Source organism: Haloferax elongans ATCC BAA-1513 (assembly GCF_000336755.1).
Lineage (GTDB): Archaea > Halobacteriota > Halobacteria > Halobacteriales > Haloferacaceae > Haloferax > Haloferax elongans.
Genome location: NZ_AOLK01000015.1, coordinates 1 through 56630 on the forward strand (window position 1 = coordinate 1; position 56630 = coordinate 56630).

Consider the following 56630-nt stretch of genomic DNA (forward strand, 5'->3'; position numbering starts at 1 on the left):
GGCTTCGGTATCGCTGTGGCCCTCGTCGCCCTCGTCGCTGCGGCACTCCTCGCAGTCCGCCGCGACTAACTCCGATAGCTAACTACCACCGGGAACTTCCCGGTCCCCTCAAATTTCTTTTATCGTGCTTCCACCGGGAGCGATAGCGTCAGGTTCCGTTCGCACAGAAGGTCACCCTCCCCAACCGGTCGAGCGCACTGGGCGCACGCAACGACAAGGGATTTAGTGGCTGCACGACATCCCAACACGTATGCCCGGACTGCTCTCTGATATCCTCGCTTGGGTGGTCATTGCGACCTTCGTGGCAGGTGTGGTTGCGACCGGTCGTGACCGCGGACTCGGCCGCAACGTGATGACTGCCGGGTGGGTTCTCTTTGCACTCTTTTGGCTCCAACTCATTCCGCACTTTACGCTCGTTCACAAGAGCTACATCGAGGGGTTGTTGACTATCGCAGCTGTTCCAGCATCGCTCTACGCTGGATGGCTCCTCTACAGCGGACGAGACTCACTTTTCGTCCTCTCGCGTGCCGTTGCAGCGATGGGTGTGGTCTACTTGCCCTTCGAGACGATACCAGCGTTGACGCTTCTGGGAACGACGATTCCTGCACCACGCGGGGTACTGATGGAGACCGTCGCCGCACAGACGAACTTCCTCATCGAGTCGCTCGGCTACTCGACGACGATGATTACTGGCGACGAAGGCTACTTGAACACCTTCCTGTGGATGCAGGGCTCGCACCGTATCGAGGTCTCGGTCGTTCTTGCCTGCACTGGGCTCGGAAGTATCGCCATCTTCGCTGGCCTCATCGCGGCAGTGGATGCCCCCCTCCGCCGCAAGGCTCGTGGGCTTGCCATTGCCGTTCCAATCATCTACGCCCTAAACCTGTTCCGGACGACGTTCATCACTATCTCGGTCGGCAAGCAGTACTTCCAACTGTTCGTCGACGAGATTCTCTTCTTGTTTGGGTCGTCTGACCCCTACATGGTCTCGTTTTTCATCTCCGACCGAATCATCAGCCAAGTGCTCGCGGTGGTTGCACTCGTCGGAATCACGTACTTGGTCGTCCGAGAGGTGCCAGAACTGCTCACCATCATCGAGGACGTTCTCTACATGATCACCGGAGAAGAACACGACCTGCGCGCCGAACTCGGTATCGACGTCCCGGACGACCGGCGAGCATAGTCTCGGAGGAGACGAGTTTCGCGGAACTGGTCCGTTTTAGAAGTCGCCGAAGAGGTTCTCTGGTGCCCCCCCGAGAGCCATCAGCGCGTCGGCTTCGACATGATGGACCTCCCCAGGGATAATGAGCATGTGGAGTGGGTCACCGAAGTCACGCTCGGCGAGTGCTTCGAGCCGGTCCGCGGCGACGACAGGGTTCGGACTGCCCGCTCGGCAGACAGCAACGCCGAGTGCGTCGGGGTCCCAGTGCTCGGCAAACAACTCGGCTGCGTAGTCGGCCGTCATGTACTCGTCGCCGTCGATTTCGACGCCGCGGCGACCCTCCCATTCGACCTTGATGTCGAGATACACGAGCGTGTGGAGACCGCGTTCGCGGTTTGCTTCGAGGGAATCGACGACGCTCTGTGGGACGGGGTCGCCACCGTGAACGAAGGGGAACGGAAGCGTGACTGCTTTTCCGAAGCGGTAGTTCTGGAGACCAGTGAGACCGCTTGCGGCTGACTGGGCCGTCACACCGTGGACGAGTTTTGTCTCGATACCGCGTTCTTCGGCACGCAATCGAAGGTCGACGTGCGTCGTCGAAATCATCGTGTCACCGGCGGTAAGGAAGGCGATGTGTTCGGCTTCGGCCGCATCGAGAATCTCGTCAGGGTCCTGTTCGACACCGGCACGGTCGCGTACCTCGATGTCGATGTCGTGGTATGCTTCGAGGTCGGAGACACTCGCGCCGACGAGGTGGCTGGTGTAGAACTCTGCGAACGCACGGTCGGCGGCTTCGAGAGCTTCTGCCCCCTCAACTGTGATTGACCGCTCGTCGTACAGACCGAGTCCGATGAAGGTGAGCATGCTGGTGCTCTGTCGTCGGCGATGATAAACAGCGTGACCTTCGTTGTCGCTCTTAATGAGTGAGAATAACAACCACATTATTTTGACTTGAAAATAGTACGTCCATCTGTATGGCAACGAGTAGTCGCACGCTAGAGACTGAAATGTTCGGACAGGACGTACAGTTCGAGTACTCGGAGCGGTGGGTCGGCTACTCGCTGTTCCTCCTACGGGTGGTGATGGGGTGGACACTGTTCCAAGGTGGTGTCACGAAACTCATCACCTACCTCGACGCTGACCCGTCGAACGACTGGACGGCCGCGGGATTCCTCGCGAACGCGATTCCACCGGGGAACCCACTGATGGGGCTGTGGAGTTCGATGGCTGGAAGTCCGCTTATCGACATGCTGAACATGTGGGGGCTGACCCTCACTGGGTTAGCGCTCATTCTCGGCGCGTTCGTCCGATGGAGTGCGTTCTGGGGTGCGGTGATGATGCTGTTCTACTGGGCAGCATCGCTGCAAGGCGGCCTCCTCGCGGGCCTGCCCCTCGCCCACGGCTGGGTCGTAGACGACCACATGGTCTACGCCGTGCTCCTGTTCGGTCTCGGTGCATTTGGTGCGGGCCGTATCCTCGGAGTCGACGCGTACCTCGAAGAGGTGGAGTTCGTCCAACAGAACCGTTGGATGTCACTCGTCATGGGTTGACGACCACTGCTGTCTACCCCATTTTTGCCGAAGCAGTCCGGTGGTGTTCCAGTAGCCGTACTCGTAGTAACCGTCCTCGTTCGGCACTTGTGGCCATCTGACACACTGTTCTGTGTACGAAATCCCCACATATCGACTTGTACAGCGTGTCCGACGCAATTATGCCGATGGCTGTGCTGTATTCGGACAATGACGACCCCCCGTGCGACGGTTCACTGTCCGGACTGTGGGCTCGAAGAGACCTTCGAAAAACTAGCCGCGGCACGGAAACGAATCGAAGACCATCGCGAGGAAACGGGCCACGACCCCGACTGGAAGTTGGGTCGGTTCGCACCCGGCGTAAAGCGGATGGGCGACGAGGCGGGCGTGTGCGGGCTGGGCGACTACTGAACCGCAGTCTGCCGTTTTAGTCCGTTACAACCGGTTTTCAAGTTCGATTGGACGGATTCTATGAGACTCATTACAATACGATAGTCAGTGGAACGCGAGTGTATGAGATGTGAACGATGCGGTGCCGACACGACCGTGCTCGGACATACGGTCGATGGATTCACGGGGTACCTCTGCCGCGAGTGTCATACTGTCTGGGACCAACTGTTCGACTCGACGTGAAAGGACGTACATGTCTGGGTCGCTCGATGGCTGCTCACAGCCGGACGTACATTTATACTGGTTGACAGGCTATAGTTACAAATGGTCGAGGCATACGTCACCATCCAGACCGGTGCGGGAACCGCACGGGATGTCGTCGAGCAACTGCGCACACTCGACAACGTCGTGAAAGCGAGCATCGTCGCTGGCGAGTTCGATATCGTCGCCGAAGTCGAAGCCGACTCGGAGCGCGACCTACTCGGGCTCATCTCCGACGACATTCAACAGTTCGAAGGCGTCGGTCGGACGAGCACGTGTATCGTTCTTGGGTGAGGCGACGAGGAGTTGCAGCCGTCCCCACACTCGACTGATACAGGAGAGTGACGAACCAGAACGTCCGTTCAGAGACCGAAGTGTGAATCGCGCCCGACGACTGTGTACCCTTGGACCGACAGCGCCTCGTCGCGGTATCGTTCCGTGAAGAACTGCTGCGGGAAGCGCCGCAGTCCGAATCGTCGATTCGACGTATACTCGATGTCGACTGTTGTCTGGCCGTTGCTGTTGTCGGTGCTACCGTTGGCATCGCTGCCGTTGGCCCCATCGTTGCCCTCGATTGTCGCGACATATGTCGCCCACGGCTGGTCGTTCATTGTAATCTCGACGGTGACTCGGTGCGCACCGTCTGGTGTCGGCTCCGTTTGTGTTTGGAGGGCCATCTCAGCAGTGCGCAGCCCGAACAGATACGAAATCGGGTACGTGACGTCTCCGTCTCCCGTCGTTACCTCGTCCGCGACACCCCACTGAAGCGCGAGCATCGGCGGCGTCGGGCTGGCGAACTCGTTGACGACAGCTTCCGGAGCATCGTCAGTTCGGAGTCGAACCGTCCCATACGACTGTAGAATTGGAGCGCGGGCGACGACGACCAAGAGTGCAGCGACGACGACGACTGCAGGCAGCAGTGACGTCAGCAGGTAGCTCCCGAGGAACAGCGACGTTACGAGTGAGACGACGAGGAAACTCAACAGACGCTCGCGCCTGTAATATCGCTGTGCGACCGCGAGCGCTTCTTGTGGCCGTTCGATGTCGTTCGTGGAGGGCATCGCGTGAAATCCCTTTCGCCCGACAATTAATTCTGGTGAAAGTGGTGGTGTGTTGGGTCGAGGGGAGGTAGTAAGAGGGTAGTAAAGAGAACGCGTTGAAGTACCAGCAGCTGGTCAATTGTAGGTTCTCTCTCTTGTCTTCCGATTTGAAGCAACTGGACCCGACGCTCCCGCGCAACTCTGGAGAATTGCTGACTGATATTGGGATTGTACCGGTGAATCACCCTCGCTCAGTATGGGATTGGTGCGAGAGGGATTGAAATTTGAGAACTACTAGTTGCTACCACGCCCTATAATGTGGGAGATGGAGATAAATAATGGGGTCTTTCCCAAATATATGGATGTAATTGGACGTATGCAAAGGTACAGACACACATAGCCATTCTATACATTCCGTAAAAATAATGTATATGCATTGAAACGTGAGTTTTGTGGCTCATATCAAATCGTTCCCACAAAGAGAAGCAGAGACGGCAATTGATAAGATGACAAAAATGGCGGAAGCTGATCTAACGCTCGGAGAATACTCACAAAATAGCTCTTCAGATACTATCGGAACAGAAAGTTATTCTCCTGGTTCTCCTGGTTCCCCTGGTTCTCCGGGTCCAGACATTCCTGGTGTTGGTGAAGAACCTAAACTGGCAGGTAAGATATCAGTGTCTGGAATCGCTAAATCAGTTGCGAAAAAAACAACTGTGTGTCTCGACCCATCTGGTATTCCTGGGGTTGCAACTGATGAGATATGCATTAAACCAATGAATATAGTTGATGCAGGATGTAATGGGAAACTCACACCTGGAAATGGGATTACTATGGGGTTCAACCTCCTTGGACTTTCAATAAATGATTGCCGTTCTCGAACCGTTAATTTAAGTATAGGTGGATTTTTTGGAATAAACGTAGATGATGCCTGTATATTTGCTGGCACTTCCTTACTTCCAGGTGTACACAAATGTCAGGAAGTCTTCTGCGTTGACGACATAGAGCCCCCTTCAGCATCTCCGAGCCTAGTGGACTTGGCACCTTCTGGGTATGAAATCATGAAACACGCAATGTTAGCATCTGAAGAGGTACAGTCTGCAATAGGTGATAATCCCATATTAATGGCTATATTAACCATTATTCTTGCAGCTTTGCTAATTGCCGTCTTTGCATCTGGCACAAGTTTATTCGGTGCTGCAATTATGGCTGCAGGATCAACTGAAATGCAGGCTATCGGTATTGCATTAGGATCTGCTATCTTTGCCAATTTTGCTGCAAATTCAGTGTCTTTCTGACATCATATGTAGAAAGCACCGTCTAGCTAAGGAATAAATCGGTCGAAGAGCTAGCTTCCTATGCTACTCTCAGACCTGCTCAGCGAGAGTTTGGACACAGCTACGCTTGAATGTTGGCAGCGGGAGCAGCGGCGAACGCCCGGACGGGCGTCGCCGTCCGCTCCATGCTGCCGGTCTTTCACTCAAAAAGACAGAAACGGTTCTTCGGCTATTAGGCGTAGAACGCTCGTTTCAAGCAGTTTTTTTTAAATTGGGTTCGTCGATTGTCTGACACCGTTTCAGACCCGTCGAAGGTGACACTGAGACGGGTCGCAGACGACGAGACCGCTGTCAAAACCAACGGCGGGTGGTCTTGGTTGTACGCTGCAGTAGACCTCGACACAAAAAGTGGTTCTTGATGTCGCGCTGTTCAAGCGTTATGGAACTGCTCCAGCGGCTGCGTTTCTCCACGGAGTCTGTGAGAAGCACGACTGTTCAGAGATGGTGTTTCTATCTGATGCATTAGGCTATCGGACTGCCTTCTCTCGATTAAGGTTGAACGATTGGGTCGACTACACAGACCAAAACCTGATTAAAAAAGTGGTTTCAGACGTCAATATTGGATCGGCTGTTTCCACAACCCGTGGGTGGAAAGTCGGATGAGTGCCCGCCAATAGTTGTAGAGCTTGTCCATTACTATAACTTTCAGCGACCAGATCAATCGCTTGACGGACGATCACCAACTCAGGAGTTAACTAGACAGTACCTGTAGATACTAATTCACTATTTAAGTCGCCAAAATCGGATCGGAAGGTAGATTCCTGCTACGTACATCGCGCCTGCATTTTTAGTTACTATGAGTCTGATCAAAAATACCATGCCCAACCCCGCCCATAAAAATGGGTTTGGATTCCACGCGACCGAACTCTTTCTGATCCTTCTTGCATCAAGAAATAGACTAATTGGCATCGGGAATAGTAGCAATCCAGTAATGAGTATCAAAAGTCCAGTGATAATTGCAAAGATTATTCTTAGTGTTGGAAATGTACCACGGCTTATCTGTGCAAGCTCTCTGAATGCGAATACGCTAATGTGTGTTAATCCTGGTATTAGGACAAGTAACCACCAACGAGAGATAGTTAAACTAGACTGTTGATGATTTGTATCACGGGAATTGTCTACAGCCATACAAACTATACCTATTCCAACCATTATATAAATTTCTAAATATCAACATCTAATAGATTAAGAAATTAAGAGTCTTAATAAGAAGACAGTGTTTAAATAATCCCGGATGAAAATGAATGATTGTTTTCTTGTTTTACACCAGGAGCGTGCCTTGATTATCTGGGTTATATTGGTACATACCTTCTGGGGTGCGGACAAATTTAATGAATTTTTTACTTCCTTGCGCCAATGCTGAGATTACTTGGTGTGTCTCAGTGCTTTTGTCCATGAACACCACTTCCACCTGTTCGATTGTTCCAGAGATCACGTTAAACGTCTTTGTTCTCTTACCACCATCGTCATCGGTTACGGTTACTTTAGGTCTATAAAAGCAAATTTGTCTGAAATTGTGCTCGACTGTCTCCCCATTCTTTTGTACCCCATCATCAAAGTCCCACGAAACACTCATGACCTCTCCATCTTCGTCAGAGGTCTCTACTTCAAATTCAACTGGTGCACCTGCGGCAACGGGAATCGCCTTTTCACCAAGTCCAGGTATCATAATCCCATTTTCCGATTGGAAGTTAATAGATGGCCGACGGTTATTGATTGAAATGCTTTTGATTGTTTCCTTCGATGCTCCATCGTCGTCAGTTACTGTAAGTGAGACATCGTACTCTCCGTCTTGTTCATACTGGTGTGTCACTTTTTTCCCGGAATCAGACGACCCATCTCCAAATGACCACTCATAAGATGAGATCTCACCGTCCACATCTGAAGAGTCCGAGGCATCAAATGTGATCGGATTCAATGTTTTTATAGTCCAACTGCTGTCTCTTATACACATCTCTGNAGACGACCCATCTCCAAATGACCACTCATAAGATGAGATCTCACCGTCCACATCTGAAGAGTCCGAGGCATCAAATGTGATCGGATTCAATGTTTTTAGAGTCCCACTGATATTGAAGTTGGCACTTGGCTGACTGTTTTTTATCGTGATTTTTGTACTTGACTCCTGGGACGCTCCGTCACTGTCAGTTACTGTAAGTGAGACATCGTACTCTCCGTCTTGTTCATACTGGTGTGTCACTTTTTTCCCGGAGTCAGACGACCCATCTCCAAATGACCACTCATAAGATGAGATCTCACCGTCCACATCTGAAGAGTCCGAGGCATCAAATGTGATCGGATTNAGACGACCCATCTCCAAATGACCACTCATAAGATGAGATCTCACCGTCCACATCTGAAGAGTCCGAGGCATCAAATGTGATCGGATTCATCGTTTTTAGAGTCCCACTGATATTGAAGTCAACATTGGGTGCTAGGTTTGCGACAGAAATCTTTTTTGTGACTTTGTCAACACCACCATTATTGTCTTTGACTTTTAGTTCAACCTCGTAATCTCCATCATCTTGAAATACATTCGTTGTTGTTCGACCAGAGTTAGAATCCCCGTCATCAAAATCCCAAGAATACGACTCAACATATCCATCGCTGTCACTTGACTTCCCTGCGTCAAATGAGACTACTTCATATGCTTTGGGCTTAGATGGTGAAAAGGTGAATGTTGCTGAAGGCTCTTCATTAGGTTCTGGCTCATCATCTCCACCAGAATCACCACTTCCACCAGAATCACCACTTCCACCAGAATCACCACTTCCACCAGAATCACCACTTCCAGACCCACAGTCATCTGCTCCACTGCCACCACCACCGTTAGGAGGAACGTGTTGATCAGGTTCTACAGCGGAATTGGTATCATACGTACCCGACTCACACTCATCGTCGTCTCCACTACCACTACCGCCGTTTGGTGGGACGTGCTGATCAGGCTCCACTGCATTAGAGACCTGCATAGAATTCGAATATTTATTCACCGCACTCACCTCAATAATCTCTCCATGTGATTCCACCTTTGAGGAGATGTAATCGATATACCGCCGATTCTGTACTTCTGTACCTGTTTTTGCCGACGCAATTCTTGTTCCTCCACTAGCAGTCAGTGAAAGCACACCTGCTCCAGAAATCAGCCCTAGAACTTCTCTTCGAGTTTTATCTACTGCGTTCTTTTTATCCATCTTGCATTTCAGTCAACTATCATGCATAATCAATCTGTTGGAATGTCTATCAGTACAATATATTATGGTATTTGAATTGTTATATTGTGGCAGCGGACACTGTCGGGTTGCTAACCTCCCAACCGGAGTTCCTACATCGGGCGCTTGATGCGGTTGTTGGGAAACAGAGTTTGTTTTATTTCTCTCAGTGAACTCGTTGCGTGGAGCTAGACGGCAAACTCCTTGGCAGGCGTCTTCAGAACGCAGAGCGTTTTGATGGGCTATACGAGAACCCTGCTCTCGTGAACGTCGCCGTCACTTACGTACCCATGTTGTTTCTTCTAAATCCGTCGCAAAGTACTCGCTGAGCAGGTCTGCGAGCGTCATTCCAAAATCACTCAACGACCTTCTCGTTCCTCAAACTGGTTTAACTAGGCAGTGCTGACTATGCAGTATGCGTGAAAAGTAAGCCAGTGGAGAGGGTTGTGAACTACGGTCGCTCCTTGCAGTCGCTCCCTTGTTCAACTCTCTCGTAGCTGCGTTTGACGCTCACGAACTCGCAGCTTCGCTCCTCGTGTAGTTCGCGGAAAAGTAAACCGGTGGAGGGATTTGAACCACAGTCGCTCACTGTCGTTCGCTCCTTGCTTCAAGTTCCTCCACGCGAGGCTCTTCAACCTCACTGTGTTCGGTAGAAAAAGCCGGTGGAGGGATTTGAACCCTCGGCCTATTCCTTACGAAGGAATCGCTCTGCCAGCTGAGCTACACCGGCGCGGTGGGCTTCCGAATGCATTCTTCCGTACCCCGGTTACGTAATTAAGACTTGCGAATCACCGTGGTGTCTGGTGGTCGCCAGCACGCCGCTCGACCGTCCTACTGCCGTCTCGTCAGGCGAACGTCGAGACACACGTTGTACTCGTGTGGGGCGTACGAGCGGACGATGTTCTCTTCGAGCACTTCCACGTCGAACTCTGGTTCGGCGGCGTCTCGAATCGCGTCGAGTCCAGGGCCGAACGGGTCGTCCTCGTGCTGGATGTCGTAGAAGTGAACGACACACTCGTCGGCGGCGAGTCTGACCGCGGTCTCGACGAACTCGTTTGCGCTGTGCGGGAGGTTCATGACGAGCCGCTCTGCCCATCCCTCGTAGTCGACAGCGACTTCCCGGACGTCGCCGTGAATTGCAGTGATGCGGTCGGAGACATCATTGCGGTCGGCGTTCTCCCGAAGATACTCGATAGCCGATTCGTTCAGGTCGCACGCGACGACCTCGGCACCGTTGGCCGCCGCCGGAATTGCGAAGGGGCCGACCCCGGCGAACATGTCGAAGACGTGCTCGCCTTCCTGTACCTGCTCGACGACGCGATGGCGCTCCGTGGCGAGACGAGGTGAGAAGTAGACCGTCGCGATGTCGAGGTGGAACTCGTGGCCGTACTCTCGATGGACCGTCTCCGTGGAGTCGCCGACGAGCACGTCCCAGTCTCGAACGCGGAGCTCGCCCTTGATTTTGGACGCGCGGTTGACGACCGTCTCGGCACGGAGGTCGGACGCGACGATAGCATCCGCAATCTCGTGGGCGCGTTCGGCATCGTCTTCGTCGAGAATGACCACGTCGCCGAGTCGCTCGTAGGAGGGCTCGAACCCGAGGATGTCGGCGGGGTTCGTCTGTGTGTCTCGGTCGGGTGCCTCGTACTCGACAACCTCGAATTCCGATGGCACGGCGTCGGCGTCGACGACTGGGATGTAGAGGTCCCCGTCGACGACCGAAATCTGGTGGTCGTGGTCCAGTAGGTCTGCGTCGGCGAGTTGCTTCCGCGTCTCTTCACCCGATTCCCGAGGGACGCGGACGCACGGCACGTTCATACTCTCACCAATCGTGCCCACCGAGTAAGGGTGACGCTTCGCCACTGGTATAAAACAGCCTGACCAATCAGGGAGTACGTATAGGGTGATGGCACGAGAACGAATCGATGCCCACAAACTCGACCGGCATCCGTCGTGCCAGTGGGCATGCCTCTGACACTGTGGATCTTGCCCGGGTCCACATTTCGGTTCTCCGTCTTTGGTTCTCGACACTCGAGTGCCAAATGTGAAATTTTACGCACCAGGGGTGCGGGATACCTATAGATGAGTTGTATCGCGGAGTTTACGATTCGAAGTTGGGACCTCCCGTTGATGGGGGCCTTCGAGCGAGCACCCGAGATGCGACTCGACGTGGAACAAACGATTACCACGGAGTCGGGACGACCGGTGCTCTTTGTCTGGGCTGACGGCGGCGATTTCGACGCCTTCGAGGCTGGTTTGCACAACGATGAGACGGTTGTCGACCCCACACTGATGGAGTCCTTGCCGGAACAGCGTCTCTATCGCGTGTACGTCGCCGACGATGCAGACACGACTGTGTTTCCGACCGATGCCGAAGTCGGAGCGTCTCGACTCGATGCCTCGTTCACCGTCGACGGTCTCCACACTCGGATGCGATTCCCCGACCGTGACGCACTGCGCTGCTACCGGCAGCGCTGTGCCGAACGAGACGTAGAGATGTTCGTCCACCGAATCTACCGCGGTGACACGACCGACGAAAACGGCTACGGACTCAGCCCCAAACAACGCCAAGTCCTGTCACTCGCCGCGAAACGTGGGTACTTCGAGGTTCCGAGAGAAATCTCACTGACAGAACTCGCCGACGAGTTGGATATCTCGGCGCAGTCCACATCCGAACGCCTCCGTCGAGGCGTCGACCAACTCGTCAGTGCGACGCTCGCCCCGGAGTCGAACCTCGATTCCTGAGCCGATTCGCCTTCGCTTCGGGACGGAGAGTAACTTCGTTCCGGGTCCAGTTTTATCGCTCAGTCGTGCGTTTGGTTCGATATGTTCGACCAGATTCTCGTGCCGACCGACGGGAGCGGGTACGCACTGCGGGCGGCCGAGTACGCGGTTGACATCGCGGCGGCCTATGGGGCAACGCTCCACGTCCTCTACGTTGTCGACGTTCGAACCACCCACGCCGACATGCCGCTCGACGATTCCGAGTCGCAGACACGCGGCCAGAAGGCGGTCCAAGCGGTCGCAGACGTTGCGGCCGACCGCGACGTGCCCGTCGAGACGGAGATTCGGGTCGGGCTTCCGCACCAGACAATCGTGAGATACAGCGACGAGCGCGACGTGGACCTCGTCGTGATGGGGACCCACGGTACCAGCGGACTGGAGCGCTACCTCATCGGGAGCGTCGCAGAGCGAATGATTCGTCTGTCTGACGTTCCGGTCATGTGTGTCCCGCCAACCGATGAGGACGACGCAGCGGACGAGGGGTGACTGACTGCGAAAAAGGCGCAGTCAGCGAACGGTAGCCAGTCAGCGAACGATAGTCACGCTAACCGGCGCGCGCGTCGCGACGAGTTCGGCCACGCTCCCGAGAAGGAGGTTTGTCTCTCCAGAGCGCCCGTGGCTCCCGACGTAAATCGCGTCGACGTCGGTGTCCTGGGCGTACTCGACAATCGCGCGAGCGGGGTCGCCGCGACGTGTCTCTGTCTCGACGTCGACACCGGTCCCGTCGGCGAGGGCGGTGAGTTCTTCGAATATCTCGTCGGCAATCTGTTCGGCCTTCTCGTACCACTCGGAGGACCCGTGAAGTGGTTCGAGACTTACGTCAACGTCCAACGGCGCGCTGTACCCCGGGTCGGACGGGTCGATGACGTGGAATGCGATGACAGTCGATTCGGCGTCGCCGAGCGCCTCCTCGAAGGCACGCTTCGAAAGTGGTGAGCCATCGACGGGAACGAGAATGGTGTCTGCCATGTTCGTAATTACGCTCTCTCGACACAAAAGCACTCCTGCGACTGGGTTTTTCTCAGTGGCGCGAGACGTGATAGGCGTGGTTCGTGTCCCAACACTCTTCGAATCTCCCCGTGACAGATGGCGGACGCTCGTTCTCGTAAGTGTCCTCGTCGCCGCGGCAGTCGTCGGTGGGTCGGTCGTCGTCGAGCGCGTCCCGATTCTTGCCGACCCGCGCGCACTCCGTGCGTGGCTTCTCGAATTCGGGGCGCTCGCGCCACTCGCGTTCGTCGGCGTCCAGATACTCCAGATTCTGGTCGCACCGATTCCGGGACAGGCACTTGGCTTCGCCAGCGGCTATCTCTTCGGGGCCGCGCTGGGAACACTGTACAGTATGATTGGTATCGTCGTCGGAACAGCACTCGCCGTCGCCCTCTCGCGGTACTTTGGCCGCCCCTACGTCGAACGAGCCGTCGCCACGGACACGCTCGACCGCTTCGACGGGTTAGTTGCAAACCACGGGCTGGCGGTACTGTTTCTGTTCTTTCTCGTCCCGGGGCTACCGGACGACGCACTCTGTTTCGTGGCAGGGCTGACCGACATTCCCGTCCGGCGTATCGTCGCAGTCGCCGCAGTCGGGCGACTTCCGGGGTTCCTTCTCGTGAACATCGCTGGCTCGGCGGCGGCCGACGCGAACGGACCGCTTCTCGCGGTCGCCATCGGACTCCTCGCCGCGGCGTCGGTGTTCGGCTACCTCTATCGGACGCAACTCCTCGGCCTCGTCACCGACCAAACAGCCACTCGTTGACCCGGAAGACCACGAGGTTCGCAAGGAGGAATGGGACGAACGCGCCCGCAACCCACCCCCACTCGCGGAGGCCGAGCGGAACGACACCGAATACGCCTGCGATGGGCGTGTAGAGCAACAGCATGTGAAGCGCCAGCGAGAGGCCGACCGCGCCGACGAGCCACGGATTCGACAGTACCGAGAGCCGGTAGCGGAGTCTGACCGACTGGGTGCGAACCAACTCGGCGGTCACGAGGAACGTAAACAGGACCGTCTGTGCGACGACGAGGCTCCCGGATTCTGCGAGCGCATAGAAGAATGCGCCCAGTCCGGTCACGGTGAGCGCAACGCCGATGCCGACGATAGACGCGATGGTCCGGTCGTCGAGGACGCCTTCGTCTCGTGGGCGCGGCGGGCGCTTCATCACGTCTCCCGATTTCGGGTCGGCACCGAGCGCGAGCGCCGGGAACCCGTCGGTGACGAGATTGAGCCACAGGAGGGCAACTGGTGTGATGACGAGTCCAGACCCTGAGCCGAACACGTCTGGGAACAACAACGCGCCGAGCAACGTTCCGAGGAAGACGACGAGTACCTCTCCGGCATTTGCCGACAGGAGGTAGTTGACGAACTTGCGGACGTTGTCGAAAATACCCCGCCCCTCGGCGATTGCGTCCCGAATGGTGACGAAGTTGTCGTCGCGGAGAACCACGTCAGACGCCCCCTGTGCGACCTGCGTCCCGCGTTCGCCCATCGAGATGCCCACGTCTGCGTTCCCGAGTGCCGGCGCGTCGTTGACGCCGTCGCCAGTCATCGCCACGGTGTAGCCCACGTCCTGCAGCGCCCGAAGGATACGGACCTTGTGTTCGGGTTCGACGCGAGCGAACACGTGGGTCTCCTCGATTGCGTGGTGCAGTTCTGACTCGCTCATCTGGGCGATGTCGCTGCCCGTGAGAACCGTGTCGGTGTCGATGCCGACCTCTGTGGCGATGGCGCGAGCCGTCTGTGCGGTGTCGCCCGTCGCCATCGTGACCTGAATACCTGCGGACTGGCAATCGGAGACGGCGGCGGCGACCCCTTCTCTCGGCGGGTCGGTCATCCCTTGCAATCCGAGGAAGACCAACCCGGATTCGAGCGTCTCCTCGTCGGCGTCGGGGTCGACCGCGGGCGCGTACGCGAATCCCAACACGCGAAGCGCGTCGTCGGCGAACAAGGCCGTCGCGGCCTCGATTTCACTGCGGTGGTTCTCGGTCAACGGTTCGATGTCGCCGTCGACCAGAATGCGGTCACAGCGGTCGAGGACGACTTCCGGGCCGCCTTTCATGAGTGTGACCGGACCCTCGCCCGGGGCGTCGAACTCGTCGACGACGACAGTCATGCGCCGTCGCTCTGACGTGAATGGAACCTCGGTGAGTCTGTCGTCGACACCATCGACACCGGCGCTGTTGGCAGCCGTGAGAAGCGCGATTTCGGTCGGGTCTCCGCGATGCGTGCCATCGTCGAGGACCGTCGCGTCGTTACACGTCACGCCGCAGGCGAGAAGCGCGCTGAGTGCGGGGCCCGTCTCGGTGGATTCACCGTCGAATTCGACAGCCTGTCTTCCCGGCAACCACGCTCTCGTGACCGTCATTCGGTTCTCCGTCAGCGTCCCCGTCTTGTCGGTGACGATGAAGTCCACCGCGCCGAGGCTCTGGACCACAGAGAGGTTTCGAACGAGCGCGTTTCGTTCGAGAAGCGTCCGCGACCCGAGTGCGAGCGTGAGCGTGACGACTGCCGGAAGCCCCTCGGGGACGGCGGCAACTGCGAGCGTGACCGCGACGAGAAGGACGACAACGGGGTCCGTTGCCGTGACGAACAACTGGATGAGTGCGATGACGACGATGAGTGCGACGATGCCGACGCCGATTCGACTTCCCAGTCGGTCGACTTCGCGCTCGAACGGCGTCTTGCGCTGCCGGACGTTTTCGAGTTGGTCTGCGATGTCTCCGAGTTCGGTGTCCATGGCAGTGCCGACGACGACCGCTTCGGCCCGCCCCCGAACGACTGTCGTGCCCGCGTGGAGGACACTCCGGTGTTCGGCGAGTGGTGTTTCTTCCGCGACCGACGCGGGTCCCTTCTCGACGGAGGTGCTCTCACCGGTCAGCGTCGACTCGTCTGCTCGGCAGTCAGCGGCGTCGAGAATCCGGGCGTCAGCGGGCACGGCGTCACCCGCATCGAGGATGAGTACGTCACCGGGGACGATGTCTTCCGCGGGAACCTCGCGAAGCGACCCGCCACGACGGACAGTCGCACTCGGCAGTGTGAGTTCTTTGAGTGCTTCGAGCGCCTTCTCGGCGCGGTAGTCCTGAATAAAGCCGAAGATACCGTTGCCGAACACGATGAGAAAGATGAGCGCGGCGTCGGTGTACTCCGGTTCGCGCCCCGGAAGCAGGCCGACCGCGAGCGAGAGACCCGCAGCGACGAACAACAGGAGAATGAGCGGCCCGGTAAACTGTGAGACTAAAAGCGACAGTGGGGAGACGGATTCGTCTTCGGCGAGTTTGTTCGGCCCGTAGCGTTCGAGTCGGCGTTCGGCCTCGTCGCTGTCGAGACCGTCGGCACTGCTGTCGAGTCGAGAGAGCGCTGCATCGGGGTCGAGTGCGTGCCACGAGATGTCCGTCGCCTCGCCGTCGGGTGGTCGTTCACGCGTCGCCTGCTCGTACACGTTTCACGTGAACGACACGCGAGAAGGTATGTCCACCGACGATTCTCACAGACCTGTGGTGAGGTTCCCGTGTCGTCCCTTTTCTGTGGCTGTCTTCCCTTTCTGTGGGCGTCCCCTTCCGTGCCGTCTCCCCTTTCTGTGGCCGTCTCTCCTTCCGTGCCGTCTCCCTCCCCCCGTGGCCCGCTGTGCCGACCTTCTCTGCGCTTACCGGGCCGTCTCTCGCCCCGTTAGCTCGTCGAAGTCGAGTTCGACCAGATGAATCTGAAGGTCGTCGATTTCCTCGTCGAAGACGCGGACGCCACCGAACAGTTCGTTGATAGTGGCGTCGTCGGGAACCTCGTCGTCTGGAAGGGTTCGAACTGACCCGCGAGCCATGATGCTCCAGGAATCCTTACCGGCGTCTTCATAGCAGACGAACGTCGCTTCGGTCGTCGTTTCGACGAAGTCGAACTTCTCGCTGTCACCGTCGTCGGTCAGGCGAAAGAGGAGTCGCCCACCTTCTGCGTCGTATGCGACGTGAACCGGGACTCCGTAGGCGCGTCCGTCGTCGGCGAGCGAGAGAATGCCAGACGAGGCGTTCGCCAGTCGCTCGGCGATTTCGTCGTCGTCCAACCCGACCGTGTAGACGTACCTGATATCGTCCATACTGGTCGGTTCGCGCCGCCGACACATGAATGGGCTGCCGAAGTGAGAAGCACGGTCGCCGTCAGTCGGTGAAGTAGAATTCAGATTTGGGCATCCGCTCTCGAACTTTCGGCGGTGCGTGTCGGACGATGTGCACGTCGTAGGTCTTGCCGCTCGCGACGTTGCCACCGACGCTGGCGAGTGGCGTGACGACGCGGCCCGCGTTTTCGCTTCCGACGAAGACGACGTCCGCGCCTTCGTTGTGGGCGACTCGCTTGAGTTTCCCGACGATTTCGCCAGGGGCCGGGAACCGACCCGCAGCGAGTGACCGAAACGACGCTCTCGGTGCGATTTTCACCGCGGTGCGGTGGAGTTCGCTGACGATATCGTCTCGGTCGAAGTCGTCTTTCGATGGTATCCACCCCTGATCGACAGCGTACTCTGCATCCACCGGGACGACGGCGACCGCGAGAACGTCGTCGCCGGTCTGCTTCGCGTAGGTCGCCGCTCGATGGAGCGCTGCATTCGACAGCTGTGACCCGTTGTAGGCGACGATGTACATACCGGCTAGTTAGGCAGGAACCTGATAAGTCAGTCGTTGGTGAACGATTCGAGTTCCGATTCCAGTGACCCACCGAGACGGTCGAGGGCGTCCTGTGCGGCCGCCGCGACAGCCTCGGGGTCTCGGAACGAATCGCCGACGCCGGATTCACGGCGGTGCCACTCGCCGCCCGCCCGGGCGAAGATATCGACCCACCAGTAGAGTGTGAGTCCGCGTGAGAACTCCGTGATAGTGACGCGGAAACGACTGTCTGGCGACTCGTAGACGACTTGTGACCGGGGGTCGTCGACGCTCGCGTCCACGTCGAGTTCGACGGTCCACCCCTCCGGAAGTGAGAGTGAGAAGGGGTCGTCTGTCATCGTTCGTGAACGAACGACACGCAGTGACTTGACTAATGCGCTCGCGGCAGTTAGTCGAGCGAGCGAGACGAGTTGGCGACGACGAGCAGGCTCGACGTACCCATGGCGATGGCGGCGAAAAGCGGATTGAGGACGCCGAGCACCGCGAGCGGAATGGCGACCGCGTTGTAGCCGAACGCCCACGTCAGGTTCCCGCGAATGCGGCGGTTCACCCCGGCCGACAGCGAGAACACTTCGGGGACCGCGTCGATGTTGCGGCCGACGAGCACCGCGTCCGCGGCGTCTCCAGCGATGTCCGTCCCGGTCCCGAGTGCGATGCCAATGTCGGCGGCCGCGAGCGCCGGGGCGTCGTTGCTCCCGTCGCCGACCATCGCGACCGTCCCGCGATTGCGGAGGCGGTCTACCGTCTCGGCTTTCGCCTCCGGGGGAACGCCGGCGAACACGTCGGTCACGTCCGGGTGGTCGCGGAAGCGGCGCGCGGCGCGCTCGGAATCCCCAGTCAGAACGACCACGTCGCGCCGGCCGTCGTCGGCGACGGCGGCGACCACGTCGTCCCACTCGTCTCGCGGTTCGTCGCCGACCACGAGGACGGCCTGTGCGCTGTCTCTCCGACCGACGACGACCGGGACTGCACCCTCTTCGCGGGCAGCGTCGATTGCGGCGGTGAGGGTCTCACCGATTGCCATGCCCTCGTCTCGAAGGAGTGCCGGGTGACCGACGACGACTCGCTCGCCCTTGGCGGCACCTGTGTCATCTTCGGACCCTTCGGCGACTCCTGTGCCGTCTTCGCCTTCGACGACACCTATGTCGCCTCCGGCTCCTCTGACCCACTCGACGACGCCCGAGACTCCCCTGTCGTGGACAGTCACGGCGTCGGCGGGGAGGTCGGGAACGTCGAGGTCGCGCCCCTCGGCCGCCTCGACGACAGCCGTCGCGAGCGGGTGCGCGGAGAAGCGTTCCAGCGCGGCGGCCGCTTCGAGGGCAGAATCGGCGTCGGAGTCGTTCTCGGTGCCGCTCTCGGCGTCTCCACCAGTCTCGACCCGCAGGACCGCCATATCGCCGTCAGTCAGCGTTCCCGTCTTGTCGAAGACGACCACGTCGACGTCCGGAACGGCCTCGAAGACGGCTTCCGAGGCGACGACGATGCCGCGACTCGCTGCCGTCTTGATACCCGAGGCGACCGCCAGCGGGGTTGCGAGTCCCAGCGCACACGGACACGAGACGATAAGAACCGTCAGGCCGACGAGGAGTGCCGCAGTCGCCGACTGGCCGCCGTAGAGCGTCAAGCCGAAGGCGACCACCGCGAGGACGAGCACCGTCGGGACGAAGATAGTCGCCAGTTTGTCTGCGAGGCGCTGGACGCCCGAGCGGGCGCTCTGGATGTCCCAGAGCAGTTCGACCAGTCGGTCGAGCGTGCTGGTCGCGTCCTCGCCGACTTCCACGACCAGCGGGCGGTCGGTGACGACAGTCCCGCCGAGCACCTCGTCGCCGGGGCGTTTGGTTCGGGGCATGGACTCTCCCGTGACGAGTGCTTCGTCGACGGCGGCGGTCCCCTCGGCGATGGTCCCATCGACTGGGACGCGCTCGCCGGGGCGGACCTCGACCGCGTCGCCGGGTTCGAGGTCGTCCACTGGGACTGTCTCGACACCCTCGGCGGTGCGGCGGCGAGCTTCTGAGACGCGAGACGCCGCGAGGTCCGAGAGCATGCCGGCCGCCTTGCGCTTGATGCGGTCTTCGTAGTAGTTTCCGAGCGTCACGACGAGGATGATGGCGACGGTCACGTCGAAGTAGACGTGGCTCTCACCGAGGACGACTGCGGCAGTCGAGTAGACGTACGCGCTGGTCGCCGCGAGTGAGACGAGCAGGTCCATGTTCGGTTGGCCCGCGCGGAGGCTGACGACGGCCCCGCGAAGGATGGGAAAGCCCGTGTAGAAAAAGACGATAGAGGTCATAAGCCAGATGTTGCCGAGGATGTACATCCCATCGAAGAAGCCGAGTTCGACGACCGGTGAGATGCCGACGTACGTCGGGTAGAGAAACAGGACGTACCACATCATCACCATCATCCCGAAGACGCCGCCGCCGATGACGAAGCGCGCGACCTGATTGTCGCTTCGCTCGGCAGCCGCTCGTTCTTCTGGGTCACGGGTGCCGTACCCGTAGCGTGCGAGTGTCGACGAGAGGTCGTCGAGGTCGGTCTGTTCCGGGTCGTACGAGACCCGAACCATGTCGCTTGCGTAGCTCGCATCCGCGGCGTAGACACCTTCGCAGTTTCGGGCCGTCCCTGAGACGAACGCCTCACAGGTCGCACAGTGCATCCCGTCGACGGCCATGTAGGTTCGCTCGGCTCCGTCGGGGACGGTCTCTTCTTCTCCGGCGAGTTCGCGTTCGACGGTCTCGGGGTCTGCCGTGGCAGCATCGCCGAGCGTGCGCGTGATTTCGAGACACCCGCGACAGCAGAACGCCCCGTCTACGTCGTCGCCCGTAATCGGTGGCGACGGAGTTGGGAGGCCACAGAGGTCGCAGCCGTCGGTATCGATGTCATCTGACTGGCCAGCAGACCGACGGGGCTGCGTTTTGGTCGCCATCGTCACCCCAACGGTTGGTAGAAGGGAACGTGAAGGTGTGGGACCATGACGCCGAGGAGCATCAGCCCGTGGGAAAGCGGGATGTATCCGAGGACGAGGAACGACGCACCCAGTGCGCGGTGGAGCGTCTTGCGCCGCCGCGCAGACACCTGTCCGAGGAGCGTCCCGTAGAGGAACAGCGTCGGTATCGTCCCGAGGCCGAGCAGTCCGAGCAAGGCAGCCGACCGGACTGGCGCGCCCGTCGCGAACGCATAGAGGTACGCCGGGTAGATGATTGGACACGGGAGCAGGCCGTGTATCGCGCCGAGTCCGAGGATTCGTGGTCCGCCGACGAGGCGGTCGACGCGAGCTGTCGCCCACCCACTGATGCGACCGAAGAGGCGGGTGACGGGAGCGGGCGTGAATCGGTCCATCGCGCTCGACCGACCGACGAGATAGCCGACACCAGTGAGGATGATGGCACTCCCGACGAGCAGGCCCATCGTTCCACGAACACCGGTTCCGAAGAGCGAAAGCGCGTCGACCGCCCCGAAAAGCAGACTTCCGGCGAGGGCGAAGGTGGCACCGAGTGCCGCGTAGCTCAGTGCCCGGCCGACGTTGAACAGGGCGTGCTGTCGAACTTGAAAGAGCGTGAGTGAGTCAGTCTGCTCGCGCTCGCTCAGTCTGTCGGCGTAGACGCTCACGAGCGGACCGCACATCCCCAGACAGTGCGCACCGCCGAGTAGTCCGACGAAGAGGAACGCAATCGCTTCCGGCGACTCTGCGACCCACGTGGGGGCGGTAATGCCGCCGTCCATCATGCTCTCGTCCCTCCGGTGTACACCGTGCTACCGACCACCATTCTCCCGGCCATCTCAGGCTGTGTGTTCGTGTTCGTGGTCCGGTTCGTGGTTACTCTCGTGTCCGTGTCCACCCTCTGTCGGACTCATAAGCAGGTAGATGACAGTGGAGATGATGAGGACGTTGACAGCCGTGACGACCCCTGCGAGGGGGTTTTTCGTCACGCCGAAGACGATTGCTGGCAGGAGCGCGACCAGTGCGACCGTTCCGGCACGGCGCGGAGTGAGTTCCATATCAGTGAGTTACTGTGGGTACTGTTTCGGATTTCGCCGATTCTAACACCGTGAGAATAGGGTCTTATCTTGAAGTCTTGGTCATACCCAACACCGGGTATGGCCGTTGATTCGACAACAGAGGGGAGCACCGCGTCCCCTACCTCTGACGACTCCGACTTGGTCGGTGATGGAGGGGTAAACGTGGTGGACCAGAGCGGCTCTGAGCCGCCTACTGATTCTATCGTCGGGACGGCCGACGACAGCATCGTCCGCGAAATTGGGCACGACGAATTCGACCCAGTTGGGACGCTCATACTCGTCCTCATCTACATGGCCATCCTCCTGGGGATGTGGGTGTTTATGTACTTCGTCGAGTTCCTGGGTCGCGGCGTGACGGTGGTGGGCTAAGATGGAGATTCACGCCTACGAGAAACTCTGGTTGGCGCTGGCACTCGTCCTCATCGTCGGGTTCATCGGCACCATCACCTACGGTGCCGCCGGCGCAGGTATCGAGATGATAGACGACAAGGGTGGCACCGTCGACCCGGCGACGCTCGACGACCACCCGAAGTTCGGTGACCCCGGCATCGAGAAGACCGGCGAGAACAGCTACGACGTGTATCTCGTCGCTCGCCAGTTCGTCTTCGAACCCGGAACGTCCGAACCGCTCCGCGTTCCCGAGGGAAGTACCGTCACGTTCCACGTGACTGCTGCTGACGTCATCCACGGATTCGACGTCGTCGGGACGAACGCCAACACGATGGCGATTCCCGGGCAGGTCGCCGAGTTCACTGTTCGATTCGAAGAACAGGGGGAGTACGGGATTGTGTGTAACGAATACTGTGGGTCGGGCCACCACGTGATGGAAGGGTCCATAGTCGTGATGGAACAGAGTGAATTCGACAGTTGGTACGCAGAACAAAACCAGGAGGGAGAGAACTGATGGCGACCGCATCTGGTAACGAACCGCTGTTCGTCGAGCGGTTCCCCGACGAGGCAGCCGTCGCGAGAGCGAACCTGCTCGTCGCGTTCGTCGCCCTCGGTATCGGGGCATTCTTCGGTCTCGTCCAGGCACTCCACCGGACCGATATCCTCCGAATCATCGACTCGGCAGACTACTACACGCTGTTGACCGGTCACGGCGTGCTCTTGGCCATCGTGTTTACTATCTTCGGCCTTGCAGCGTTCTTCCACTGGGCGACCGCACGGAGTCTCGACCAACCCGCGGTGAGTAGTCTCTTCTCGTGGGCGTGGTTTGGACTGATGACGACTGGGTCGGTTCTCGCCTCAGTTGCCATTCTCGGCGGACTGGTCCCAAGTCTCGGAATTAGCGCAGACGTGCTGTTTACCTTCTACGCGCCACTGCAGGCACACCCGATATTCTACATCGGACTGGCGATGTTCATCGTCGGAACGTGGCTTTCGGGTGCCGACTGGTTCCTCTCGTACCGCGCGTGGCGTGAAGACAACCCTAACGAGCGAATCCCACTGCAGGCCTTCATGGTGCTGACCACGATGATTATGTGGTACATCGCCACCGTCGGCGTGGCCGTGTCGGTGGTGTTCTTCCTCATCCCGTGGTCCCTTGGCCTCATCGAGAGCGTCAACCCGCTTTTGACCAGAACGCTGTTTTGGTTCTTCGGCCACCCAATCGTGTACTTCTGGCTCATGCCAGCGTACATGATGTGGTACACTGTCCTGCCGAAACTTGCTGGTGGCCGCCTGTTCAGTGACCCGCTCGCACGCGTGGTGTTCCTGTTGTTCCTCCTGCTTTCGACCCCGGTCGGCATCCACCACCAGTACCTCGACCCGGGTATCGCAGAGGGCTTCAAGTTCATCGCCATGACGAACACGATGTTCCTCCTGCTCCCGTCGCTTCTGACGGCGTTCACCGCAGTCGCGAGCATCGAACACGGTGCGCGACAGCGCGGCGGTGAGGGCTATCTCAGCTGGCTCGGTGCGCTCCCGTGGCGTGACCCTGCGTTCGCCGGAATGGCGTTCGCTGGCCTCATCTTCGCCGCCGGTGGCTTCTCGGGCATGATCAACGCCGGGATGAACATCAACTACCTCATCCACAACTCGCTTTGGGTCCCCGGCCACTTCCACATGACCGTCGGAACGGCGGTCGCACTGACCTTCATGGCTGCTGCGTACTGGCTCGTCCCGCAGCTCACGGGCACGAAGCTCTACAGCCGCCCGATTGGACTCTTGCAGGTCGTCCTGTGGTTCGTCGGCATGGTCTTCATGTCGAACGCGATGCACCGCGCCGGTCTCGCCGGGATTCCGCGGCGGACCGCCGAACCGCAGTACCAGAACTTCGACTTCGTGACGCCCATCGGCAGCATCTTCGAGCTTCGCGTCCAGATTGCCTTCGGCGGGCTGCTGTTGTTCCTGTCGGTGGTGTTGTTCCTCTTCAACATGCTCCTGACCGCGTTCGGTGAGAAATCCGAGCGCCCGGTCGACGAGTACCTCCCGGAACCCCTCTCTGGGCCAGAGGGAAGCCCGCGCGTCCTCGACAACCTCGGACTGTGGACCGGTATCGCCGTCGTCCTCGTCATTCTCGCCTACACACTCCCGATTGCGGGCATCATCCAAAACGGCGGAGGACTGTTCGGCGGCGGGCTGCCCGTCCCAGTTACGGTGTTCCCCGACGTAGAGATAGTGAAGACAGTTCTCGCAGGTGCGTTTGCCGCGCTCGCGGGGGTGTTACTATGAGATTCACCAAAGCACAAGCGCTCATACTGATCGCGTTCAGCATTCCGGTCGCCATCGAACTCCGCACGGTCGCAGGGTTCTTCAACTACGACCTCCCCCTCATCGGGGTCGTCGTAATCGAGTTCCTGTTCCTCGCCCTGCTGTTCGTCCTGTACGGACTGTACGGCGAGAAGTCAACTCCCGCGGCTCAATAACTGGCCTCTGAGTTCGACCCCCATTCTACCCTGTCCCGAGCCGCCTCACCCTGACCCGCCTCACCTCGCGGAGTCGGGGCCGGCGTCAAGGACGACTATTTTTCTGACACCTGTCCCAGGTAGCAACTAGGTACTGTCTATTTAGTGACCACCTTGACTGGCCTCAGGTCTACTCACCCCTCGCTTCTCAAACTGATTTCTAGGGGCAGTTCTTTCGCGGATCGAGGTACACAGACTCCGGCACCTTCATGAGATATATTTTAATATTTCATTCAGGCAACAAACAATATATAGGGTGGTTATCAAGTGTGTGGTAAGATGGGATTTCGCTCTGCGAAAGAGAAGACGAGCGAGGGCCAACAGTCCTCGACCGTCCCGTCGATTCAGGAGTTGACAGGTGGGTCCGACCGCAGTCGCGGTGGAGGTGAGTCACTACCGGCGCAGGACAGTGAAGCTGGGTTCGGACTTGAAGCGTATCGCCCCGGGATGGACGTTCAGGTTCAACGCCTCGTCGAGAGCCACGGTGCCAGCCAAGTGCGGCAGTGGGCCGACGAGGGAATGACCGTGGACACGATGGGCAAACCGCGGGACATGCGACAGTTCCGCGAGCGTCAGAAAGAACGCCCAGCCGAGGTGCCGAAAGATATCGAACGCCGGAACGCGAAATCGGTCCAGCGCAGCCGCAACGCACATCACGAGGCGTCGAAGGCTGGCGATTCGCAGGTGCCCGATAGCGTTCGGGACGTGATTTCGTCGCCCGGCCAACAGCTCGATAGCTCGATTCAACAAACCATCGAGGAGCGCATGGGCGATTCGCTCGGTGACGTGCGAATTCACACTGGCCCGCAGGCCGCCAAAGCCTGTCAGGATATCAACGCTCGTGCGTTCACTGTCGGGAATCACATCGCGTTCAATCACGGTGAGTACGACCCGAATTCGGCAGAAGGTCAGCACGTGCTGGCTCACGAACTCGCACACGTTCGCCAGCAGACCGGCGGGGCGGTGTCGATGCTGCCCCAAGAAGGGCTGGAGTTAGAGATCGATCCGGATCCACAGTTAGAGCGGGAGGCCGAGGAAACCGCTCAGCGCGTGATGCGCGGTGGGGAACTCGGGGTTCACCGGATGCGCCACTCGGAGGTGCACGTTCAGCGTATGCCCTCCAAGTCCGGTCGTGATGATGTCTCGTCTCTCTCGGCACTTCGTGAGATGGGAGTGAGCGAAGAGCTAATCGGGCAGATACGGCAAGAGGTTGACCCAAACGATCATACTGTGTTCATCAGAGATATTAAACTAATAGTTGATGAATCCACCAAGGACGTTGGGAGTGACCAAGGAGAGGTAGGTGAAATACTATCCTCTGAAAAGGGATTGTCCAAACGATTAGCCGAGAAACAAATGACTGAGACGAGTGACATAGAGAATCTCACCACTATCCCAATGCCAAATACGTTCACGAAAGGCGTTGATATTCAGTGTCCCAATGGAGAGAATCCGGAGTATGACAAAGTATTATTGAACGAGGAAACAGGAGAGGTATCTCACGTCGTCGAAGAGAAAACAGGCGGTGGAATCAGCTCAAAAGCTGATAGAGCCATTTTACAGGCCGAAGATAATCTGAGAACTATACAAGAAGAAGGCATCAATCAGATACTTAACGACAAGTGGATGGATGATGCCCTCATATCTGGGCTCTCGAAGGAGGATTTTGAGAATGCTTCTGCTTGCGCGATTGTCCCGAAAGGGATGGACAACAGTGAGACAGCAGACAATATAAGCGAGGATCAAATAATGGAGTATCGGTGGAACCCGGTCGAGTTCAACCTCATGTACAAAGTAGTAAACGAGGTGAAGTGAGATGGGTACGTTCAGTTTGATAGTTCCTGAAGATGAACAGACCATAGAAATCGGGAAAGCCTGTTACCGGTTTCACATAGACCACTCTCAGTACGATAGTGATAAGTCACCAGAGGAGTTGCGTGACTACCGAAATTTCAAAGAGAAAATGAACGAGAACGAGAGATTCATGGTGTACGAAAAGGCATCTCACACAATTGTAGACGCCGCAGAACCCCCCATTCAACACGTCTTTGACGAGTACCGCGACGATGAGTTTGTCGTCCACGACTCAGAAGGGCTATCGAGATTTGTTGAGGCATTAGAGGCAGCTCGTGAGAATCTGGATTCAGATGGAGGAATCATAGACGTGCGTGACAGAAAAATCGAGAAGTGTATCAACATTATCCTGTTCGCAAGAGAGAATAACTACGGGATTTCGTATTCGTAGGTGGATGACGTACGGATTCACACCAGATCTTCAGTCGCCAAAGCGTGTAAGGACATCAACTCCCGAGCGTTCACCGTTGGCAATCACGTCGCCTTCAACGCTGGAGAGTACGATCCCGAGAGTGCCGAGGGCCAACACGTTTTAGCCTACGAACTCGCGCACGTCCGCCGGCAAACCCAGGGGCAGTGTCGATGCTCCCGCAAAAAGGTGAATTAGAGATTGACCCAGACCTGCGCTTAGAGCGTGAGGCCGAAGAGACTGCCGAGCAGGTGATGCGCGGTGGAAAGTTGGGCATTCATCGAATGCGACACTCCGAGGTGCACGTTCAACGAGCGAAGGACTTGGAGCATGGCAAAAGTGGTAGGGACGACAGAGAGGGAATCGCCAGTGAATTAGAGTTCCCAGACCGTCAGCTCCAGAAAAAATTCAAACATGCCAAACGCTTCGGAGTAAATGGAAGCTGGAATAAAGAAAATAAAAACCGATTCAATATGGCGTTGATAAATCACATCGAAAGCCCTGATACAGAACGGATTTCTGGAACATATCGCGGTGAGAAAGTGTTCCACTTCTATAACTCAGAAACGAAAAACAACGTCATTACAACAAGAGACGGGGAGTTCATCTCCGGATGGACACTCAGTAACAAACAAGAAGAGCACCTAACAAAAAGTGGAGACCTGTGAGGACCTACCGATGAACGATAAAGACATAATACAAAAGTATTCGAAGCTCATTCAGCGATTCATCCAAAACGAAACGACTGCAAGTGAATTTTCTGATGAATATCTGGATGAATTCATAGAAGAAGACGGAGAGTTCTCTGAGGAAACGTATGAAATTTTGCAGAATATGTTTGCGGAAGCCGAGGCATATTGTGAAAACCCAGAGCTACGCGGGGAGAGAGATATTGGCGAAGCGGAGTTGCGAAACGTGGCGACTGAAACCGCAACCAAACTAGAGCAGAGGCTGAAAGACACCGACTGTTGAAGCAACTCTCGGTGACCGAAGATAGTTTCCCGCACTCTGGGAACCAGTCTGCGTATATATGGGGTATTCTGGACTACGTATAGCTGACCATGAAGCTCGACGTGATGAAGGTCGGAATCGGCGTCGCGGTCGTCATCGGACTTGTCCTGACGGGCGTCGCCGGATACGCACTGTTCGCAACGCTCGGCGGTATCTCGGGGCTGACTATCGCGCCCGAACTGCTCGTGAGCATCGTCTTCGGCGTGCTGCTCGTCGCGGCCGCCGCCAGCGTCTCGAAAATCGCTCCGACGCCGCGCACCCGCGTCTAATACCGCCGGAAGCACGTTCGTAACCTCCATTCTCCGCGACCCGACTCACTGAACGGTGCAACTCGGTCGCCACAGCAATGACACTGCCAGACCAATCGACAGTCATGTACGAAACAGTCCTCGTTCCGACCGACGGGAGTGCTCGGTCGCGTGCCGCCGCCCGTCGCGCTATCGACCTCGCGGCGACCTACGGAGCCACGGTTCAGGCCCTCTCGGTCATCGACGCCAGCGACCTTGGCCTGTGGACGTCTGCTGACGTTCCAGTCGACCGAGTACAGGCCAGCCTCAGAGACGCCGCCGAGATGGCGGTCGAAGAAATCGACGTGCTCACAGCAGAGTCCGACGTTCCCTGCGAGACGACACTCCGAATCGGCGTCCCGCATCGAGAGATTCTGGACGCTGTCGAGGAGGGCGGTGCTGACATCGTCGTGATGGCGACCCACGGCCGAACTGGGTTAGAACACGCCCTCCTCGGTAGTACGACAGAGCGAGTCGTCCGACTCGCTGATGTGCCCGTGTTGACCGTCCGAGAGTGACACCGGACCTGCTGAATCGACTGACTACTCGATTGGAATTCGACTGCCGCCGTCGCCGTCACGGTCGCGGCCGCCAGCAACGGGTCGCTCGTCGAGTTCGACCACGAGCGTCGCCGGGTCGCCGTCGCGGTAGACGTCCACGGCGACTGGCTCTCCGGGCCGGGTCTCGGTGATGAGATAGCGCATCAACTCCTCGTGTGTCCGAACTGGGTTGCCTTCGATTGCGACGATAACGTCGCCGCCGACGGGAATCTCGGCTCCACGGTGGGCAACTGCCTCGTGGCAGCCGTTCAGGAACGCCTCACCGCCGTCCGGGCCGACCGCGTTCACGACGAGGACGCCCCGCGGCGCGTCGAGACCGTTCGCTTCGGCCACTGTCGGCGTCACGTCGAGGGTGCGAGCGCGGAGGTAGGAGTGTCGATATCGGCCATCGGAGACGAGGTCCGGGACGATGCGCGAGGCGATTGCTGGGGAGATTGCGAATCCGATGTTGTCGCCCTGTTTCGCGCGGTTGACGCCGACGACTTCGTAGGCTATGTCGCCGTCGTGGTCGCCGTCGTCGTTGTCACTCTCGTCACCCATGCCGCCGTCACCGTCGCCGCCGACTTTCCGACCGACGAGGGGGCCGCCGGAGTTTCCGGGGTTGATGGGCGCGTCCGTCTGGACGACGTCAGGGATTGCGAAGCCGTTCGAGGTCGGAAGCGAGCGATTCGACCCGGAGACGATACCGGCCGAGATGGAACCGTCGAGACCGAGGGGATTGCCGAGCGCGGCGACTTGCCGACCGGGTGCGGGGTTCTGCGTAGCGAGCGGGAGCGAGCCAACGCTAGCGGGGAGGTCGTCGACGGCGACGACTGCGAGGTCCGTGTAGGCGTCCGTGCCGACCACGTCGCCGACGCGCCACGTGCCGTCTGCGAACCGGAGTTCGACACGGCCCGTGTCGCTGCCGTCAGCGAGTCGAGCGACGTGGTCGTTGGTCACGAGATGCTGGTCGTCGTAGACGAAGGCGCTCCCCGCACCGCCAGGGCGTCGCCGGCCGCCGACGTAGACGGAGACGACTGACGGAATCACGTCGCGATACAGTCCTTCGAAGTCGATAGGTGTGGACATGGTGGGGCGTCGATAGAGCGACATCTCGCCGTCTCGACCGGCGCTTACCTCGGGTTAGTGTCCGACAGATTTGAGGATGTCGTGTGGTGACACTGTACAAGGACGTTGCGCAGACAGAACGTCGCACCCAGTCACAATTCGGCCGCCACCGCCCTTTTTAATACCATCTGTAGTAAATATCGGGTCGAAATGGTCGCACTCGACGTACACGAGGACATGCAACGAATCGCCGACAGCGGTGTCGTCGCTGTGATGCGAGGCGCGGACGCGGACACCATCATCCAGGTCGCAGACGCCCTCCACGAAGGCGGCGTCACTGCCTACGAAATCACCGCCGACAATCCCGACGCGATGGACCTCATCAGCGAGGTGTCGGCGTCGTTCTCTGACGACGAGGCAATCGTCGGCGCGGGGACGGTCCTCGACGCGCCGACTGCCAACGCTGCGATTCAGGCCGGCGCGGAGTTCGTCGTCGGCCCGAACTTCGACGAGGGCGTCGTCGAGACGTGCAACCGCTACGGAACCATCGTCGCGCCGGGAATTATGACACCGACCGAAGCCGTCACCGCCTACGAGGCGGGCGCGGACCTCGTGAAGGTCTTCCCGGCGTCGTCGCTCGGACCTGGCCACCTCAAGAGCATGAAGGGCCCGCTCCCGCAGATTCCGATGATGCCGACCGGTGGCGTCGGCCTCGACAACGCCGCGGACTACATCGACGCCGGTGCGGTCGTCGTCGGCGCAGGTGGCGCGCTCATGGACGACGAGGCTATCGAAAACGGCGACTTCGAATCCATCACGGAGACGGCCCGCGAATTCTCGCAGATTATCGACGACGCCCGAGCCGAGTAACCGAATCGAGTCGCCGGATTACCGAATCGATTTTATCCGGTCTGCGAACTCGTCTGGGACCCACTCAACGATGGTCTCGGGGTCCGAATCACCGTTCGCGGCGACGAGGTACGCCGCACCGTCTTCGTCGCCGTAGGCGCGCTGGAAGTCGTAGACGAAGCCCCAGCAGTCGGTCGATTCGGGAACCTCGTCACTCTCGGTGAGAAACTCCACTTGCCGGACGACGACGTACTCGACCAGACGGTTGACGGCGTCGTCAGTCGGCGTCTCTTCGTCGAAGATTCCCAATTCTCGTGCCTCTTCGACGAGCGGAACGAGACGCGAGACGGCGGCTTCGACGGCCACCGGAAGGTCGTTCGCGCCGTCACCGACGACGAACTCGTAGGCTGCTGTGATTCCGCCGCAGCCCGTGTGTCCGAGGACGACGATATCTGAGACGCCGAGTGAGGCGACTGCGTAGCCGACGACGTCGTTGACGACGAGTTGACCGTCGACCTCGGTCCACACTTGATTGGCGACGTTGACCGATTTGAAGAGTTCCCCCGCCTTGTCGGTGTTCCAAAGTGCTTCGACTGGAACACGAGAGTCCGAGCACCCGATGGTGACCACTTGTGGCGTTTGCCTGTCTCGAAGCCCCTCGAAGTAATCTGCGTCGAGGTGCTCGACGTGGTATTTGTTTCCAGCCACGAGCGATTCCAGAACCGAATTCGCCATTACGTCATACTAACGCTCTTCTGACGTAAATAGCTTCGACGGGGCGAACAGTCACCGCAAGACTCCATCCGAACGGACGGCCGGCAGCCACCCAATCAGTCGTCTGCGGCGGGTGGCGCGGCACGTTCGGCAGTCAGTTCGGGCTCTTCGGTCGCGTCACGTCCACGTTTGTCGGCCGTCTCAGCAGCGACCCACGTCAGGTCCTCGTCGTACTCGAATGCAGTGTCGTTCTGTGTCGGGTCCACGACAGTCAGCGAGAGCCAGCCGTTGTCCAGCAGTTCAGTGACGGCGGCGTTCGATTCGAGGACGGACGTCACACGGTCGACCGGGGCGTGAATCACCGTCGAGAGGCGCAGCGGTTGGTGGTATGGGTCGTCGTCGGCCGCCTTGACTGACTGGAGTGGCAGCCCCGTCATCAGGTCTCCACCGTTCCCTTGGTAGACGCCGACGTTGCCGACCGGGTTGTGAGTAATCTTCGACCCGCTCCCGTAGACCGCGTTGTCCACGGTCGAGAAGTAGTACTGCATGTTTATCCACTGGGTGACGACCATGGGGCCGGACACGATGGCCGCGAGGGCCTCACCGGAGTCGTCGTCCCGCCAGTCGTAGGAGTGGAGGAACGACCGACCATCGAGGTCGAGACCCTCCGTCAGCGACCGGGGGCCGATGACGAAGCCCGCGTTGCCAGCGAGTCCCCATTCGGGGCGCGTCTCGGCCCAGTCCGCGGCGCGGCGTTCAGCCTCCCGAGTCCCCGGTTCGGACGCGTCCATCGTCTCTGTCCGCTCTGCAGCCGCACCAGCTCTGGCGGTTTCGAGGTCCGAGCGGAGCTGTTCGAGGTCTGCTTCGTGGCTCTCGGGAACAGGCCCGGTAAAGAGCGACACGTCGTCCGTCGTCGTGTTGTGTTCGCCAGCGACGAAGACGGTGTCCGACGGGATGTCGAACCCGCGGTCGCGGAGTTCGGCCTTGACCTCGTCGTCGTTACAGATGGCCGCAAGGACACGAGCACTCGGTCCGCCAGCGTTGCCGGCACAGGCACCGCAGTCGAGACTGGACTCGAACGGGTTGTTCGCAGTCTGGCTGGCGTGGCCGACGAACGCGACGATGCGCGCGAACTCGTCCCATCCCATGAGTTCGAACGCGGTCTCGGCGTACTCGACTTTCTCCGCCGTGGACAGACCTTGTGGCAGGTCCGCGTCGGCGGCCGAGTCCTCGTCGAGTGCCGGTTCGCAGAAGTCTGCGTGGGAGGGGACCCGCTCTGACGCGCCGGTGAGGAAGTCGTACACGCGTGACGGGAAGAGCGTCCGCGCCGTGAGGGCTGCCCCGTAGCCGACGCCGGTACTCTCGACGAAACTGAACACGGTCGCCGCGTTCGAGGTGAGTGATTTGAGGACGTTCCCAGCGGCACTGGTCGTGTTCGTCCACGTGTCGTAGCGGTCGTGTTCGTGGTCGCATCCCTCGGCCGGGCGGTCGGCGACGTAGTGTTGTGCGTCGAGAATCGGCGGGCAGGCGTCTATCGCGACGTTGGAGTCGTAGGCTTCGTAGCGCATCGGAACCCCGAAAAAGCCCGCGTAGCCGTAGGTCTCGTAGGCACCGGCGTCCTCGATGTGCCGACGGATGACTTCCGAGCGCGTGTCGATACAGAAGACGAGTTGTGCATCCGGGCGACCACCGTCTTCGAGGGCGATGGCTGGCTCGTCCCCTTCGGCCGCGGCTGGCGAGTGCTTTTGGTCGGCAATCGCCTCGACCAGTTCGGTGCGGTAGGTGGTCTCCCACGCGTCCAGCCAGATTTCGGGAAGCGGGACGTCGTCGTGTTGGTGGCTGCGTTCAGACTGCGTCGATTCTGCCGCAGCATCCGTCGGACCGAGTGGCGCATCGAAGAGGTCTGTGAGAACCATCCTGACGGCCAGATACTCCGTGAGTGTGATGGGATAGTTAGCCTGCCAGTCGCCACCGTTGTCGGCCCGCTGTTTGATGAACCCGGTCCACCCCGGCAACCGTCCGAGGTGGAACTCGAAGAGGTCTACCAACTGGTCGCGCGGGTACGCGGAGACAATCTGGTCGATTGCCTCCGTCGGGTCGTCGGGGTAGGTGGCGACGGCGCTCGGGTCGGGAAGCGACCCATCGTGGCGTGCCACGGACTGAAACGCGGCGTAGAACCCGCGTTCACGGTTCGGCATCGGCCACGAAGCGTGTCCCTCGTCGAGGAAGGCGGCGAGCCATTTCGTCAAAACCGTATCGACGACATCGTGTTGACTCGACTCGTCGTCGTCCTCGGCGGCCGACTCCGTTTGGTCCTCCATGCGCGACAAGAGAGTCGATGGGTCCTCATCGTAGCCGTGGTCGCGTAGTTCGCGCCGAAGCGTCTCCCGGTCGATTTGGCCCGTTTCGAGTGCGGCGCGGAACACGTCTGCACTCGGGTAGCCGCGGCCGCCGAACAGGTGTTCGGCCTGTTCGACGGCCTCGTGGAACGGGCGGTCTTCGAACCCGCTGAGTGGGTTCGCCGTCACGAAGGAGTGAAGCGGCCAGACCGACCCGACGCTGGTTGCTGCCTGTTCGATGGTGTCGCGAATCGTTTCGTTAGTACTCATTGTACTCCTCTCTGGTTGTTACGGTCGTTCCGGGCGCGGGCCGCGTCGCATTCACGAGTGCCATGTACAACCGAGTGCTGCGCCGGTAGACGCCACTCTCGATGGTGACGTACGCCAAGGCGAACGCCGCGGCGACGACGACGTGAACGAGCGTCAGTTCGGTCGGGGCCGTGACGAACGGAACCCCGACTAACGCGTGTTCGATGGTCTTGTAGACAAACGCGTACAGCCCGATTGCCGGCAGGAACACGAGCGGAATCGCTCCGAACCGAAGGACCGTCGGGAGCGCCGCGTGGCGTATCGTCTCACGCGTGGCGTGCATCGTGGTCAGCACGACGAGTCCCGCGAGCAGCAATCCGCTATCGAAGGCGGTTCCCTCACCGGTCGTGACGGCGAACAGGGCACCGCCCGCGAGTGCCGTCAGGATGGTCACCGAGAATCCGATGACTCCCACCGATTGTTTCGCGGCGTACTTCCCATCGGGGCTTCCCTGTTCGACGGTACCTCCCGCGGAGAGGAACTGATACGCTTTGTAGAACCCGTGGAGGATGAGGTGGGTGATGGCGGCACCGAAGAAGCCCAGTCCCGCCTGCATGAACATGAACCCCATCTGTCCGACGGTCGAACAGCCGAGTTTCCCCTTGACGTCCGTCTGGACCGTCTTGAGGAGCTTTCCGACGAGGGCACTCGTCGCGCCCACGACCACGATTGCCAGCATGAAGCCGCGGTCGACAGTGACGACCGGCGCGAACCGGAGTAACAGGATACCGCCCGCGTTGACGAATCCCGCGTGCATCAGTGCCGACGCGGGTGTCGGCGCTGTCATCGACGACAGTAACCACGTGTGGAACGGGAGCAGTGCGGACTGAATCATCGCCGCCAACAGGAGCATCGCAACCGCAAACAGAACGGCCCCGGTGGGTGCAATCTCCGCCGAGGCGACGGCGGAGACAGTCGATGCACCGGTTTCCCACCACAACGTCGCGAAGGCGACTGCCAGCAGTGCACTGCTCCCCGCGAAGTACCGACGTGCGTGTGCAGCCGCCGTCCGAGCGTGCGGCCAAGAGTCGACGTGGCCGATGAGGTTGGCCATCACGAGGCCCATCGTTAGCCACAGCACCGCGAACACGGCAAGCGAGTCCGTCGCGACCAGTGTCATCACGACGAGCGTGAACGCGAAGACGTTGCCGAAGAACTTGTTGAGCGCGCTGTCTCCGGCCATGTAGCGCCGCGAGTAGCTGTGGACGATTCCGCTGAAGAACGTCACGACCACCCACATCACGACTGTCAGCCCATCGACGGAGAACAGTCCCAGAAGCGACCAGTTCTCGGAACCGGACAGTCGGAGGGAAGCTACCACGAGACTCGCCACCCACAGAAGCCACACGACTCGCGTGAGAACTTGGGGGAGTTGCGGCGTCGCCGTCGTCGTCTTCGGTAGCGATCCGACCCGAGTAAATCTCGTCTCGTCTGTCATCGTTTTGGGCTATGGCAGTCCGTGAGTCCCGCTCGACGTGAGTGGGTCAATCACTTACTGTCCTCTTCTTGCCTATAGCACGAACACATTCACTATTAAACTCTTCTATCCGAACAATTTGTTCTCTAGATTGCCTATGAAAGAACATTATGGTCTGTGGTGGCAATTACCAAACGTGTGCGAGAGTCCTGGCGAGAAACTCTGTCCACCGGCTACGCTCCGTCTCAGCCTCGTTTACCGTCCAACGCCATCCGTGCCAGATTTCGAAACTCGTGCTGAATTCACAAACAGTTCGAGTTTTGGCTCAATCTCAAGCAAATCGTTCGCCGAACACGGGACGGGAGAAAACGCAGTCGTTCGCAGTGACCCTGTGCGACCAGTTACGCCGCGCGACCAGTCGCAGTCACTCGGTCGTCGAGGACTCGTCGCCCTTGAACCCGCCGAACGGCGTCGTCTTGTGGCTTCGAACGAGTACCTCGTCGGCGACGGTCAATCCGAGGTCAAGCAGTTCCTGTGCGACCGGTGTGACGTCGTCGTCGTTTTCGCCGATGACGGTGACGAGGAGGTTCTTCTCGCCGGTGACGAGTTCCTGCACCGAGACGACGCCGTCGATAGCGAGGATGTCGTCGATTATGGCTCCGCGCTCGGGTATCGGAGCAGTACAGAACAGCAGCATCCGAAGCGGATAGCCAGAGGCCTGATAGTCGATTTCGGCGCGGTATCCCTTGATGACAGACCGGTCTTCGAGGCGCTGGATTCGCTTTCGGACCGTGCTGCCCGAGGTCCCCGCCCGCTCGGCAATGTCGCCGGACGACATGTTTCGAGCGTCCTCCTGCAGCGCGTGGAGAATTGCGCTGTCCACGTCGTCGATGTCGTTGCTGGCCATGTCAGTACGTACGCAGGACCGGAGAAAGGCATTTTGCTCCGTTGGTCAACGGTCGTTCGAATCGGAGCCCGAGCGGTCTTCGACAGCAGCCTCGCCTTCTTCGTCGGGAGCCTCCACATCGTCGCCCCAGAGGAAGGAATCGTCTGTATCCGTCGACTCGGTGGGCGTCTCCGTCGCCCCGTCGTCGGTTGGCGTCTCAGTTGGCTCGTCATCGGTCTGCGTCTCGGTCGCCCGGTCGTCGGTGGACGTCTCAGTTGGCCCGTCGTCGTCCGGTTCGGATTCGTCCGTCGCGTCGACACTGACGCCGAGGGCGGCCTGTCGTGCACGGCGGCGCTCTTCGCGGCGTTCCGCCAGTGCATCTCTGAGCCTGTCGTTCAACGTCTCGCGCAGGTCGACTGCGTCATCGCCACCGATATCGACGGCCGCGGCGTCGCCACCGACGAGCGAGAGGCTACCTGCAGTGTCTGCGGTCACGGTGGCGACGCGCCAGCGACGCTGGAAAATCGTTCGGGTGTCGATAATCGTCTGAATCCGATAGTACGGGACGAAGCGCGTCTCGCGCTTCCAGAAGCCGTTTCGAGTGACCACGTGGTCATCGGTCAGTCCGTAGCCGCGATGTCGCCACTGATAGACTCCGGCGACGATAGCGACCGGGACGAGCGCGAGTGGGACGTACCACGGAATCGCTCTGTCGAGAAGCGTGTTCGCACCGAACAGGGCGAGCGCGATTGCCCCGAGCGCGAGCGAGTAGCGGACGGCGTAGCGGCGTCGGATTCGTTTCGGTGGGCGCTCGTAGGTCGGTTCAGCCACGCCTTCGAGGTCGTCTACGAGCGAGCGGACGCGCTCGCGCCGGGCGAGGGGAATCGCTGCTTCCGACCCGCGACCGACGCTCGACCCGTTTCGGCTGTCACCGCTGGGGGCGTATCCCGCGGTTTCGATGAGGAGCGTCGCGAATCCGAAGTGCCGCTTGAGCGGGTTGTCTTCGATGGTGAGCGTCTGGAGTTTGTCGAGCGGAATCGACCCGTTGTAACGCTGCAGGAGACCGCGTTCGTACTGGAGTTCGTCGCCGACGCGAGTCAGTCGGAAGTCGTAGTAGTTGACCACGGCGCGGATGAACCCGGCACCCCACGAGACGAGCGCGACGAGGAGGACCAGTCCCCCGAGTCCAACTGCCGTGGCGACGACCCCACTGGTCGGGAGGGGAACGTCGATGTACGACGAGGCGACGGGAAACGCAGAGGTCACGAAGACGAAGACGAGGCCGGGCAGTCGCAGGTCGAACGAGAGGGCACCGACGATAGCCAGTTCCCGCGGGGCCAACTCGAACAGGACTTCGCGGTCGGGTTCGGTCGCCTCCCCCGCCGACTCACCGCGTTTCAGTCGGGCGACTTCCGTCTGGATGCGGAGTGCCTCGTCGTACGCGACGAAGCGGAGACTGCCTTCGGTCTCGCCACCGCCGGCGGTTTCGAGGTTCACCGCCGCGATGCCGAAGAGACGTTGGGCGACGTTCCGCGAGATATCGACGTTCTGGATGCGTCGATAGGGAATCTCGCGATTTCGGCGACCGAAGACGCCGGAGCGAATGTCGAAGGTGTCGGGCGTGAGTTCGTACTCGAATCGCTGGTAGTAGGCGAATTCGTAGCCCGCGATGGCGAGCACGAGCGAGCCGAGGAGGATGATGCCGCCGAACGCACCCAGAAAGCCGCCGAAGGCTGCCCCGCCGGAGAAGACGAAGAACGCGACGGCGAACACGATGCTGACGCTTCGCTGGGCCGCCCGGTACGGAACAGAGAGTGGCGACAGATGGGTCATACCGCGTCGTCGCCCTCGGCGCGGATGGCGAGTCGCTTCAGTCGTTCCTGCAGGTCTTCAGCCCCGTCTGGTGTGAGACCGGGAATCGACACGTCGGCACCGCGGGAACCGGCAGTGTAGACGATGGTTGAAGCCAACCCGGCGAGCCGTTCGATAGGGCCGCGGGCGGAATCGACGTGCTGGATGCGGACGAACGGGACGACAGTGTTGACCTTCGTGAAGACGCCGCGTTGGAGATACAGCGAGTCGTCGCGGAGTTCGTACCGCCACGCACGGTACCGAAGCAAGGCAAAGCCGACGCCAGTGACGAGGAAAAACCCGCCGGTGACGACCGGTGCGTAGATAGGAATCGAAAATGGAGCGAACAGGACTCCAGCACCCGTGAGACCGCCGACGACGAGTGCGACCACGACTGCGCGGGCGACCCAGAGAAGTCGAATACGAGGATGGAGACGGTTCACAGAGACACCTCCACGAGCGAGAGCATACACTCGGGCGTAGTCGTGTGACGCTAAATATCTGTGGCCGAATCGGCCTACGGTGTCGCGGCGAGGCGTCTCTCGACCCGCCGAAGCGCCTCGGTTAGCGTCTCGCCGACCGCCGCCAACGTCGAGAGAACCGGGTACCGAACGGAGAGGTCCTGATAGAGGTACTCGGCGACGTCCGGCACGAGTGACGACAGCTCCCGTCGGTGGTCGGCAATCGTCTGCTGACGAGTGGCTGCGAGCTCGTCGACACGGGTCTGGAGTCGACAGACGTTCTCGCGAACCGCCAGCAACTCGTTGAAGCTCCGCTCAGACAGCGGTTTGTCGTCGAGGAAAGACAGGCGGTTACAGAGCGTCGAAATTTCGTCGGCCATCGATTCGACCGATTCGAACTCCCCATCGACGATATCGACGAACTCCATTCGGTCGGCGACTGCTTCTGTCGCAGCAGAGGCAACGGTCTGCCGGAGTGCGGGCGAGAAGACGGTCGCCGATTGGAACGCGGCAGCGACGTCCGGTCCGAACTCTGCTGCGAGACTGTCGGCGAACGGGTCACCGTACTCTTCGTCGTAGTGCGGCACCGACATCACAGTTCGTTCGTACGCCCGACGAACGCGCGTGAGCGACCCATCGGTCGCTTGCTGGTGTCCGATGAGTGGGGGCGTCGAGGCCGCCGAGGCCGTCGGAGCTGTGGCTTTCAGCTTTCCGACCTCACGTTTGAATGCACGGAACGCCTCTCGCTCGTCGACACAGCGCCGACGCTCGCGTCGGAGCGCCCGTTTTGCGGCCTCCAGACTATCGAGGCTTACCGCCATCGAACCGCCCCCGGAACGTCCGCCCCGACGACTCGGTTCGGCGGGGTTCGCTCGTCGACGAGCGGGAGCGACGAGAGGAGTCCGCGGTCGGCATGGGCCGCGATTCCCTGCCCGTGTGCATTTCCGCTGGATGCGAGTGTGTAGGCTTCGGCCATCCCCTTCGGCCCGGCGAGCGGTACGAGTCGAACTGTCGTTCCCTCGCGGTCGACCTCGACGAGGAGGAACGATTGCGGGAACGAACTCGTCGCGGGCGCGATGAGTTCGCGGACGCCGTCGCGGACGGCAGTGGCCGGCCAATGGATGTGTCCCGAAAAGGCGAGGGGGACACCGTGGTCGGCGAGAATTCCGGTCAACTCGTCGGCGTTGCGAAGTTGGTAGAAATCGGCGTCAGGGAACTGCCCCGTGTGCTGGCGCGGGTGAAACAGATTGTGATGGAGGAAGACGATGGAGGCCGACGCGTCAGTGAGGTGGTCGTCCAACCAATCGAGGTGCTGGGCTGGGATGACTCCCTCGTGGGTGTCAGAAAGTGGGCGCTCGGACCCGCCGCTGGCGGAGTCGAGGCCGACGATGTCGAGACCGCCGAGGCGACACGCGAACGGAAGCGAGCCGTCAGCGTACCGTCTCGCGAACGTATCGGGAGCTATCGCCTCGTGGTCGTCCCACTCTTTCGGCACGTCGTGGTTGCCCGGAACTGAGGCCCACGGCTCCGGGAGGTCGGCGAGAATCTCGTCGACCACGTCATACTCGGCAGGGCGTCCGTCACGCGTCAAATCGCCGAGAAGGATGGTCCCGTCTACGTCGAGGTCGCGGATGGTCGAGACGGCCGTTCGAAGGCGGTTTTCGGTCCGGTGGTAGACTTTCCACGTCCCGGAACCCGTCGGCGTGACATGCGGGTCGGAGACAACGGCGAGGCGAGTCGGCGTTCGCGAGACCGGACGAGCGAGACGAGCGAGAACCGGACCCGGCGTGTGCGGGTGGGCGGTTCTCATCGGTCTATTGTCCGTGTATAAGTCCCGAGTTCGGTCGCACGATGCACACGGATGCTCCCCGATTCCCGGCACAACTCGATTTGAAGTGACGTTTCAAGGACGTCAGTCACATCGTCCTCTGGCATACACGAATACCCATTCGAGGCAGGGTAGTAAACATATCGTATAAAATATATATTTTAGAATGTAGCTATTGATAAACTACGTAGTACTACAGAGACGGGTGTAGAAAGCGGCATGAAGCGTCTGAAAACGAAGGTCGTGAGGTCCGATTAGGAGACGAGGAGACCAGCGATGACGAGCAGGGCGGTGGCGACGAACGCGGCCCCGAGATAGAACGGCGCAGCGTCGTCTGCCGGGGTTCGGACTTTCTTCTCGGCAAGTCCGCTCTTTGCCTTGCTTCCGCCGATTTCGACGAGTCCGGTCACGACGAGCCAGAGACCGAGCATCCCAATCACGAGGTGCCCACGAGACGACCCGAGCAACGTCTCGACGGTGTAGCGCGTTCCGGCGAGGTGGCCGCCGGTGACGAACATCAGGAGGGAACCGACGCGCGACCCCATCGTCAGTCGGGAGATAACAGACTCGAATGCCGCGGCGCGGATGTTTCCGGCCCGAGCGGTCGGGAGTACGCCGACGGCGAAAAAGAGGACGCTCCCCATCCAGAGTCCGCCGACGAGCATGTGGACTGTGGCCATCACAGTGTCGATAAGTGCCATGTCCGACGGGTTAGTTCACCGAGTCTTGAAGGTTTCACCTTCGATTCGGGTTTGCGTCGCCTCAGAATCGGGAGATGGTGTTGGGCGTCGTGGACTTCGCCGACGCAAACATATTTCATGGCCGTCTGCGAGGTAAGCCAGTATATGTCAGGCAAACTCTCAGTCGAGTCTTTCTACGACCTCTCCCGCCCGACAGATACTGCGGTGTCCCCGGACGGTCAGACGGTCGCCTTCACGGTGGCCGAATCCGACCCAGACGAGGACGAGCGCGTCGCGTCGCTGTATGTCGTTCCGACAGACGGGTCTCGCAAGCCGCACCGACTCACCCGCCTTCCGGGTGCGTCGTCGCCGACGTGGTCGCCGGACGGAAGCCGACTCGCCTTCATCGCCGCGCGTGACGAGGACGTGTCCCGTCGCGTCGGTCGCCAAGCCGACGCTTCGGCTGACGAAGACGAGGACGAAGCCGACGCGAGTGCAGAGTCAGACGGCGACGACGATTCCGACGAAAACGAAGCGGATGGCGACGATTCCGACGACGCGACAGCTGGGCCAAACGGCGACGAACCGAAACCGCAGGTATGGTGTTTCGACCTCGAACTCGGCGGCGACGCGACCCAACTCACCTCGTTCGACGAAGGCGTCTCGGAGTTCGACTGGTCGCCCGACGGCGACCAACTCGTCGTCTCTTCTCGCGACCCCACCGAGGAAGAACAGGAGTATCTCGAACAGCGCAAGGACGGTGGGCCAATCGAGACCGAGCGCCTCCAGCACAAGGTAAACGGGGTCGGCTGGACCGACGAGGTGACGACCTACCTGTTCGTGGTCGACCTCGACACCGGCGAGACGGAGCGACTGGACGAGGCCACTGCAGCGGGTCCAATCTCCGACGCCTCGGGGCTTCAGCCCGCGTGGGGACCGAACGACCGCATTGCGTACATCACGTCGGACGCCGAGCATCCCGACGACACGTACGCCACAGACCTGTTCCTCATCGACCCCGACGGTTCGAACGTGGAGAACGTGACCGATGGCGACCAACTCCTCGGCGGTCCGAAGTGGAGTCCGGACGGAACTCAAGTCGCCTTCGTGAGTGGCGACGCCGAAAACTGGTACGTTCCTAGCGAAATCCACGTCGCCGACCTCGGGACCGACGAGGTGCGGTCGCTCTCCAACTCACTCGACCGGACGGTCGCGATGGGCGCAGGCCCCCACTGGGCGTCGAACGACGAACTCTACACACTCGTCGCCGACGAGGCGAAAACCAGACTCGTCCGTCTCACGCCCGACGCCGACGCACCAGAGCGAGTGTTCGAAGCACAAGGAGACTATCGTGCGATTCAGACGCTCGACGTCGGCGGCGACCACGCGGGTCTCGTCGTCTCGGACCCGAGTGAGGGGTGGGATATCTACAGCCTCTCGCTCGACGACGTCGACGCTACGGACGAGGTAGACGCCGAGTCGTTCAAACGTCTCTCTGCGCTCAACACCGACTTTGTCGACGAGTACGAGATGCCACAGACCCGGCGTGTGGCGTACGAGAGCGACGGCTGGGAGGTCGAAGGCATCGTCTACGCGCCAGCAGACTTCGACTTCGACGACCCGGACCCGCTGCCGACTATCGTCGCCATCCACGGCGGGCCGATGTCCTACGACGAACCCGAGTTCAGGTTCGAACACCCGGCGTTCACCTCGCGTGACTATCTCGTGTTCCGGCCGAACTACCGCGGTGGCACCTCGTACGGCCAGGAATTCGCCGAGGAACTCCGCGGCCAGTGGGGGACCGCCGAAGTCGACGACATCGTCGCGGGCGTTGAGGACCTCACCGACCGCGGGTGGACCGACCCGGACCGCGTCTTCGGTTATGGGGTCTCCTATGGCGGCATCGCACAGGGGTATCTTGTGACCCAAACCGACCTTCTCACCGCTGCTGTCCCGGAACACGGTATCTACGACCTTCGTTCGGATTACGGGACCGGCGACAGTCGACTCTCTATCGAACACGAGTTCGGCACCCCGTGGGAGAACCCGGACACAATCGACGCCGCGTCGGCAATCACGGACGCCGGTAACATCGACACTCCCCTTCTCGTCATGGCTGGCGGGCAGGACTGGCGCTGCCCACCGACGCAGTCCGAACAGCTCTACGCCGCCGCGAAATCACAGGGCGTCGATGCGAAACTCGTGGTCTATCCCGACGAACACCACGCCGTCAGCAACCCCGAGCGTGCGACTCACCGCCTCGAACAGATTCTCGACTGGTACGAGCGTCACGACCCGGCCGTCGAAGTCGAGGAGTGAGCGCCACCTGTCGAAGCCACCGTGAACCCCGCCTGTCGTTGGCAGCGAGTGCGGCCCTCGACGTGATTACCGGAGAATCTTCGGCGGTTCGGCCGTCACCCTGAGGTCGCCCGCGTAGTGGACGAGCGGGTCGCCACCGGGGTGGTCGAACCCGCAGGCTTCGAACATCGTATTCTCGCGTATCTCGACGTCCGCGTCCTGAATCGGCCACGGGTCGTGGTGAATGTCGCCGATGACGACCGGCCAGTCGTCGGTGTAGAAACGATAGTTCTCGACGAGAAATGCGTCGAGCGACCCCGATTCGACCTGTTCGACGTCTCCCGTCGGTCGGTAGGTCGCGTCGAACCGTGCACCCGGCGAGTTCCCGGAGGCAGGTCGGTGACTCTTGAACTCGATGTTGCCGTCGTGCTCGTCGACCGAGATTGTCGCGTAGCTGTAAGGCAGGCGGTACCCGAGTCGGGCCATCGCCACACCCAGTCGGTCGGCCGCTTCGAGTGTGAAAAAGTAGACGCCGCGTTTGCCCCCGTCTGCGGGTTCGACGTAGGTTCGGAGGTTCACCTCGGGAAACGCGAGGCCCAGTGGCGACCCCCGGGGGCGAATCTCCCCCATGTCGAACGAGACGACACCGAGCCACGCCCGCCCGTCGGCGGTCGCGACCGAAAGCTGGTCGGGAAGATGCGACTCGACGACTGCTGGGTCGACCGGCCAGTGCAGGAACAGCGTGTGTCGCCATCGCATCGAGAGCAGGTCCATACGAGACAGTTGGGCCGACAGAGGGTGTCGGTTTCGGCCGGGGATGGTCCGTCTCGGTGTGAGACCAGGGACCGTTTCGTTCCAGTATGAGCGGCGAGTAAGCCGCCGAAACGACCACCTTGTTGGCAGTCTATCAGGAACGTATGGTACTCGACAACGCAAGCGGCACGTTCGACATCGGCGGCGACCTGACCGTTCACCGACTCGGATTCGGCGCGATGCGACTCACTGGCGACGACATCATCGGCGAACCGGACGACGTGGAGAATGCAAAGCAGGTTCTCCACGAGGCCATCGCCCGCGGAGTCGATTTCATCGACACGGCAGATTCCTACGGACCCGCTGTCTCGGAGCGACTCATCGGCGAGGCGCTCGCGCCGTATCCTTCGGACCTCGTCGTCGCCACGAAAGGCGGACTCCTTCGGAACACCGAGGGTGACTGGAAACCCAGCGGCTCTCCCGATTACCTCCGCAACGCCGTGCTCGGAAGCCTCGACAGACTTCGAGTGGACACCATCGACCTCTACCAACTCCACCGCCCCGACCCGCACGTCGATTTCGAAGACTCGGTACACGCCCTCGCCGAGATGCGCGACGAGGGACAGATTCGGCACGTCGGGCTCTCGAACGTCTCCGTCGAACAACTCGACAAAGCGCGCGATATCGTAGACATCGCGACGGTGCAGAACCAATACAACGTGGCAAATCGGGAGTTCGAGGAGGTCCTCGACGCCTGCGAAACCTACGGTATCGGATTCATTCCGTGGTTCCCGCTCGGCGCGGGCGACTTGGGCGAGAAAGCCGACGCGGTGGCTGCTGTCGCGGAGAAGCACAACGCGACACCCGAGCAAATCGCACTCGCGTGGCTGCTCCACCGGTCTGACGTGATGCTCCCGATTCCGGGCACGTCGAGCGTGTCACACCTCCACGACAACGTCGCAGCCTCGCACATCGGACTCGACAGCGACGATATGGACCGATTAGAGGAGTGACGATGGAGTTCACAGTTATCCAAGGAGACATCGCAGCCCAATCTGCCGACGCGCTCGTGAACGCCGCCGGAACGAGCCTCAGGATGGGGTCGGGCGTCGCGGGTGCGCTCCGCCGGGGCGGTGGCGACGAACTCAACGACGCGGCGATGGCGAAGGGATCAATCGACCTCGGCGACGTCGCCGTGACTGACGCCTTCGACCTCGATGCCGACTACGTGATTCACGCCGCCGCGATGCCTCACTACGGCGACGGGCAGGCGACGGCCGAAAGTATCCGTGACGCCACCGAAAACGCCCTTCGTGCCGCGGACGAACGCGGGTGCGAATCACTCGTCCTTCCCGCGCTCGGGTGTGGCGTCGCGGGATTCGACTTGGAAGACGGTGCGCGAATCATCTGCGAGACGATTCGCGCGTTCGAACCGACCACGCTTCGAGATGTTCGGTTCGTCGCCTACGCTGACGACGAGTACGAGACGATTTCCCGAGTCGCTGAGGAGACGAGCTAACCCCGCCCCAACAGCTATCAAAATAATAGAACAATTATTTAATCAATTGTTCTGACAGTTACGACTGCAATGGGCGCGCTGAATGCGAAGACAGCAGTCGTAACGGGCGGAGCGAGTGGCATCGGGCGGTCGATTTCGATGGCGTTCGCCCGCGAAGGATGCGATGTCGTCGTCGCGGACTGCCAGTCGGAGCCACGAACAGGCGGGACACCGACCCACCAACGAATCGAGGCGGAGACGGATTCGAAGGCGGCGTTCGTCGAGTGTGACGTGGGCGACATCGACCAACTCTGGTCGGCTGTCGACGCCGCGGACGAGTTCGGTGGCGTCGACGTGATGGTGAACAACGCCGGAGTCTTCCGCGAACAGAACTTCTTCGAGGTGACCGAGTCCGACTTCGACCACACGATGGACGTGAACCTCAAGGCGGTCTACTTCGGCGCGCAGGCCGCAGCGAAGAAGATGGTCGAAGACGGCGGCGGCGACATCATCAATATCTCCAGCGTCTCGGGACTCCGCGGCTCACCGGGCTTTTCGGTGTACGACGCGTCGAAGGGTGCAGTAAAGCTCTTGACGTACTCGCTGGCGGCCGAACTCGGACCACAGGGGGTCAGCGTCAACGCGATTCACCCAGGACTCACCGACACGAAGATGACGACGGACGACGTTCCAATCCTCGGCACCGAATCCGAAGAGCTGTTCATGCAGAGCATCCCTGCACGCCGACCTGGAACACCGGACGATGTCGCCGACGCCGCCGTATTCCTCGCGAGCGACCGCTCGGACTACGTCAACGGCGAATCGCTGGTCGTCGACGGCGGAATGAGCAGTTCGCTCTGACGGATTGCCTCCGCGGCCGACCCTCACCGCGCCGGTTCGATTAACGTCGTTCGCTTCCTACGTGTTGCCATGGCTTCCCCTCGGGTGGACGACCCGCTCGAACTCGGCGGCGTCACGCTTCGGAACCGCCTGTATCGAGCGCCGCTTCTCGAATGTGCGGGCAACGGTCCCGACGCGGCGGAGACGCTCGCGGCAGAACTCGAACCCGCTGCACGCGCCGGGGCCGGACTTATCTGTCAGGGTGCGACTATCGTCCGTGAGCCGGGCGGCTGTGCCGCCCCGAACATGACCTACGTCACCGACCCAGCGTTCGCCGCGTCACTGTCGACGGTGACAGACCGCATTCACGAACACGGGTCGGCTATCGCCATCCAGTTGGAGTACGGCGGCTTGCGGAGCATGGAGACGTGGCACGCTGGCTACCGACAGGAACACCCGGACCTCCAGCAACTCGCGGTGTCGCGGCCGCCGCGACTGCTTCGCCTCCTCGACGGACTCGGCTTTCTCGACTACGACGCGCACGTCCTCTCGACTGACGAGGTGTACGACCTCGCCGCCGACTTCGGCCGGTCTGCGGCAATGGCGACCGATGCTGGCTACGACATCATCCATCTCGCCGGGGCGAACATGGGGATTATCCACCAGTTTCTCTCGCCGTTCTACAACCGGCGCGACGACGAATTCGGCGACGGTGTCCGCTTTCTCGAAGTCGTCTACGACGAGATACGCGAACAGGCTGGCGACGTGCCGGTCATGACCAAGGTGCCCGCAGAGACGTCCGCCCCACCGGGAGTCCGTCGGCACCTCACCGAAGGCGATACGGTCGATATCTGTCGCCGACTCGTCGATTACGGGTACGATGCGCTGGTCCCCGTCTCCGGGTCGGTGTTCTGGGACGCGAGCATCGTTCGAGGGTCGTATCCTGACCGCGCATGGTCCGACGAGCAGTACCGGGAAGGGTATGCGGCGGCGTTCGGCGGCCCGCTTCGCGCGCGACTCGTTGCGCTCGGAAACCGTATCGAGGCCGCGTGGTACGATTTCGACCCGGCGTGGAACGAACGCCTCTGTCGTCGCGTCAGGGATGTTGTGTCGGTTCCCGTGCTCTGTGAGGGCGGGATTCGAGAGCGTGGTCACATCGACCGACTGCTCGGCGATGCCTGCGACGCCGTTGGAATGGCGCGACCGTTCTACGCCGAACCCGAACTCCCCGCGCGACTCCTCGGCCGCGACGTTGCGGACGACACGCGCGCCGTCTGCGAGAGTTGCAACAACTGTGCGGTGCCACAGGTGACTGGTGCCGGAGGCGTCTGTCGGACGCCGTCGGTCCTCCGCGCCGCTGGAACCCTTAAAAAAGAGGGTGCGTATAATCGACCGCCCGAACCACCGGAAGCGGATGGTAGCGACCCGGAGCGTTAATAAGGCTCTCGCCGGAGAAACACGGTAATGGCGCGCGACCGGTCCGCGATGGAGTCGGCCGAACTAACGGCGGTGCTCGAAGCGCTCGACGACGCGGACGCACGAGCCATCATCAGAGGACTCGAAGAACCCATGACGGCAAGCGAGATATCAGAGACGTGTGACATCCCCCTTTCGACGACGTACCGGAAGTTGGACCTGCTCACCGACGCTGCGCTCCTCACCGAGGGGACGCAGATTCGAGCGGATGGTCACCACGCGACGACCTACGAAGTATCGTTCGACGAGGTTCGGATTGCCCTCACGGAAGACCGGGACTTCTCCGTGAACGTCGGGCGGCCCGAACGCAGACCGGAGGACCGTATCGCGGATATCTGGTCGCAGGTTCGGAGGGAGACGTAGATGGGCCACCTCACCACGTCGCCGACGATTGCGACGTTCATCATCGTCGTCAAGACCGGGATTCTCATCCTCGGCAGCCTCATCACGTACTTCAGCTACAAGGCCTACCGGCGGACGCGTTCGCCAGCGCTTCGAGCGCTCGCGCTCGGATTCGGTATCGTCACCTTCGGTGCGCTGCTCGCGGGTGCGTTCGACGTGCTCCTCAATATCGACCTCGCGACCGGCGTCCTCATCGACGCGATACTGACGTTCGTCGGATTCGCGGTCATCACCTACTCGCTGTACGTGGATTAACCGCTTTTTGCGAATCAGACCTGGCGCGTCGCCTCGGGTTCAACTGTGCTGTCGCTCTTGGTTTGACTATTCTCTCGCCGCTCGGTACTGGTCTTGCGTGACGGTGTACTGGTGGAGGTTTCTCATCTCGTTGTCTTTCGGAACCAGTTTTGTGACGGGGCAACACACAGGACCATATTGCCCAAAAGTCACAAAACTGTTATTACGATGGGGCCAGTACGGATAGATATGTCCGACGACGAACTCGAAGAAATTCGCCAGCAGAAACGCGATCAACTCGAATCCAAAATTCGCGGAGATGGTGCTGGTACTGTCGAAGAACCCAGTGGGGTGCCGTCAGAGCCGGTGTATGTAAACGGTGTGTCTGAGCTGAACGACACCGTCTCGAAGTACGACGTCGTGCTGGTCGACTTCTACGCAGACTGGTGTGGTCCGTGCAAGATGCTTGAACCGACGGTGGAACAACTCGCCGCCAACACCGACGCGGCAATCGTCAAAGTCGACGTCGATAAGAATCAGGAACTCGCCGCCCAGTATCAGGTTCGCGGCGTTCCGACGCTCCTCCTGTTCGCCGACGGCGAGCCAGCGGAACAGATTGTCGGCGTCCGTGGCTACGACGACCTCGAAGGCCTCATCGACGCCCACCTCGCGTAACCGGTCCCCCGTCTCCAATTCTCTGTTTTCTTGTCAGTGAGTGGTAACGCGGGTGTCGCTTATGACGCTCTCGCGCTAACCTCAGCTATGGAACTCGTCGCCGACCCGGTCGACATCGGAACCCGCGCGCCCACGGTTCTTCTCAACGAGGCGGACGCGGCGGAACTCGGGGTTCACGCGCTCGAACGCGTGCAACTCCGACGCGACGGCCGGACTACCATCGGCATCGTCGAACTCACCGACGAGCTCGTCGAGCCCGGGACGCTCGGGGTGACGCGTCGACTCGGTCACATCGAAGGCTCGGTCGAGGTATCTGTCGCACCGCAGCCAAACTCGGTGTACTACATTCGGAAGAAACTCGACGGCATCGAACTCGAAGCGGACGAAATCGAACGTATCGTCCGCGACATCTACGAGGACCGACTCGCGGACGCTGAACTCAGCGCCTACGTCTCCGCCTCGTACACACAGGGCCTGTCGATGGAAGAGACGATGCACCTCACCGAGTGTATGGCCAACATCGGCGAGCGTATGTCGTGGTCCGAGGACATCGTCGCCGACAAGCACTCTATCGGGGGCGTCGCGGGCAACCGCGTCACGCCGATTCTCGTTCCAATCGTCGCCGCGGCGGGACTGAAGATTCCGAAGACCTCGTCGCGGGCAGTCACGTCCGCCGCCGGGACCGCCGACACGATGGAAGTGCTGTGCGACGTGGACTTCTCTATCGACGAGATTCGCGACATCGTCGACGAGACCGGCGGCTGTCTCGTCTGGGGCGGCGCGGTGAACCTCTCGCCGGTCGACGACCGAATCATCCGGGTCGAGACGCCGCTTTCTATCGACCCGCGCGGGCAACTCATCGCGTCGGTCCTCTCGAAGAAAGAAAGCGCTGGCTCGACGCACGTCGTCATCGATATTCCCTACGGAGAGGGTGCCAAAGTTGCGAGTCTCGCCGATGCACGCGAACTCGCCGAGGACTTCAAACGCGTCGGTACCCACCTCGGCATGTCCATCGAATGCGCAATCACGAACGGAGCAGCGCCAGTAGGTCGCGGTGTCGGACCCATCCTCGAAGCCCGCGACGTGCTCGCCACTCTCGCAGGCGACGGCCCGAACGACCTGCGTGTGAAGTCGATACGACTCGCCGAACTCCTGTTCGAGTGTGCCGGTATCGACGCAGACGCGACCGAAATCCTCGACTCCGGGCAGGCCCGCGAGACCTTCCGAGAGATACTCGCCGCACAGAACGGCGACCCGGACGTGGTGGCGTCCGACCTCTCGCCCGGTCGCCACACTCACACCGTCCGCTCCGACAACAACGGCGTGGTCACGCACATCAACAACCGCCTCGTCAACGAAGTCGCCAGACGCGCCGGCGCGCCCAAAGACGCAGGTGCGGGTATCGACCTCCATTGTCGCGTCGGCGAGACGGCTGCAGTCGGTGACGCGCTCTTTACTATCCACGCGGAGTCGCCTGACAAACTCGCAGATTCCGAGGACTTGGTCGGTCGCGTGGACACCGTCAGAGTTCGGCACCCCGACGAGGCGCTCGTCGACCGTATCTGAACCGAGTGAGTCGCTTCGAGTGGCATGCTCTCCGCGTCGCGCGGTGGCCACCCCTCACCTCGGCAACCATTTTTCCCCACTACCTGCGTACTCCATGATATGGACGAGCGCGTACACCCCGAGGTCCGACGCGTCGCGGAGGACATCGACACGATGGAAGTTCGCGGCGCGGCGACCATCGCGGACGCGGTGGCTCGGGCCCTCAGAACACAGGCCGAAGAGAGCGACGCAACCGACCCGGAGACATTCCGTGCGGAACTCCGCGCGGCGGCCCGTGCGCTCCACGAGACACGCCCCACAGCGGTCAGTCTCCCCAACGCGCTTCGGTACGTCCTGCGCGGCATGTCGAGTACGACTGTCGAGGGACTGCAACGAGATGTCGTCCAATCGTCCGAGGAGTTCTGCCAGCGACTCGACAGAGCACAGACGGACCTGGGTAAAGTCGGCGCGAACCGCCTCCGCGACGGCGACGTCATCATGACGCACTGTCACTCGACGGACGCACTCGCGTGCGTCGAGGCGGCCGTCGAACAGGGCAAACATATCGAGGCTATCGTCAAGGAGACGCGACCGCGAAATCAGGGTCACATCACCGCGGAAGAACTCGCCGACATGGGCGTTCCCGTGACGCTCATCGTCGATTCAGCGGCGCGGCGCTACCTCAACGACGTCGACCACGTCCTCGTCGGGGCTGACGCCGTCGCCGCCGACGGGAGCGTCATCAACAAAATCGGGACGAGCGGGCTCGCGGTCAACGCCCGTGACAGAGGGACGCCCATCATGGTCGCCTCGCAGACGCTCAAACTCCATCCGGGGACGCTCACCGGACACACCGTCGATATCGAGATGCGGGACACCGAGGAGATTATCGACGAGTCGCGCCGCGAAGAAATCGGCAGTCCGAAGGTCGTCAATCCGGCGTTCGACGTGACGCCGCCGCGCTACGTCGACGCCATCGTCACCGAGCGCGGGCAGTTCCCACCCGAGAGCATCGTCACGCTGATGCGCGAACTCTTCGGCGAGGGAACGTCGGAGCCGTGGGCCGAACCCTGAGTGCGACCTGGCGGCGGCCTGACGGCGACCTGACGGCTGACAGGTGACTGACGGTTGATTACAGGTGGCCGACGAGTTCGGACATCACTTTCATCTCGGCTTTTCGGAGGTGTTCTGCGGCAGTACTCGTCGAGCAGTCGAGTCGCTCCGCCACGTCTGCGACCGACCCGCTTCGGGGTTCCTGATAGTAGCCGCATTCGACTGCGACCTCGACTGCCTCCTGCTGTCGCGGTGAGAGTGACCCCGGCGACACGTCTGCTGGTCCCGAGTACGGGCGGATTTTCAGAATCTCCACGTCGACGCCGTCGGGCGTGTCCTCGACCGCCGACTGAAGGGCATCGTCGGTTCCGACGAGCGTCACCGAAATCGAGCCGTCGCCGTCGAAGATGACCGGCGGAACGACGATGAGGTCGCCTTGGGTAATCGCCGCCGTCTGTCGCGCACCCTTGGCGTCGAGTCGCTCGTTGACGACGATGAAAAAGGAGTCGCCGGGCATCTGTTTCACCTCGTACGAGAGAATTCCCGGCGTCGCCGCCAGCGCCTCCTCGTAGGCGTCGATATCGGAACCGACGATTTCGAAGATGATGGTGTTCTTGTCAGTCACCGTCGGGTTCCAGTGGTGCAACTTCGTCCGCTCGAACGCCTCGTGTTCGACGACGAACTCGTGCATGGGGTGCATCTGCTCGTCGTCCGGTTTGAATCGGAGTCCGACCGATTTCATGTCCGGGTGTAGTCAGATGGAGTATAAAAAGCGGCCGCACTCGTGAGGCAGAATTCTGAATCGCGTCTTCGGAGAAACGTGACGTAACACAACCAATGTCTCTCGAATCTCCACAAACCGTGACCGATTCGGATGCCGCCGGTGTCGCCACCACCGACATCGACGCCGGCGTGTTGCGACAGACGCTCGGCGATTCTATCCTCGACCTCGACCAGCATGTCCACGCTCCCGAGGTGACGATTCGCCCCGACGAGGTCCAAGCGGTCCTCTCGACGCTGCGGGACCACCTCGGGTTGGACCACCTCTCGTGTGTCACCGCACAGGAGTACGAAGACCGCTACGAGTCTATCTACCACCTGAAATCGTACGACGACCCGACGCGCGAACTGAGTGTGGTCGTTCCCACGTCGCGGTCGGACCCGGTCAGCGAGTCGGCCGCACCCGTGTTCGAGACGGCCAACTGGCACGAACGCGAGGCGTACGACCTCGTCGGCATCCACTACGACGACCACCCGGACCTGCGCCGTATTCTCCTGCCCGAGACGTGGCAAGGCCATCCACTCGGCCGCGACTACGACCAGCGACGCCCGCAAATCGTCAAATACGACGAGAACGCGAATCCGCTCCACAAAGACGGCTGGAGCGAGGATAACACGATGCTTCTCAACATCGGCCCGCACCACCCCGCGACCCACGGCGTGATGCACCTCCAAGTCGTCCTCGACGGCGAGCAGGTCGTCGACGTAGAACCCGATATCGGGTACATCCATCGCTGCGAAGAGCAGATGTGCCAGCAGGGAACCTACCGCCACCAGATTATGCCGTATCCCGACCGCTGGGACTGGGGCGGCGGCGGGCTTCTGAACGAGTGGGCGTACGCCCGCACCGCAGAGGAGTTAGCCGGTATCGAGGTCCCCGAGTACGCACAGGTCATTCGGACGATGGCGGCCGAGTTGAGTCGCATCCTCTCGCACATGCTCGCGCTCGGTGCCTACGCCCTCGACGTTATCGGCGACTTCACCGCGACGTTCATGTACGCCATGCGGGACCGCGAACTCGTCCAAGGTATCCTCGAAGACCTCACCGGACAGCGGCTCATGTTCAACTACTTCCGACTCGGTGGGGTCGTCTGGGACCTCCCGGAGCCCCGAGAGGCGTTCTTCGAGAAGGTTCGTGACTTCCTCGACGGACTCCCAGAAAAGCTCGAAGAGTACCACGACCTCCTCACGGTCAACGAGATTTTGCAGGCACGAACGCTCGATACGGGCGTCCTTCCGCCGGAGGTCGCAAAGCGCTACGGTGTAACCGGTCCGGTCGCCCGCGGCTCAGGAATCGACTACGACCTCCGCCGTGACGACCCCTACGGCTACTACGATGAACTCGACTGGAACGTCGTCGTCGAAGACGACTGCGACAACTTCTCGCGTCTGCTCGTGCGGATGCGCGAGGTCGAGGAATCCGCGTCTATCATCGCCCAGTGTGTCGATTTACTCGAAGACTGGCCCGAGGACGACCGCAACATCCAGGCGAACGTCCCCCGGACCATCAAGCCGGAGGAAGACACCGAAATCTACCGCGCCGTCGAGGCCGCGAAGGGCGAACTCGGTATCTACATCCGCGCCGACGGCACCGACAAACCAGCTCGCTTCAAGATTCGCGGCCCGTCGTTTTCGAACTTGCAGGCGCTTCCCGAGATGGCCGAAGGCGAGTACATCCCCGACCTCATCGCGTCTCTCGGCAGTCTCGACACGATTATGGGCGAAGTCGACCGCTGACTGGGAAAAAACGGGTTCGTTGCGGAACCGGCGTGCCTACCGCGGCGTCTCGGTGCCCCACTTGTCGAGGGCGACCGCGAGTTCCGGCGTCTCGTCTGCGACTTCTTGGATGGACTTGCCGTCGACGTAGCCGTCGATTGCGGCCCGGAGTGCGACTGCTCCGGCGCGGGTGCCATCGGGGTGGCCGTGGATACCGCCGCCGAGTTGGATACAGACGTTGGTTCCGGTCGCATCGAGGAGGTCCGGCAGGAGGCCGGGGTGGAGACCGCCGGACGCGACAGGGAGCACGTCGGTCGTTCCGTAGAGGTCGCTGCGCATCCACTCGTTGATGCCGACAGTGTCTTCGTTAGCGAGTTTGCCGAGACCAGCCGTGCCGGTGTGAAGTTGGTCGACACCGAGGAGGCGCGAAATCTGTGCGAGGACGCGCATCGAGACGCCGTGGGTCGGCATGCGGTCGAATGCGGCGTGCATGGCACGGTGGGCGTGGATGGCCATGCCGTGTTTCTCGGTGCGCTCGCGGACAGTCTGGAGACCTGCCCACCCGGCGGTGATGATGTCCACCATGACGTACTCGCCGCCCTGTTCGGCCACTTCGTCCACGCGGTCCAGCATCGTCTGGGTGTCCGCGGTGACGTTGATGAGGTAGGACTTCTTCTCACCCGTCTCGTCTTCGGCGTCGTCGCGGAGGGCGAGCGACTCGGTCAGGCGGTCGGCGAAGGGATTGAACGCTTGGTCGGTGAGGTTCTCGTCGTCTTTCAGGAGGTCAACTCCACCGAGCCACGCGTCGTAGCCGACCTGCGCGTGGGATTTCGTCGAGAGGCCGACTTTCGGCTTGGGGACCGTCGCCGTGATGGGACGGTCGTCGACGCCGAAAATCTCCTCGCGGACCGACGAGCCGAAGAGCGGGCCGTCGAACGACGAGACGATGGCCTCGGGCCACTCACAGTCCATGAGGCGGATGGTGTCGACCGCTTTCATGCCCATGATGTTGCCCGCAATACAGGAGAGTATCTGCGGCATGTTGCCGGGTTCGAACAGGCCAGCAGGGTAGGCGACGCCGATGGTGTCGCCGTCGATGGAGAAGGCAGTCGCACCCATATCGGTGAAGTCCGCGCCGGTCTGGAGTGCGGCCCACGTCCCGTTGGAAGACTCGGAGGCCACTCGACTCGCGGCCTCCTCTGTCGTCATTCCGGTTGCGGGGTCGATACGGAAAGTGCAGACGAGGTCCTCGTCGGTCGGTTCGTAGTCGAGGTCCAGGAAGTCTTCGTAGGTGATACCCATAGCTTCGCCTTCGGCCCCACGAATCTTAAAACGCTATCCAAAAGCGACTTTGGGGGTGGGGACGAACCCTAAGGGTTCGGCTCGACGACGGCCCTCACAGCACGACGAACGTCGGGAGGTACAGCCCGATACAGAGGAGTGCCGCGCGACGGTCGATACCCCGCCGCCAGTAAAACAGCGCCAGCACGGCGACCGAGACTGCGAGCATGTAGACCCCCGACGTCGTCACCGTCCCGAGGTCTGTGACGACTACGTCCGCGACGAGCGCACCGACACCGAGCGAGAAGACCGGGTCGGTGATGTTGCTGCCGAGAATCGCGCCGACGGAGATACCTTCTTGGCCCTCTCTGGCCGCGATACCGGCGACGACGACTTCGGGAGCGGTCGTCCCGAGCCCCGTCAGCAATCCGATGAGGTACTCCGAGATACCGACGAGTCTGGCGAGTTCGATGCCGTTTGTCACCATCACTTGCCCTCCGACGACGACCAACACCAGTCCGAACACCACACGCGGCAGTCCTCGCTCGGGCGTTTCTTCCTCTTCGACGACCTCTTCGGCGATTTCCTCACCGCCCTCGTTGGTGTAGAGCGTGTAGACGAAATTGACGTACGCGAGCATCATCAGAAACCCTTCGGAGCGCTGGATGACGCCGTCTTCGAGCGTGAGCAGCATGATAATCATCGCGAGCGTCATCGCGCCGCCGTATATCATCACGTCGCGGCGCTCGGCGACGATAGGCGAGATGAGCGCGACGATGCCGATAGCGAGGGTAATCTGCGACGTCTCAGACCCGACGATGTTGCCGACGACGAGGTCGCCCGCGCCGTAGGTGGCCGCGTATATCGAGGTGGTCATCTCGGGAACCGACGTTCCGACCGAGATGAGCGTCACACCGATGAAAAACGCCGAGACACCGTAGAATCGCGCGACTTCTGCTGCGGCGGTCACGGCCCTGTCGGCACCGAAGACGAGTGCGGCGAGTCCGGCGACGAAGAGTGCGACCTCCACGAGCATGGTTGGATGAACCTCTCCGCGAAGTGACCTAAATCTCTCTGCGAAGTGGCGTAAAACGCTGTCTCAGGGCGACAGTAGCGCCCGAACCTCGCGGAACTCGGGCACGTCACTATCGAGCGCGCCACAGAGCGCGTCGGCGGCACCCAGAAGCCACTCCGCGCGCTCGACCCGCGATTCGAGGTCTCCCGGTCCGATGCGGTAGCGCTCGACGAGGTCTTCGATTGTCTCTCCCTGCGACCACTCGTGGAGGATGCGGGCGG

The 56630-nt window shown here is 60.6% G+C and carries 59 protein-coding genes, 1 tRNA gene and 2 pseudogenes (1 of these 62 running past the window's edge); 33 read left to right on the plus strand and 29 right to left on the minus strand.

Annotated features, from left to right (window positions below; genetic code table 11):
* Together C453_RS20990 and artA are read left to right on the plus strand one after the other, a co-directional pair.
* Positions 1-69: PGF-CTERM sorting domain-containing protein (locus C453_RS20990; RefSeq protein ID WP_008323491.1), on the plus strand; the 69-nt coding region annotated here is incomplete at its 5' end.
* A gap of 181 nt (positions 70-250) precedes the next feature.
* On the plus strand, positions 251-1183 hold the full coding sequence (gene artA / locus C453_RS06685) for an archaeosortase A (protein WP_008323492.1): 933 nt from the start codon (positions 251-253) through the stop codon (positions 1181-1183).
* Positions 1184-1219: 36 nt separating this feature from the next.
* Here the strand turns inward: artA and dph5 are convergent, their stop codons facing one another.
* The gene (gene dph5 / locus C453_RS06690; protein ID WP_008323493.1) at positions 1220-2026 is read right to left on the minus strand and encodes a diphthine synthase; all 807 of its coding nucleotides are present in this window, start codon (positions 2024-2026) and stop codon (positions 1220-1222) included.
* Between the two features lie 143 nt (positions 2027-2169).
* Here dph5 and C453_RS06695 point away from each other — a divergent pair, with 143 nt between their 5' ends.
* The 3 genes from C453_RS06695 to C453_RS06705 all read left to right on the plus strand — a co-directional run bounded on the left by C453_RS06695 (position 2170) and on the right by C453_RS06705 (position 3636).
* Positions 2170-2712 (plus strand): DoxX family protein, encoded by a 543-nt coding sequence (locus C453_RS06695; protein WP_008323494.1) that lies wholly within the window; start codon positions 2170-2172, stop codon positions 2710-2712.
* 189 nt (positions 2713-2901) lie between these two features.
* Entirely contained in the window at positions 2902-3102 is a 201-nt protein-coding gene (locus C453_RS06700) for a DUF7542 family protein (RefSeq protein ID WP_008323495.1), read from the plus strand.
* Between the two features lie 303 nt (positions 3103-3405).
* Positions 3406-3636: an Lrp/AsnC family transcriptional regulator gene (locus C453_RS06705; protein ID WP_007538926.1), complete on the plus strand. Its 231-nt coding sequence runs from the start codon at positions 3406-3408 to the stop codon at positions 3634-3636.
* A gap of 68 nt (positions 3637-3704) precedes the next feature.
* Here C453_RS06705 and C453_RS06710 read toward each other — a convergent pair whose 3' ends face one another.
* The gene (locus C453_RS06710) at positions 3705-4403 is read right to left on the minus strand and encodes a hypothetical protein (protein ID WP_008323497.1); all 699 of its coding nucleotides are present in this window, start codon (positions 4401-4403) and stop codon (positions 3705-3707) included.
* A 431-nt stretch (positions 4404-4834) separates the two neighbouring features.
* Here C453_RS06710 and C453_RS19925 point away from each other — a divergent pair, with 431 nt between their 5' ends.
* A complete protein-coding gene (locus tag C453_RS19925; RefSeq protein WP_152418026.1) occupies positions 4835-5680 on the plus strand; it encodes a hypothetical protein in 846 nt (281 codons plus the stop codon).
* 60 nt (positions 5681-5740) lie between these two features.
* Positions 5741-6431, plus strand: a pseudogene (locus C453_RS19510) (IS6 family transposase).
* A gap of 549 nt (positions 6432-6980) precedes the next feature.
* Here the strand turns inward: C453_RS19510 and C453_RS19515 are convergent.
* The 4 genes from C453_RS19515 to C453_RS06730 form a co-directional block, all read right to left on the minus strand.
* Entirely contained in the window at positions 6981-8093 is a 1113-nt protein-coding gene (locus C453_RS19515; protein ID WP_083881580.1) for a PKD domain-containing protein, read from the minus strand.
* Positions 8005-8910, minus strand: coding sequence for a PKD domain-containing protein (locus tag C453_RS19520; protein WP_152418027.1), 906 nt, complete (start codon positions 8908-8910; stop codon positions 8005-8007). The genes C453_RS19515 and C453_RS19520 overlap by 89 nt, the downstream gene beginning before the upstream one ends.
* Before the next feature lie 675 nt (positions 8911-9585).
* Positions 9586-9658, minus strand: a tRNA-Thr gene (locus tag C453_RS06725).
* A gap of 101 nt (positions 9659-9759) precedes the next feature.
* Positions 9760-10746 carry a class I SAM-dependent methyltransferase gene (locus tag C453_RS06730; RefSeq protein WP_008323500.1) on the minus strand — a complete coding sequence of 329 codons (987 nt, stop codon included), beginning with the start codon at positions 10744-10746 and terminating at the stop codon, positions 9760-9762.
* A gap of 264 nt (positions 10747-11010) precedes the next feature.
* On the opposite strand from C453_RS06730, the gene C453_RS06735 reads away from it, so the two are divergent.
* Together C453_RS06735 and C453_RS06740 are read left to right on the plus strand one after the other, a co-directional pair.
* The gene (locus C453_RS06735) at positions 11011-11673 is read left to right on the plus strand and encodes a helix-turn-helix domain-containing protein (RefSeq protein ID WP_049907560.1); all 663 of its coding nucleotides are present in this window, start codon (positions 11011-11013) and stop codon (positions 11671-11673) included.
* 81 nt (positions 11674-11754) lie between these two features.
* The gene (locus C453_RS06740) at positions 11755-12198 is read left to right on the plus strand and encodes a universal stress protein (RefSeq protein WP_008323502.1); all 444 of its coding nucleotides are present in this window, start codon (positions 11755-11757) and stop codon (positions 12196-12198) included.
* A 39-nt stretch (positions 12199-12237) separates the two neighbouring features.
* Here C453_RS06740 and C453_RS06745 read toward each other — a convergent pair whose 3' ends face one another.
* Complete coding sequence (locus tag C453_RS06745) at positions 12238-12681, minus strand: universal stress protein (protein WP_008323503.1); 444 nt, start codon at positions 12679-12681, stop codon at positions 12238-12240.
* A 76-nt stretch (positions 12682-12757) separates the two neighbouring features.
* On the opposite strand from C453_RS06745, the gene C453_RS06750 reads away from it, so the two are divergent.
* Positions 12758-13465 carry a TVP38/TMEM64 family protein gene (locus tag C453_RS06750; RefSeq protein ID WP_049907561.1) on the plus strand — a complete coding sequence of 236 codons (708 nt, stop codon included), beginning with the start codon at positions 12758-12760 and terminating at the stop codon, positions 13463-13465.
* Here the strand turns inward: C453_RS06750 and C453_RS06755 are convergent.
* From C453_RS06755 to C453_RS06785, 7 genes are all read right to left on the minus strand, one after another.
* Positions 13440-16145: a cation-translocating P-type ATPase gene (locus C453_RS06755; protein WP_008323505.1), complete on the minus strand. Its 2706-nt coding sequence runs from the start codon at positions 16143-16145 to the stop codon at positions 13440-13442. The genes C453_RS06750 and C453_RS06755 overlap by 26 nt on opposite strands.
* A gap of 204 nt (positions 16146-16349) precedes the next feature.
* Positions 16350-16790 (minus strand): pyridoxamine 5'-phosphate oxidase family protein, encoded by a 441-nt coding sequence (locus tag C453_RS06760; protein ID WP_008323506.1) that lies wholly within the window; start codon positions 16788-16790, stop codon positions 16350-16352.
* Positions 16791-16851: 61 nt separating this feature from the next.
* Positions 16852-17331, minus strand: a complete 480-nt coding sequence (locus C453_RS06765; RefSeq protein WP_008323507.1) for a universal stress protein — start codon at positions 17329-17331, stop codon at positions 16852-16854.
* A gap of 29 nt (positions 17332-17360) precedes the next feature.
* Complete coding sequence (locus tag C453_RS06770; RefSeq protein WP_008323508.1) at positions 17361-17690, minus strand: hypothetical protein; 330 nt, start codon at positions 17688-17690, stop codon at positions 17361-17363.
* A gap of 50 nt (positions 17691-17740) precedes the next feature.
* The gene (locus C453_RS06775) at positions 17741-20278 is read right to left on the minus strand and encodes a heavy metal translocating P-type ATPase (protein WP_008323509.1); all 2538 of its coding nucleotides are present in this window, start codon (positions 20276-20278) and stop codon (positions 17741-17743) included.
* A 2-nt stretch (positions 20279-20280) separates the two neighbouring features.
* Positions 20281-21075, minus strand: coding sequence for a sulfite exporter TauE/SafE family protein (locus C453_RS06780; RefSeq protein WP_008323510.1), 795 nt, complete (start codon positions 21073-21075; stop codon positions 20281-20283).
* A 57-nt stretch (positions 21076-21132) separates the two neighbouring features.
* On the minus strand, positions 21133-21351 hold the full coding sequence (locus tag C453_RS06785; RefSeq protein WP_008323511.1) for a hypothetical protein: 219 nt from the start codon (positions 21349-21351) through the stop codon (positions 21133-21135).
* Positions 21352-21537: 186 nt separating this feature from the next.
* Here C453_RS06785 and C453_RS06790 point away from each other — a divergent pair, with 186 nt between their 5' ends.
* From C453_RS06790 to C453_RS06835, 11 genes and pseudogenes are all read left to right on the plus strand, one after another.
* Positions 21538-21741 (plus strand): hypothetical protein, encoded by a 204-nt coding sequence (locus tag C453_RS06790; protein WP_007538964.1) that lies wholly within the window; start codon positions 21538-21540, stop codon positions 21739-21741.
* A gap of 1 nt (position 21742) precedes the next feature.
* Positions 21743-22276 carry a cytochrome c oxidase subunit II gene (locus C453_RS06795; RefSeq protein ID WP_008323513.1) on the plus strand — a complete coding sequence of 178 codons (534 nt, stop codon included), beginning with the start codon at positions 21743-21745 and terminating at the stop codon, positions 22274-22276.
* Positions 22276-24048, plus strand: coding sequence for a b(o/a)3-type cytochrome-c oxidase subunit 1 (locus C453_RS06800; RefSeq protein ID WP_008323514.1), 1773 nt, complete (start codon positions 22276-22278; stop codon positions 24046-24048). The genes C453_RS06795 and C453_RS06800 overlap by 1 nt, the downstream gene beginning before the upstream one ends.
* Positions 24045-24242: a hypothetical protein gene (locus tag C453_RS06805; RefSeq protein WP_007538970.1), complete on the plus strand. Its 198-nt coding sequence runs from the start codon at positions 24045-24047 to the stop codon at positions 24240-24242. Before C453_RS06800 ends, C453_RS06805 begins: the two co-directional genes overlap by 4 nt.
* 318 nt (positions 24243-24560) lie before the next feature.
* Complete coding sequence (locus tag C453_RS20660; RefSeq protein ID WP_008323515.1) at positions 24561-26096, plus strand: eCIS core domain-containing protein; 1536 nt, start codon at positions 24561-24563, stop codon at positions 26094-26096.
* A 1-nt stretch (position 26097) separates the two neighbouring features.
* Positions 26098-26526, plus strand: a complete 429-nt coding sequence (locus tag C453_RS06815) for a hypothetical protein (RefSeq protein WP_008323516.1) — start codon at positions 26098-26100, stop codon at positions 26524-26526.
* Between the two features lie 6 nt (positions 26527-26532).
* Positions 26533-26868: pseudogene (locus tag C453_RS20570) on the plus strand (eCIS core domain-containing protein); the annotation flags it as partial.
* Positions 26844-27212: a colicin D domain-containing protein gene (locus tag C453_RS20665; protein ID WP_241430709.1), complete on the plus strand. Its 369-nt coding sequence runs from the start codon at positions 26844-26846 to the stop codon at positions 27210-27212. The pseudogene C453_RS20570 and the gene C453_RS20665, both read left to right, overlap by 25 nt.
* 10 nt (positions 27213-27222) lie before the next feature.
* The gene (locus C453_RS06825; RefSeq protein ID WP_008323518.1) at positions 27223-27516 is read left to right on the plus strand and encodes a colicin immunity domain-containing protein; all 294 of its coding nucleotides are present in this window, start codon (positions 27223-27225) and stop codon (positions 27514-27516) included.
* Positions 27517-27605: 89 nt separating this feature from the next.
* Complete coding sequence (locus C453_RS06830; protein WP_008323519.1) at positions 27606-27824, plus strand: hypothetical protein; 219 nt, start codon at positions 27606-27608, stop codon at positions 27822-27824.
* 104 nt (positions 27825-27928) lie between these two features.
* On the plus strand, positions 27929-28360 hold the full coding sequence (locus C453_RS06835; protein ID WP_008323520.1) for a universal stress protein: 432 nt from the start codon (positions 27929-27931) through the stop codon (positions 28358-28360).
* Between the two features lie 24 nt (positions 28361-28384).
* On the opposite strand, the gene C453_RS06840 is transcribed toward C453_RS06835, so the two are convergent.
* Entirely contained in the window at positions 28385-29470 is a 1086-nt protein-coding gene (locus tag C453_RS06840) for a S1C family serine protease (protein ID WP_008323521.1), read from the minus strand.
* 189 nt (positions 29471-29659) lie between these two features.
* Here C453_RS06840 and C453_RS06845 point away from each other — a divergent pair, with 189 nt between their 5' ends.
* Positions 29660-30319, plus strand: a complete 660-nt coding sequence (locus C453_RS06845; protein ID WP_008323522.1) for a bifunctional 4-hydroxy-2-oxoglutarate aldolase/2-dehydro-3-deoxy-phosphogluconate aldolase — start codon at positions 29660-29662, stop codon at positions 30317-30319.
* A gap of 18 nt (positions 30320-30337) precedes the next feature.
* Here C453_RS06845 and C453_RS06850 read toward each other — a convergent pair whose 3' ends face one another.
* From C453_RS06850 to C453_RS06890, 9 genes are all read right to left on the minus strand, one after another.
* On the minus strand, positions 30338-31033 hold the full coding sequence (locus tag C453_RS06850) for a carbonic anhydrase (protein WP_008323523.1): 696 nt from the start codon (positions 31031-31033) through the stop codon (positions 30338-30340).
* Positions 31034-31128: 95 nt separating this feature from the next.
* Entirely contained in the window at positions 31129-33621 is a 2493-nt protein-coding gene (locus C453_RS06855; protein ID WP_008323525.1) for a DUF2309 domain-containing protein, read from the minus strand.
* Positions 33611-35098: a proton-conducting transporter transmembrane domain-containing protein gene (locus C453_RS06860; protein ID WP_008323527.1), complete on the minus strand. Its 1488-nt coding sequence runs from the start codon at positions 35096-35098 to the stop codon at positions 33611-33613. The genes C453_RS06855 and C453_RS06860 overlap by 11 nt, the downstream gene beginning before the upstream one ends.
* 403 nt (positions 35099-35501) lie before the next feature.
* The gene (locus tag C453_RS06865; RefSeq protein ID WP_008323528.1) at positions 35502-35984 is read right to left on the minus strand and encodes an Lrp/AsnC family transcriptional regulator; all 483 of its coding nucleotides are present in this window, start codon (positions 35982-35984) and stop codon (positions 35502-35504) included.
* A 45-nt stretch (positions 35985-36029) separates the two neighbouring features.
* Positions 36030-37796: a PH domain-containing protein gene (locus C453_RS06870; RefSeq protein ID WP_008323529.1), complete on the minus strand. Its 1767-nt coding sequence runs from the start codon at positions 37794-37796 to the stop codon at positions 36030-36032.
* Positions 37793-38257: a PH domain-containing protein gene (locus C453_RS06875; protein WP_008323530.1), complete on the minus strand. Its 465-nt coding sequence runs from the start codon at positions 38255-38257 to the stop codon at positions 37793-37795. Before C453_RS06875 ends, C453_RS06870 begins: the two co-directional genes overlap by 4 nt.
* 74 nt (positions 38258-38331) lie before the next feature.
* Positions 38332-39096: a DUF7260 family protein gene (locus tag C453_RS06880; protein WP_008323531.1), complete on the minus strand. Its 765-nt coding sequence runs from the start codon at positions 39094-39096 to the stop codon at positions 38332-38334.
* Positions 39087-40085: a metallophosphoesterase family protein gene (locus C453_RS06885; RefSeq protein WP_008323532.1), complete on the minus strand. Its 999-nt coding sequence runs from the start codon at positions 40083-40085 to the stop codon at positions 39087-39089. The genes C453_RS06880 and C453_RS06885 overlap by 10 nt, the downstream gene beginning before the upstream one ends.
* A 272-nt stretch (positions 40086-40357) precedes the next feature.
* Positions 40358-40804, minus strand: coding sequence for a hypothetical protein (locus C453_RS06890; RefSeq protein WP_008323533.1), 447 nt, complete (start codon positions 40802-40804; stop codon positions 40358-40360).
* Positions 40805-40948: 144 nt separating this feature from the next.
* Here C453_RS06890 and C453_RS06895 point away from each other — a divergent pair, with 144 nt between their 5' ends.
* Positions 40949-43102, plus strand: coding sequence for a S9 family peptidase (locus C453_RS06895; RefSeq protein WP_049907563.1), 2154 nt, complete (start codon positions 40949-40951; stop codon positions 43100-43102).
* A 66-nt stretch (positions 43103-43168) separates the two neighbouring features.
* On the opposite strand, the gene C453_RS06900 is transcribed toward C453_RS06895, so the two are convergent.
* A complete protein-coding gene (locus C453_RS06900) occupies positions 43169-43855 on the minus strand; it encodes a YqjF family protein (RefSeq protein ID WP_008323535.1) in 687 nt (228 codons plus the stop codon).
* Positions 43856-43998: 143 nt separating this feature from the next.
* Here C453_RS06900 and C453_RS06905 point away from each other — a divergent pair, with 143 nt between their 5' ends.
* The 9 genes from C453_RS06905 (at position 43999) to C453_RS06945 (ending at position 51578) form a co-directional block, all read left to right on the plus strand.
* A complete protein-coding gene (locus C453_RS06905; RefSeq protein WP_008323536.1) occupies positions 43999-44847 on the plus strand; it encodes an aldo/keto reductase in 849 nt (282 codons plus the stop codon).
* 2 nt (positions 44848-44849) lie between these two features.
* Positions 44850-45353: a macro domain-containing protein gene (locus C453_RS06910; RefSeq protein ID WP_049907564.1), complete on the plus strand. Its 504-nt coding sequence runs from the start codon at positions 44850-44852 to the stop codon at positions 45351-45353.
* Positions 45354-45422: 69 nt separating this feature from the next.
* Positions 45423-46193 carry an SDR family oxidoreductase gene (locus C453_RS06915; RefSeq protein WP_008323538.1) on the plus strand — a complete coding sequence of 257 codons (771 nt, stop codon included), beginning with the start codon at positions 45423-45425 and terminating at the stop codon, positions 46191-46193.
* A gap of 69 nt (positions 46194-46262) precedes the next feature.
* The gene (locus tag C453_RS06920; RefSeq protein ID WP_049907565.1) at positions 46263-47609 is read left to right on the plus strand and encodes an oxidoreductase; all 1347 of its coding nucleotides are present in this window, start codon (positions 46263-46265) and stop codon (positions 47607-47609) included.
* A 27-nt stretch (positions 47610-47636) separates the two neighbouring features.
* A complete protein-coding gene (locus C453_RS06925) occupies positions 47637-48011 on the plus strand; it encodes a winged helix-turn-helix domain-containing protein (protein ID WP_007539002.1) in 375 nt (124 codons plus the stop codon).
* Positions 48012-48305, plus strand: a complete 294-nt coding sequence (locus C453_RS06930; protein WP_008323540.1) for a DUF7521 family protein — start codon at positions 48012-48014, stop codon at positions 48303-48305.
* 228 nt (positions 48306-48533) lie between these two features.
* On the plus strand, positions 48534-48959 hold the full coding sequence (gene trxA, locus C453_RS06935; protein ID WP_008323541.1) for a thioredoxin: 426 nt from the start codon (positions 48534-48536) through the stop codon (positions 48957-48959).
* Between the two features lie 87 nt (positions 48960-49046).
* The gene (locus C453_RS06940) at positions 49047-50525 is read left to right on the plus strand and encodes an AMP phosphorylase (protein WP_008323542.1); all 1479 of its coding nucleotides are present in this window, start codon (positions 49047-49049) and stop codon (positions 50523-50525) included.
* Positions 50526-50624: 99 nt separating this feature from the next.
* Positions 50625-51578: a ribose 1,5-bisphosphate isomerase gene (locus tag C453_RS06945; RefSeq protein WP_008323543.1), complete on the plus strand. Its 954-nt coding sequence runs from the start codon at positions 50625-50627 to the stop codon at positions 51576-51578.
* Between the two features lie 58 nt (positions 51579-51636).
* On the opposite strand, the gene C453_RS06950 is transcribed toward C453_RS06945, so the two are convergent.
* Positions 51637-52299: a helix-turn-helix domain-containing protein gene (locus C453_RS06950; protein WP_008323544.1), complete on the minus strand. Its 663-nt coding sequence runs from the start codon at positions 52297-52299 to the stop codon at positions 51637-51639.
* Positions 52300-52394: 95 nt separating this feature from the next.
* Here C453_RS06950 and C453_RS06955 point away from each other — a divergent pair, with 95 nt between their 5' ends.
* Positions 52395-54074, plus strand: coding sequence for an NADH-quinone oxidoreductase subunit D (locus C453_RS06955; RefSeq protein WP_008323545.1), 1680 nt, complete (start codon positions 52395-52397; stop codon positions 54072-54074).
* Between the two features lie 36 nt (positions 54075-54110).
* Here C453_RS06955 and rbcL read toward each other — a convergent pair whose 3' ends face one another.
* From rbcL to C453_RS06970, 3 genes are all read right to left on the minus strand, one after another.
* Positions 54111-55355, minus strand: coding sequence for a type III ribulose-bisphosphate carboxylase (gene rbcL / locus C453_RS06960; protein ID WP_008323546.1), 1245 nt, complete (start codon positions 55353-55355; stop codon positions 54111-54113).
* A gap of 94 nt (positions 55356-55449) precedes the next feature.
* Positions 55450-56370, minus strand: a complete 921-nt coding sequence (locus tag C453_RS06965) for a sodium:calcium antiporter (protein WP_008323547.1) — start codon at positions 56368-56370, stop codon at positions 55450-55452.
* Positions 56371-56433: 63 nt separating this feature from the next.
* Positions 56434-56630: the end of a DEAD/DEAH box helicase gene (locus C453_RS06970; protein WP_008323548.1), read on the minus strand. It continues 1723 nt past the right edge of the window; the window shows 197 of its 1920 coding nt (coding positions 1724-1920); the start codon falls outside the window, past its right edge; it ends in the stop codon at positions 56434-56436.

Coding starts and splice junctions, on each gene's coding strand:
- C453_RS06765 (WP_008323507.1), bottom strand. CDS start 17,331: ATGTACATCGTCGCCTACAACGGGTCACAGCTGTCGAATGCAGCGCTC.
- C453_RS06695 (WP_008323494.1), top strand. CDS start 2,170: ATGTTCGGACAGGACGTACAGTTCGAGTACTCGGAGCGGTGGGTCGGC.
- C453_RS06735 (WP_049907560.1), top strand. CDS start 11,011: ATGAGTTGTATCGCGGAGTTTACGATTCGAAGTTGGGACCTCCCGTTG.
- C453_RS06860 (WP_008323527.1), bottom strand. CDS start 35,098: ATGACAGACGAGACGAGATTTACTCGGGTCGGATCGCTACCGAAGACG.
- C453_RS06710 (WP_008323497.1), bottom strand. CDS start 4,403: ATGCCCTCCACGAACGACATCGAACGGCCACAAGAAGCGCTCGCGGTC.
- C453_RS06840 (WP_008323521.1), bottom strand. CDS start 29,470: ATGTCCACACCTATCGACTTCGAAGGACTGTATCGCGACGTGATTCCG.
- C453_RS06900 (WP_008323535.1), bottom strand. CDS start 43,855: ATGGACCTGCTCTCGATGCGATGGCGACACACGCTGTTCCTGCACTGG.
- C453_RS06870 (WP_008323529.1), bottom strand. CDS start 37,796: ATGACCCATCTGTCGCCACTCTCTGTTCCGTACCGGGCGGCCCAGCGA.
- C453_RS06785 (WP_008323511.1), bottom strand. CDS start 21,351: ATGGAACTCACTCCGCGCCGTGCCGGAACGGTCGCACTGGTCGCGCTC.
- C453_RS06780 (WP_008323510.1), bottom strand. CDS start 21,075: ATGGACGGCGGCATTACCGCCCCCACGTGGGTCGCAGAGTCGCCGGAA.
- C453_RS06805 (WP_007538970.1), top strand. CDS start 24,045: ATGAGATTCACCAAAGCACAAGCGCTCATACTGATCGCGTTCAGCATT.
- C453_RS06855 (WP_008323525.1), bottom strand. CDS start 33,621: ATGAGTACTAACGAAACGATTCGCGACACCATCGAACAGGCAGCAACC.
- artA (WP_008323492.1), top strand. CDS start 251: ATGCCCGGACTGCTCTCTGATATCCTCGCTTGGGTGGTCATTGCGACC.
- C453_RS06770 (WP_008323508.1), bottom strand. CDS start 17,690: ATGACAGACGACCCCTTCTCACTCTCACTTCCGGAGGGGTGGACCGTC.
- C453_RS06940 (WP_008323542.1), top strand. CDS start 49,047: ATGGAACTCGTCGCCGACCCGGTCGACATCGGAACCCGCGCGCCCACG.
- C453_RS06825 (WP_008323518.1), top strand. CDS start 27,223: ATGAACGATAAAGACATAATACAAAAGTATTCGAAGCTCATTCAGCGA.
- C453_RS06925 (WP_007539002.1), top strand. CDS start 47,637: ATGGCGCGCGACCGGTCCGCGATGGAGTCGGCCGAACTAACGGCGGTG.
- C453_RS06915 (WP_008323538.1), top strand. CDS start 45,423: ATGGGCGCGCTGAATGCGAAGACAGCAGTCGTAACGGGCGGAGCGAGT.
- C453_RS06845 (WP_008323522.1), top strand. CDS start 29,660: ATGGTCGCACTCGACGTACACGAGGACATGCAACGAATCGCCGACAGC.
- C453_RS06920 (WP_049907565.1), top strand. CDS start 46,263: ATGGCTTCCCCTCGGGTGGACGACCCGCTCGAACTCGGCGGCGTCACG.
- C453_RS06730 (WP_008323500.1), bottom strand. CDS start 10,746: ATGAACGTGCCGTGCGTCCGCGTCCCTCGGGAATCGGGTGAAGAGACG.
- rbcL (WP_008323546.1), bottom strand. CDS start 55,355: ATGGGTATCACCTACGAAGACTTCCTGGACCTCGACTACGAACCGACC.
- C453_RS06740 (WP_008323502.1), top strand. CDS start 11,755: ATGTTCGACCAGATTCTCGTGCCGACCGACGGGAGCGGGTACGCACTG.
- C453_RS06835 (WP_008323520.1), top strand. CDS start 27,929: ATGTACGAAACAGTCCTCGTTCCGACCGACGGGAGTGCTCGGTCGCGT.
- C453_RS06700 (WP_008323495.1), top strand. CDS start 2,902: ATGACGACCCCCCGTGCGACGGTTCACTGTCCGGACTGTGGGCTCGAA.
- C453_RS06815 (WP_008323516.1), top strand. CDS start 26,098: ATGGGTACGTTCAGTTTGATAGTTCCTGAAGATGAACAGACCATAGAA.
- C453_RS06745 (WP_008323503.1), bottom strand. CDS start 12,681: ATGGCAGACACCATTCTCGTTCCCGTCGATGGCTCACCACTTTCGAAG.
- C453_RS06950 (WP_008323544.1), bottom strand. CDS start 52,299: ATGAAATCGGTCGGACTCCGATTCAAACCGGACGACGAGCAGATGCAC.
- C453_RS06930 (WP_008323540.1), top strand. CDS start 48,012: ATGGGCCACCTCACCACGTCGCCGACGATTGCGACGTTCATCATCGTC.
- C453_RS06885 (WP_008323532.1), bottom strand. CDS start 40,085: ATGAGAACCGCCCACCCGCACACGCCGGGTCCGGTTCTCGCTCGTCTC.
- C453_RS06910 (WP_049907564.1), top strand. CDS start 44,850: ATGGAGTTCACAGTTATCCAAGGAGACATCGCAGCCCAATCTGCCGAC.
- C453_RS06850 (WP_008323523.1), bottom strand. CDS start 31,033: ATGGCGAATTCGGTTCTGGAATCGCTCGTGGCTGGAAACAAATACCAC.
- C453_RS06905 (WP_008323536.1), top strand. CDS start 43,999: ATGGTACTCGACAACGCAAGCGGCACGTTCGACATCGGCGGCGACCTG.
- dph5 (WP_008323493.1), bottom strand. CDS start 2,026: ATGCTCACCTTCATCGGACTCGGTCTGTACGACGAGCGGTCAATCACA.
- C453_RS06865 (WP_008323528.1), bottom strand. CDS start 35,984: ATGGCCAGCAACGACATCGACGACGTGGACAGCGCAATTCTCCACGCG.
- C453_RS06705 (WP_007538926.1), top strand. CDS start 3,406: ATGGTCGAGGCATACGTCACCATCCAGACCGGTGCGGGAACCGCACGG.
- C453_RS06965 (WP_008323547.1), bottom strand. CDS start 56,370: ATGCTCGTGGAGGTCGCACTCTTCGTCGCCGGACTCGCCGCACTCGTC.
- C453_RS06955 (WP_008323545.1), top strand. CDS start 52,395: ATGTCTCTCGAATCTCCACAAACCGTGACCGATTCGGATGCCGCCGGT.
- C453_RS06775 (WP_008323509.1), bottom strand. CDS start 20,278: ATGGCGACCAAAACGCAGCCCCGTCGGTCTGCTGGCCAGTCAGATGAC.
- C453_RS06795 (WP_008323513.1), top strand. CDS start 21,743: ATGGAGATTCACGCCTACGAGAAACTCTGGTTGGCGCTGGCACTCGTC.
- C453_RS06895 (WP_049907563.1), top strand. CDS start 40,949: ATGTCAGGCAAACTCTCAGTCGAGTCTTTCTACGACCTCTCCCGCCCG.
- trxA (WP_008323541.1), top strand. CDS start 48,534: ATGTCCGACGACGAACTCGAAGAAATTCGCCAGCAGAAACGCGATCAA.
- C453_RS06945 (WP_008323543.1), top strand. CDS start 50,625: ATGGACGAGCGCGTACACCCCGAGGTCCGACGCGTCGCGGAGGACATC.
- C453_RS06760 (WP_008323506.1), bottom strand. CDS start 16,790: ATGGACGATATCAGGTACGTCTACACGGTCGGGTTGGACGACGACGAA.
- C453_RS06880 (WP_008323531.1), bottom strand. CDS start 39,096: ATGGCGGTAAGCCTCGATAGTCTGGAGGCCGCAAAACGGGCGCTCCGA.
- C453_RS06890 (WP_008323533.1), bottom strand. CDS start 40,804: ATGGCACTTATCGACACTGTGATGGCCACAGTCCACATGCTCGTCGGC.
- C453_RS20660 (WP_008323515.1), top strand. CDS start 24,561: ATGGGATTTCGCTCTGCGAAAGAGAAGACGAGCGAGGGCCAACAGTCC.
- C453_RS06800 (WP_008323514.1), top strand. CDS start 22,276: ATGGCGACCGCATCTGGTAACGAACCGCTGTTCGTCGAGCGGTTCCCC.
- C453_RS06830 (WP_008323519.1), top strand. CDS start 27,606: ATGAAGCTCGACGTGATGAAGGTCGGAATCGGCGTCGCGGTCGTCATC.